General features: G+C 43.1%; 64 protein-coding genes and 1 tRNA gene (1 of these 65 cut by a window edge). 51 read left to right on the forward strand and 14 right to left on the reverse strand.

Annotated features, from left to right (window positions below; genetic code table 11):
• On the forward strand, positions 1-221 hold the 3' end of the coding sequence (locus J0L83_00480) for a sugar phosphate isomerase/epimerase (protein ID MBN8663020.1). Its footprint begins 637 nt before the window's first position; only the last 221 of its 858 coding nucleotides appear in the window; its start codon lies off the left edge, out of view; its stop codon occupies positions 219-221.
• Position 222: 1 nt separating this feature from the next.
• Positions 223-969 (forward strand): DUF1080 domain-containing protein, encoded by a 747-nt coding sequence (locus J0L83_00485; GenBank protein ID MBN8663021.1) that lies wholly within the window; start codon positions 223-225, stop codon positions 967-969.
• Here J0L83_00485 and J0L83_00490 read toward each other — a convergent pair.
• From J0L83_00490 to J0L83_00505, 4 genes are read right to left on the reverse strand one after another with little or no spacing between them, the layout of a single operon-like run.
• Positions 964-1,680: a DUF1080 domain-containing protein gene (locus J0L83_00490; protein MBN8663022.1), complete on the reverse strand. Its 717-nt coding sequence runs from the start codon at positions 1,678-1,680 to the stop codon at positions 964-966. The genes J0L83_00485 and J0L83_00490 overlap by 6 nt on opposite strands.
• Before the next feature lie 6 nt (positions 1,681-1,686).
• Complete coding sequence (locus tag J0L83_00495) at positions 1,687-2,082, reverse strand: c-type cytochrome (protein ID MBN8663023.1); 396 nt, start codon at positions 2,080-2,082, stop codon at positions 1,687-1,689.
• Positions 2,083-2,090: 8 nt separating this feature from the next.
• Positions 2,091-3,146 (reverse strand): sugar phosphate isomerase/epimerase, encoded by a 1,056-nt coding sequence (locus J0L83_00500; GenBank protein MBN8663024.1) that lies wholly within the window; start codon positions 3,144-3,146, stop codon positions 2,091-2,093.
• A 22-nt stretch (positions 3,147-3,168) separates the two neighbouring features.
• On the reverse strand, positions 3,169-4,335 hold the full coding sequence (locus J0L83_00505; GenBank protein ID MBN8663025.1) for a Gfo/Idh/MocA family oxidoreductase: 1,167 nt from the start codon (positions 4,333-4,335) through the stop codon (positions 3,169-3,171).
• Between the two features lie 119 nt (positions 4,336-4,454).
• On the opposite strand from J0L83_00505, the gene J0L83_00510 reads away from it, so the two are divergent.
• The 4 genes from J0L83_00510 to J0L83_00525 all read left to right on the forward strand — a co-directional run bounded on the left by J0L83_00510 (position 4,455) and on the right by J0L83_00525 (position 8,881).
• Complete coding sequence (locus J0L83_00510) at positions 4,455-5,663, forward strand: nucleoside permease (protein ID MBN8663026.1); 1,209 nt, start codon at positions 4,455-4,457, stop codon at positions 5,661-5,663.
• Position 5,664: 1 nt separating this feature from the next.
• Positions 5,665-6,534, forward strand: a complete 870-nt coding sequence (locus J0L83_00515) for a TIM barrel protein (GenBank protein MBN8663027.1) — start codon at positions 5,665-5,667, stop codon at positions 6,532-6,534.
• A 74-nt stretch (positions 6,535-6,608) separates the two neighbouring features.
• Positions 6,609-8,297: a GMC family oxidoreductase gene (locus J0L83_00520; protein ID MBN8663028.1), complete on the forward strand. Its 1,689-nt coding sequence runs from the start codon at positions 6,609-6,611 to the stop codon at positions 8,295-8,297.
• A 20-nt stretch (positions 8,298-8,317) separates the two neighbouring features.
• Entirely contained in the window at positions 8,318-8,881 is a 564-nt protein-coding gene (locus tag J0L83_00525) for a gluconate 2-dehydrogenase subunit 3 family protein (GenBank protein ID MBN8663029.1), read from the forward strand.
• A gap of 77 nt (positions 8,882-8,958) precedes the next feature.
• Here the strand turns inward: J0L83_00525 and J0L83_00530 are convergent, their stop codons facing one another.
• Both J0L83_00530 and J0L83_00535 read right to left on the reverse strand, forming a co-directional pair.
• The gene (locus tag J0L83_00530) at positions 8,959-12,012 is read right to left on the reverse strand and encodes a hypothetical protein (GenBank protein MBN8663030.1); all 3,054 of its coding nucleotides are present in this window, start codon (positions 12,010-12,012) and stop codon (positions 8,959-8,961) included.
• Between the two features lie 60 nt (positions 12,013-12,072).
• Positions 12,073-12,786: a hypothetical protein gene (locus tag J0L83_00535; protein MBN8663031.1), complete on the reverse strand. Its 714-nt coding sequence runs from the start codon at positions 12,784-12,786 to the stop codon at positions 12,073-12,075.
• A gap of 205 nt (positions 12,787-12,991) precedes the next feature.
• On the opposite strand from J0L83_00535, the gene fusA reads away from it, so the two are divergent.
• The 25 genes from fusA (at position 12,992) to J0L83_00660 (ending at position 29,013) form a co-directional block, all read left to right on the forward strand.
• Complete coding sequence (gene fusA, locus J0L83_00540) at positions 12,992-15,142, forward strand: elongation factor G (protein ID MBN8663032.1); 2,151 nt, start codon at positions 12,992-12,994, stop codon at positions 15,140-15,142.
• 180 nt (positions 15,143-15,322) lie between these two features.
• Positions 15,323-15,628: a 30S ribosomal protein S10 gene (gene rpsJ / locus J0L83_00545; protein MBN8663033.1), complete on the forward strand. Its 306-nt coding sequence runs from the start codon at positions 15,323-15,325 to the stop codon at positions 15,626-15,628.
• A gap of 299 nt (positions 15,629-15,927) precedes the next feature.
• The gene (gene rplC, locus J0L83_00550) at positions 15,928-16,545 is read left to right on the forward strand and encodes a 50S ribosomal protein L3 (GenBank protein MBN8663034.1); all 618 of its coding nucleotides are present in this window, start codon (positions 15,928-15,930) and stop codon (positions 16,543-16,545) included.
• Positions 16,546-16,566: 21 nt separating this feature from the next.
• A complete protein-coding gene (gene rplD, locus J0L83_00555) occupies positions 16,567-17,199 on the forward strand; it encodes a 50S ribosomal protein L4 (GenBank protein ID MBN8663035.1) in 633 nt (210 codons plus the stop codon).
• A 26-nt stretch (positions 17,200-17,225) separates the two neighbouring features.
• Positions 17,226-17,525, forward strand: coding sequence for a 50S ribosomal protein L23 (gene rplW / locus J0L83_00560; GenBank protein MBN8663036.1), 300 nt, complete (start codon positions 17,226-17,228; stop codon positions 17,523-17,525).
• A gap of 44 nt (positions 17,526-17,569) precedes the next feature.
• Positions 17,570-18,409, forward strand: coding sequence for a 50S ribosomal protein L2 (gene rplB / locus J0L83_00565; GenBank protein MBN8663037.1), 840 nt, complete (start codon positions 17,570-17,572; stop codon positions 18,407-18,409).
• A 49-nt stretch (positions 18,410-18,458) separates the two neighbouring features.
• Positions 18,459-18,728, forward strand: a complete 270-nt coding sequence (gene rpsS / locus J0L83_00570) for a 30S ribosomal protein S19 (GenBank protein ID MBN8663038.1) — start codon at positions 18,459-18,461, stop codon at positions 18,726-18,728.
• A gap of 49 nt (positions 18,729-18,777) precedes the next feature.
• The gene (gene rplV / locus J0L83_00575) at positions 18,778-19,122 is read left to right on the forward strand and encodes a 50S ribosomal protein L22 (protein MBN8663039.1); all 345 of its coding nucleotides are present in this window, start codon (positions 18,778-18,780) and stop codon (positions 19,120-19,122) included.
• A gap of 16 nt (positions 19,123-19,138) precedes the next feature.
• Positions 19,139-19,921, forward strand: a complete 783-nt coding sequence (rpsC, locus tag J0L83_00580; GenBank protein MBN8663040.1) for a 30S ribosomal protein S3 — start codon at positions 19,139-19,141, stop codon at positions 19,919-19,921.
• A gap of 63 nt (positions 19,922-19,984) precedes the next feature.
• A complete protein-coding gene (rplP, locus tag J0L83_00585) occupies positions 19,985-20,404 on the forward strand; it encodes a 50S ribosomal protein L16 (GenBank protein MBN8663041.1) in 420 nt (139 codons plus the stop codon).
• Positions 20,405-20,423: 19 nt separating this feature from the next.
• The gene (rpmC, locus tag J0L83_00590) at positions 20,424-20,633 is read left to right on the forward strand and encodes a 50S ribosomal protein L29 (protein MBN8663042.1); all 210 of its coding nucleotides are present in this window, start codon (positions 20,424-20,426) and stop codon (positions 20,631-20,633) included.
• A gap of 16 nt (positions 20,634-20,649) precedes the next feature.
• The gene (gene rpsQ, locus J0L83_00595) at positions 20,650-20,907 is read left to right on the forward strand and encodes a 30S ribosomal protein S17 (GenBank protein ID MBN8663043.1); all 258 of its coding nucleotides are present in this window, start codon (positions 20,650-20,652) and stop codon (positions 20,905-20,907) included.
• Between the two features lie 54 nt (positions 20,908-20,961).
• Positions 20,962-21,330, forward strand: a complete 369-nt coding sequence (gene rplN / locus J0L83_00600) for a 50S ribosomal protein L14 (GenBank protein ID MBN8663044.1) — start codon at positions 20,962-20,964, stop codon at positions 21,328-21,330.
• Between the two features lie 46 nt (positions 21,331-21,376).
• A complete protein-coding gene (gene rplX, locus J0L83_00605) occupies positions 21,377-21,715 on the forward strand; it encodes a 50S ribosomal protein L24 (protein MBN8663045.1) in 339 nt (112 codons plus the stop codon).
• Positions 21,715-22,284, forward strand: coding sequence for a 50S ribosomal protein L5 (rplE, locus tag J0L83_00610; GenBank protein MBN8663046.1), 570 nt, complete (start codon positions 21,715-21,717; stop codon positions 22,282-22,284). Before rplX ends, rplE begins: the two co-directional genes overlap by 1 nt.
• 17 nt (positions 22,285-22,301) lie before the next feature.
• Entirely contained in the window at positions 22,302-22,571 is a 270-nt protein-coding gene (gene rpsN / locus J0L83_00615; GenBank protein ID MBN8663047.1) for a 30S ribosomal protein S14, read from the forward strand.
• Between the two features lie 51 nt (positions 22,572-22,622).
• Positions 22,623-23,021, forward strand: coding sequence for a 30S ribosomal protein S8 (rpsH, locus tag J0L83_00620; GenBank protein MBN8663048.1), 399 nt, complete (start codon positions 22,623-22,625; stop codon positions 23,019-23,021).
• An 83-nt stretch (positions 23,022-23,104) separates the two neighbouring features.
• Positions 23,105-23,659, forward strand: coding sequence for a 50S ribosomal protein L6 (gene rplF / locus J0L83_00625; protein ID MBN8663049.1), 555 nt, complete (start codon positions 23,105-23,107; stop codon positions 23,657-23,659).
• Positions 23,660-23,710: 51 nt separating this feature from the next.
• Positions 23,711-24,064 (forward strand): 50S ribosomal protein L18, encoded by a 354-nt coding sequence (gene rplR / locus J0L83_00630; protein ID MBN8663050.1) that lies wholly within the window; start codon positions 23,711-23,713, stop codon positions 24,062-24,064.
• 27 nt (positions 24,065-24,091) lie between these two features.
• Positions 24,092-24,613 carry a 30S ribosomal protein S5 gene (gene rpsE / locus J0L83_00635; GenBank protein ID MBN8663051.1) on the forward strand — a complete coding sequence of 174 codons (522 nt, stop codon included), beginning with the start codon at positions 24,092-24,094 and terminating at the stop codon, positions 24,611-24,613.
• A gap of 62 nt (positions 24,614-24,675) precedes the next feature.
• On the forward strand, positions 24,676-24,858 hold the full coding sequence (gene rpmD / locus J0L83_00640) for a 50S ribosomal protein L30 (GenBank protein MBN8663052.1): 183 nt from the start codon (positions 24,676-24,678) through the stop codon (positions 24,856-24,858).
• Between the two features lie 108 nt (positions 24,859-24,966).
• On the forward strand, positions 24,967-25,416 hold the full coding sequence (rplO, locus tag J0L83_00645; GenBank protein ID MBN8663053.1) for a 50S ribosomal protein L15: 450 nt from the start codon (positions 24,967-24,969) through the stop codon (positions 25,414-25,416).
• Positions 25,417-25,492: 76 nt separating this feature from the next.
• Positions 25,493-26,839, forward strand: coding sequence for a preprotein translocase subunit SecY (gene secY / locus J0L83_00650; protein MBN8663054.1), 1,347 nt, complete (start codon positions 25,493-25,495; stop codon positions 26,837-26,839).
• Between the two features lie 84 nt (positions 26,840-26,923).
• Positions 26,924-27,730, forward strand: coding sequence for a type I methionyl aminopeptidase (gene map / locus J0L83_00655; protein MBN8663055.1), 807 nt, complete (start codon positions 26,924-26,926; stop codon positions 27,728-27,730).
• A 47-nt stretch (positions 27,731-27,777) separates the two neighbouring features.
• Positions 27,778-29,013 carry an NAD(P)/FAD-dependent oxidoreductase gene (locus J0L83_00660; protein MBN8663056.1) on the forward strand — a complete coding sequence of 412 codons (1,236 nt, stop codon included), beginning with the start codon at positions 27,778-27,780 and terminating at the stop codon, positions 29,011-29,013.
• Between the two features lie 3 nt (positions 29,014-29,016).
• Here J0L83_00660 and J0L83_00665 read toward each other — a convergent pair whose 3' ends face one another.
• Complete coding sequence (locus J0L83_00665; GenBank protein ID MBN8663057.1) at positions 29,017-29,286, reverse strand: hypothetical protein; 270 nt, start codon at positions 29,284-29,286, stop codon at positions 29,017-29,019.
• An 87-nt stretch (positions 29,287-29,373) separates the two neighbouring features.
• Here J0L83_00665 and J0L83_00670 point away from each other — a divergent pair, with 87 nt between their 5' ends.
• Positions 29,374-29,802 (forward strand): CBS domain-containing protein, encoded by a 429-nt coding sequence (locus J0L83_00670; protein MBN8663058.1) that lies wholly within the window; start codon positions 29,374-29,376, stop codon positions 29,800-29,802.
• Here the strand turns inward: J0L83_00670 and J0L83_00675 are convergent, their stop codons facing one another.
• On the reverse strand, positions 29,803-30,603 hold the full coding sequence (locus J0L83_00675; GenBank protein MBN8663059.1) for a carboxypeptidase regulatory-like domain-containing protein: 801 nt from the start codon (positions 30,601-30,603) through the stop codon (positions 29,803-29,805).
• A 180-nt stretch (positions 30,604-30,783) separates the two neighbouring features.
• Between J0L83_00675 and rpsA the strand changes: the two genes are divergently transcribed.
• From rpsA to J0L83_00760, 17 genes are all read left to right on the forward strand, one after another.
• Complete coding sequence (gene rpsA, locus J0L83_00680) at positions 30,784-32,679, forward strand: 30S ribosomal protein S1 (protein ID MBN8663060.1); 1,896 nt, start codon at positions 30,784-30,786, stop codon at positions 32,677-32,679.
• Positions 32,680-32,838: 159 nt separating this feature from the next.
• Entirely contained in the window at positions 32,839-33,672 is an 834-nt protein-coding gene (gene bamD / locus J0L83_00685) for an outer membrane protein assembly factor BamD (GenBank protein ID MBN8663061.1), read from the forward strand.
• The gene (locus J0L83_00690; protein ID MBN8663062.1) at positions 33,647-33,988 is read left to right on the forward strand and encodes a DNA-directed RNA polymerase subunit omega; all 342 of its coding nucleotides are present in this window, start codon (positions 33,647-33,649) and stop codon (positions 33,986-33,988) included. The genes bamD and J0L83_00690 overlap by 26 nt, the downstream gene beginning before the upstream one ends.
• A gap of 65 nt (positions 33,989-34,053) precedes the next feature.
• Positions 34,054-35,256 (forward strand): bifunctional phosphopantothenoylcysteine decarboxylase/phosphopantothenate--cysteine ligase CoaBC, encoded by a 1,203-nt coding sequence (gene coaBC / locus J0L83_00695; GenBank protein MBN8663063.1) that lies wholly within the window; start codon positions 34,054-34,056, stop codon positions 35,254-35,256.
• On the forward strand, positions 35,249-36,169 hold the full coding sequence (locus tag J0L83_00700; protein MBN8663064.1) for a DUF4835 family protein: 921 nt from the start codon (positions 35,249-35,251) through the stop codon (positions 36,167-36,169). Before coaBC ends, J0L83_00700 begins: the two co-directional genes overlap by 8 nt.
• Positions 36,166-36,522, forward strand: coding sequence for a DUF4296 domain-containing protein (locus J0L83_00705; GenBank protein MBN8663065.1), 357 nt, complete (start codon positions 36,166-36,168; stop codon positions 36,520-36,522). Before J0L83_00700 ends, J0L83_00705 begins: the two co-directional genes overlap by 4 nt.
• Before the next feature lie 37 nt (positions 36,523-36,559).
• Entirely contained in the window at positions 36,560-37,264 is a 705-nt protein-coding gene (locus tag J0L83_00710; GenBank protein MBN8663066.1) for a CoA transferase subunit A, read from the forward strand.
• Positions 37,265-37,275: 11 nt separating this feature from the next.
• The gene (locus J0L83_00715) at positions 37,276-37,932 is read left to right on the forward strand and encodes a CoA transferase subunit B (protein MBN8663067.1); all 657 of its coding nucleotides are present in this window, start codon (positions 37,276-37,278) and stop codon (positions 37,930-37,932) included.
• A 45-nt stretch (positions 37,933-37,977) separates the two neighbouring features.
• The gene (locus tag J0L83_00720) at positions 37,978-38,799 is read left to right on the forward strand and encodes a purine-nucleoside phosphorylase (protein ID MBN8663068.1); all 822 of its coding nucleotides are present in this window, start codon (positions 37,978-37,980) and stop codon (positions 38,797-38,799) included.
• An 89-nt stretch (positions 38,800-38,888) separates the two neighbouring features.
• Positions 38,889-40,913, forward strand: coding sequence for a hypothetical protein (locus tag J0L83_00725; protein ID MBN8663069.1), 2,025 nt, complete (start codon positions 38,889-38,891; stop codon positions 40,911-40,913).
• A 57-nt stretch (positions 40,914-40,970) separates the two neighbouring features.
• Positions 40,971-41,354 (forward strand): hypothetical protein, encoded by a 384-nt coding sequence (locus J0L83_00730; GenBank protein ID MBN8663070.1) that lies wholly within the window; start codon positions 40,971-40,973, stop codon positions 41,352-41,354.
• A gap of 71 nt (positions 41,355-41,425) precedes the next feature.
• A complete protein-coding gene (locus tag J0L83_00735) occupies positions 41,426-42,052 on the forward strand; it encodes a hypothetical protein (GenBank protein ID MBN8663071.1) in 627 nt (208 codons plus the stop codon).
• Positions 42,053-42,119: 67 nt separating this feature from the next.
• Positions 42,120-42,665: a heavy-metal-associated domain-containing protein gene (locus J0L83_00740; GenBank protein MBN8663072.1), complete on the forward strand. Its 546-nt coding sequence runs from the start codon at positions 42,120-42,122 to the stop codon at positions 42,663-42,665.
• Between the two features lie 4 nt (positions 42,666-42,669).
• On the forward strand, positions 42,670-43,548 hold the full coding sequence (locus J0L83_00745) for a hypothetical protein (protein ID MBN8663073.1): 879 nt from the start codon (positions 42,670-42,672) through the stop codon (positions 43,546-43,548).
• A 47-nt stretch (positions 43,549-43,595) separates the two neighbouring features.
• Complete coding sequence (locus J0L83_00750) at positions 43,596-43,976, forward strand: hypothetical protein (GenBank protein ID MBN8663074.1); 381 nt, start codon at positions 43,596-43,598, stop codon at positions 43,974-43,976.
• Between the two features lie 67 nt (positions 43,977-44,043).
• On the forward strand, positions 44,044-48,405 hold the full coding sequence (locus tag J0L83_00755) for a CusA/CzcA family heavy metal efflux RND transporter (GenBank protein ID MBN8663075.1): 4,362 nt from the start codon (positions 44,044-44,046) through the stop codon (positions 48,403-48,405).
• A 4-nt stretch (positions 48,406-48,409) separates the two neighbouring features.
• Positions 48,410-49,546: an efflux RND transporter periplasmic adaptor subunit gene (locus J0L83_00760; protein ID MBN8663076.1), complete on the forward strand. Its 1,137-nt coding sequence runs from the start codon at positions 48,410-48,412 to the stop codon at positions 49,544-49,546.
• Between the two features lie 13 nt (positions 49,547-49,559).
• Here the strand turns inward: J0L83_00760 and J0L83_00765 are convergent, their stop codons facing one another.
• The 6 genes from J0L83_00765 to J0L83_00790 all read right to left on the reverse strand — a co-directional run bounded on the left by J0L83_00765 (position 49,560) and on the right by J0L83_00790 (position 54,779).
• Entirely contained in the window at positions 49,560-49,820 is a 261-nt protein-coding gene (locus tag J0L83_00765) for a hypothetical protein (GenBank protein ID MBN8663077.1), read from the reverse strand.
• 311 nt (positions 49,821-50,131) lie between these two features.
• A complete protein-coding gene (locus tag J0L83_00770) occupies positions 50,132-51,331 on the reverse strand; it encodes a hypothetical protein (GenBank protein ID MBN8663078.1) in 1,200 nt (399 codons plus the stop codon).
• A 62-nt stretch (positions 51,332-51,393) separates the two neighbouring features.
• Positions 51,394-52,233, reverse strand: coding sequence for a GMP synthase (locus tag J0L83_00775; GenBank protein ID MBN8663079.1), 840 nt, complete (start codon positions 52,231-52,233; stop codon positions 51,394-51,396).
• A gap of 72 nt (positions 52,234-52,305) precedes the next feature.
• Positions 52,306-53,424, reverse strand: a complete 1,119-nt coding sequence (locus J0L83_00780; GenBank protein ID MBN8663080.1) for a M42 family metallopeptidase — start codon at positions 53,422-53,424, stop codon at positions 52,306-52,308.
• Positions 53,425-53,434: 10 nt separating this feature from the next.
• Positions 53,435-54,325 carry a hypothetical protein gene (locus J0L83_00785; protein MBN8663081.1) on the reverse strand — a complete coding sequence of 297 codons (891 nt, stop codon included), beginning with the start codon at positions 54,323-54,325 and terminating at the stop codon, positions 53,435-53,437.
• Between the two features lies 1 nt (position 54,326).
• Positions 54,327-54,779: a hypothetical protein gene (locus J0L83_00790; GenBank protein ID MBN8663082.1), complete on the reverse strand. Its 453-nt coding sequence runs from the start codon at positions 54,777-54,779 to the stop codon at positions 54,327-54,329.
• Between the two features lie 110 nt (positions 54,780-54,889).
• Here J0L83_00790 and J0L83_00795 point away from each other — a divergent pair, with 110 nt between their 5' ends.
• Positions 54,890-55,807: an acyl transferase gene (locus J0L83_00795; protein MBN8663083.1), complete on the forward strand. Its 918-nt coding sequence runs from the start codon at positions 54,890-54,892 to the stop codon at positions 55,805-55,807.
• 77 nt (positions 55,808-55,884) lie between these two features.
• Positions 55,885-55,968 (forward strand) — tRNA-Leu (locus J0L83_00800).
• Positions 55,969-56,435: the final 467 nt, after the last annotated feature.

Below are 56,435 nucleotides of genomic sequence, written 5' to 3' on the forward strand. Positions count from 1 at the left end.
CGCACAAGGGCAGGGTAGTAATGTGGCATGTGAAAGACATGGCCGCGGGCAACAAAACCTTTGCAGAAGTGGGCAGCGGTACCATTGATTTCAAGAAAATCTTTGCTGTAGCCAAACTTTCCGGTATGCAATACTTTTTTGTAGAACAGGATCAATGTCCCGGCTCTCCGTTCGACAGTATCCGTAAGAGCTATCAATACATCCAAACCAACCTGATATAATATGATCAAACATATTTGCGCTATTGGAATGCTTAGCATTTGTGCAGTTCCGGCATTTTCACAACAAACACAGGGCGATCCCAAGAAAACAGAAGTGTGGGAACCTGTTCCTACGATGGTAGCACCCGGTAAAACACCCACAGCAGCCCCTGCGGACGCTATTGTGCTCTTCGATGGTAAAAACTTGAATCAGTGGCAGGCGAAGAAAGGCGGGGTCGCTAAATGGAAGCTAGAGACCGATGGCGCTATGACGGTGGTAAAAGGTACAGGCGATATCATGACCAAGCAGGGCTTTGGCAGCTGCCAGCTCCACATCGAATGGAGAACACCGGTTAAAGTAGAAAGTGAGGGACAAGGCCGTGGTAACAGCGGTATTTTCCTGATGGGCAGATATGAATTGCAGATTTTAGATTCTTACAATAACCGAACTTATTCCAACGGACAAGCAGGTAGTCTATACAAGCAGCACATTCCATTGGTGAACGCCAGTAAGAAACCAGGTGAGTGGCAGGTATATGATGTGGTATTTACTGCGCCTACTTTTTTCTCTGATGGCAATATGGCCACACCAGCCAAATTCACTGTATTTCACAATGGGGTGCTCATTCAAAATAATGTAGAGTTAAGAGGCAATACCGTATACATCGGTCAACCTTTCTATGAAGCACATAGCAATAAAGAGCCCATCATCTTACAAGATCATGGTAACGCGGTAAGCTTCAGAAATATCTGGATCAGGGAATTATAATTTGCGAATCTTGATGTTGCGGAACCACACATTATCACCGTGGTCTTGCAAACCAATATGACCTTTGGGGAATTTGCCAAAGTCGGGCATTGATTTGAACTTACTGCCCGCAATGAGTTTTTTCCAGTCATCATTCCAGAAAGTGGTGCTCACTACTTTCTCGCCATTGAGGTAAAACTCAATCAGGCCATCCTTGGAGATAATTTCAACCTGGTTCCATTCACCTGCAGGCTTAACTGTTTCTTTTGAACAGGAAATCAGGTCGTACAAATCACCTGCACGGTGTTTGATGATTTTGGCATCTGGGTGACCAGCATTATCCAATACCTGCATTTCAGGTCCGGTTTCCCAAGCATACTTGTATTTGGGATCTTCTTTGATGAAGAGAATGATGCCACTGTTACCGTTAGTGGCAATTTTCCACTCTAATTTTAAATGGAAATTGTCATACGCTTCATCAGAAACGATATCACCACCACCTTTTGTCTGCCAGTTTTCTTTTTGAGAAGCATCCAGCATCAATGCATCATCCTTCACCTGCCAGGCACTGCCGATAGTTGTTTTATTGAATGTGTGCCAACCTTTGTTGGTCTTGCCATCAAACAATAATTGCCAACCGACTTTTTTTTCCTTTTTGGTTAAAGTATTGTGTTGTGCTGTTGCCATCAGACTTGTGATCAGTACAAAAGCCAGTAGTGATATCTTTTTCATAAAGGATTATTTCTTCAGTAAGAGAATGTATTTCACCATTTGCTCAGCATCGGCCTGAGATACGGTAGGATGTGCTGTCATCATCACTTCACCCCAATTACCCTTGCCACCTTTGATGATTTTCTCGGCCAGCATTTTTACATTGGCTTCAGTGTTCTCATACTTGGCTGCTACTTCCTGATATGCAGGGCCAATATTTTTTTCCGCCACTTTATGGCAGGTAAGACAATCTGATTTGGCCACGAGCTCTAACCCTTTTTGGTAATCCGGATTATCACTTACAGAAGGTGCAGCAGTCTCAGTAGGTGCAGCTGCTGCTGTCTCTTTTGCTTTTTCACTTGCACCGCCTCCGCATGCAATTGCCGCTGCGATAAACAATGAGGCAACTAAAATCTTTTTCATAGTTATAATTATTGAAGTCCTAAGATAGTACGATTGAAATTGGCATCGGTTGCTGTATTGGCAAAATCATCGAATGCTTTTTCTGTTACACGAATAATGTGCTTTTTGATAAACTCAGCACCTTCCGCAGCACCCACTTCAGGATGTTTGATGCAGCATTCCCACTCCATCACTGCCCAACCTGGATAATTGTACTGCGTGAGTTTACTGAAGATGGTTTTAAAATCTACCTGACCATCACCGGGAGAACGATATCGTCCCGCACGATCAGCCCAACCTTGGTAACCACCGAATGTGCCTTGTCTGCCGGTAGGATTGAATTCAGCATCCTTCACATGAAAAGCACGTATGCGTTCATGATAGAAATCGATGTATTGGATATAATCCAGTTGTTGTAATATAAAATGTGATGGATCATACAATAAGCAAGCACGTGGGTGATTGTTCACTTCTTTCAGAAACATTTCATACGTGATGCCATCAAATAAATCTTCACCCGGGTGAATCTCATAACAAACATCCACACCACACTCATCAAAGTAGTTGAGGATTGGTGTCCATCTTCTGGCCAATTCTTTAAAGCCTTCTTCCACCAAACCCGCAGGTCTTTGCGGCCAGGGGTGGAATGTATGCCAAAGCAAAGCGCCACTGAAAGTAGGGTGAGCTGTCAAGCCCAGATTCTGCGATGCTTTTGCACCATATTGTAATTGTTGCACAGCCCATTCTGTTCTGGCTTTGGGATTATTGCGTACTGCTTCCGGTGCAAAGCCATCGAACATGGCGTCATAGGCAGGATGTACTGCAACTAACTGTCCTTGTAAGTGTGTAGACAGCTCTGTAATCTCCAGTCCATAACTATTGATGATGCCTTTCAATTCGTCTGCATACGTTTTGCTTTCGGCAGCTTTTTGCAGATCAATACATCGCGCATCCCATGTAGGAATTTGCACGCCCTTAAATCCGAGCGATGCAGCCCATGCGCAAATGCTTTCCAGTGTATTGAAAGGAGCTTTATCATCTAAGAACTGCGCTAAAAATATTCCTGGTCCTTGAATGGTTTTCATAATACAAGCGATTTCAGTTTTCTTACACTTCAAATGTTTTCCATTTGGTATCCATACCGGCAGATGCAACAACATTATCAATAAATGCCATGCCTCGGATACCATCTTCTACACCAGGAAAATCCATTGCCTCTGCATTTGGTGCGCTGCCATCAATTCTTGCAGCCAATGTAAGTGCAAAATTTCTATAGATATTACCGAATGCTTCCAGATACCCTTCTGGGTGGCCACCCGGTGTTCTGGCATTGTGTGTGGCAAAGCTGGACAAGTGTACGCCATAATTGCTGCCTGCACGCAGCACCTGCATCGGTTGATCCAACCATTTTACCCAAAGTGTATTGGGCTCTTGTTGCGACCACTCAATACCGCCTTTCTCGCCATATACTTTGATGCGTAAATTATTTTCTTCACCTGCTGCAATCTGTGATGCAATCAGCACACCTGCTGCACCATTGTCAAAACGCAACAGCACATTGCCGTCATCATCCAGCATACGGCCAGGCACCATGATATTCAGATCGGCACAAAGCTGTGTAATCTTTAAGCCAGTAATATATTCGGCAAGATGTGCGGCATGTGTACCAATATCACCCATGCTGCCCGCTTTACCAGAACGCTTGGGATCTGTTCTCCAAGCAGCTTGTGCATTGCCTTCTCTTTCGCTCAGCTTGCTTAACCAGCCCTGCGGATATTCTACGACTACTTTTCTGATTTTACCGAAGGCGTTTTCTTTCACCATTTGCTTGGCCTGCTTCACCATTGGGTAACCAGAATACGTATGTGTTAAGCAAAGCAGTAATCCTGTTTCTGCAACTTTTTGTTGCAGCTGTTTGGCTTCATCCAGAGAGAAAGTGATGGGCTTTTCAATCACCACATGAAAGCCATGTTCCAAAGCCATCATTGCAGGAGCAAAGTGTGCGAAATTGGGTGTAACGATGGTAACAAAATCCATGCGCTGATCTGCAGGTAATGCAGCTTCGGCTTTGATCATCTCTTCATAGGTGAGATAAGTTCTGGATTCAGGAAGAAATAAACTTTTGGCTGAATCTTTTGCTACCTCCGGATTGATGCTGAGTGCGCCGCAAACCAATTCAATCATGCCATCCATATTGGCTGCAATACGGTGAATGGCGCCGATAAAAGCATCTTTACCACCACCAACCATACCCATCCGTAATTTTCTATTCATAATGCAAACGTTTGATGAAAAATCCGCAATCGAAAATATCTGTGCGTGGACTGCTAATGTATTTTAAAATCACTACATTTAGAACGCATTTTTTTGATTGCTTCCAAAACCACACACTGATGAAATCAACTGTTCGTTTCCAGCTTTCGCTGATGATGTTTTTGAATTTTTTTATCTGGGGTATCTGGTTTGTGACAATGGGTACCTATCTCACCAAAGGCAGTATAGCTGCTTCTGATTCGCAAGCAGGTCTGGCATACGGAACCCAGGCATTGGGTGCCATCATTGCCCCTTTTATCATGGGGCTGATTGCAGACAAGTATTTTGCTGCACAAAAATTATTGGGCCTGATTCATTTGGCCGGTGCTGTTTTGATGTATTTCATTTATCAGCAAAGCAGTTTCGATAGTTTCTATTCTTTATTGCTGGGCTATATGATCATCTTCATGCCAACACTGGCATTGGTGAATGCTATTGCATTGAAACAAATGGATAGTCCAGAAAAGCAATTTTCTCTAGTACGTGTTTGGGGAACCATCGGCTGGATTGTTGCCGGCATCTTCGTTGGTAAAATTCTAGGCTTAGAGCAGAAAGCGCAACTGCAGCAAACCTTCCTGATTTCTTCAGGTGTCTCTGTTGTATTGGGTGTGCTCAGTTTCTTCCTGCCTAATACACCACCGCCTAAAGCAGGTACCACAACTACTGTTCGCGAAATTCTTGGTCTGGATGCGTTAGCATTATTGAAGGATAAGAACTATTTAATCTTCTTTTTGAGTTCTGTGTTGATTTGTATTCCGCTTGCTTTCTATTATCAGGAGACCAATAAATTCTTGAACGAATTGCAGGTGCCTGAAGCTGCGTTTAAAATGAGCTGGGGACAAATGAGTGAAACCTTATTCCTCTTCTTGATGCCTTTGTTCTTTACCAGACTGGGCGTAAAGAAAATGTTATTGATTGGCATGTTGGCCTGGGTGATTCGTTATCTCTGTTTTGATTTCGGTAATGCAGACAGCATGGCCTGGTTACTCTATATCGGCATTATTCTCCATGGTATTTGTTATGATTTCTTCTTTGTTACTGGTCAGATTTATACGGATGAAAGAGCTGGTGAGCGTATTCGTTCTTCAGCACAGGGCATGATTACATTAGCGACGTACGGTGTAGGTATGTTGATTGGCTTCTGGTTTGCAGGAATGGTGACAGAGCATTATAAAACAGCAGATGGACACGACTGGCAGAAAGTGTGGATTATTCCTGCAGCTTTTGCAGGCGCAGTAACTGTGTTGTTCCTGATATTCTTCAAGGATCCTAAGAAACAAACAGCCTGATATGCAGCGTAGACAATTACTCAAAAATCTCACCGCTGGTGCACTAGCTGCAACTGGTCTGCCCAAACTGCATGCTGCAGGGCATGAAGTGTTACAACAAGCTGCACTGAAAGGCAGGATCAATCATTCTGTATGCAGGTGGTGTTTTGATTTCCTGACATTGGATCAACTCTGTGTGGAAGTCAAAAAAATTGGCTTTACTGCCATTGATTTGGTAGGTCCCAAAGACTGGCCTGTATTAAAACAGCATGGCATTGATAGCTCCATGTGTAATGGCGCGGAGATTGGGTTAACCAGAGGTTGGAATGATAAGCAGTATCATGCTACACTCATTAAAAATTATACTGAGCACATCGAGCTCGTATCAAAAGCTGGCTATAAAAACTTGATTCTGTTCAGTGGTAACAGAAATGGTATGGATGATGAGACTGGGCTCAAAAATTGTGTGGAAGGTTTAAAGCAGATTATTGGCTTGGCTGAAAAGAAAGGTGTTGTACTGCAGATTGAAATCTTTAATAGTAAGATTGATCATAAGGATTATATGGCGGACAAATCTGCTTGGGCAGTAGAACTGTGTAAGCGTCTTGGTTCTCCCAATTTTAAAATTCTCTATGATATCTACCACATGCAAATCAATGAGGGAGATATCATCCGTACAATTAAAGACAACCATCAATACTTTGGACATTACCACACTGCTGGTGTGCCCGGCAGGCATGAGATTGATACGACGCAGGAATTGTATTATCCCGCAATTATGGAAGCTATTGTAGCCACGGGTTATCAGGGTTATGTGGCACAGGAATTTATTCCCGTTGCGGCCGATAAGATAGGCTCACTCCGCAAAGCGGTACAACTCTGTGATGTCTGATTTGATATTCATCAAAAAGTAAGCATACTGTATCAATAGAACCTTAATTTCAAACCTCAACTAAAACGATTTGCATGGCCGAGACGAACACCTATGACGCAATTGTGGTGGGCTCTGGTATCAGCGGAGGCTGGGCTGCCAAAGAACTCACCGAAAAAGGCTTGAAAGTATTGCTGCTCGAAAGAGGACGCGATATTGAGCATGTAAAAGATTATGTGAATGCCAACAAGGAATCATGGGAATTCCCGCACAGAGGGCAGGCAACACGCCAGATGCGTGAAGACTATCCTGTACTCAAGCGTGATTATCCGTTAAATGAAGAAACCTTTGGTATGTGGGCCAATGAAAAGGAAAGTCCATATACGGAGATCAAACGCTTCGATTGGTATCGCGGCTATCATGTAGGCGGACGCTCACTATTGTGGGGTCGCCAGAGTTATCGTTTCAACAAATGGGATTTTGAAGCAAATGCCAAAGAAGGTATTGGTGTGGATTGGCCCATACGCTATGAAGATGTAGCGCCTTGGTATAGTTATGTGGAACGCTTTGCTGGTATTCAGGGAAGTAAAGAAGGATTGGAAGTATTGCCTGATGGCGATTTTCTTCCTGCCATGGATATGAACTGTGTGGAGAAAGAAGTAGCAGCACGAATCAAGAAACATTACAATGGTCAGCGCCACATGTTCATCGGCAGAAGTGCGAATATCACGCAACCTAAACCTGAACAGAATCGTGTGAATTGTCAATACCGGAATCGTTGTTGGAGGGGTTGTCCGTTCGGTGCTTATTTCAGCACACAATCTGCTACACTGCCTGCTGCCAGAGCAACAGGTAATTTAACCTTGCGTCCACATTCCATCGTAACACGTGTATTATATGATAAAGACAAGAAGCGTGCAACCGGTGTAGAGATTATTGATGCAGAAACAAACAAGACCATTGAATACAAATCCAAAATTGTATTCCTCTGTGCTTCATCATTCAACTCAACATGGGTACTCATGAACTCAGCTACTGATATCTGGCCGGAAGGCTTGGGCAGCAGCAGTGGTGAGTTAGGCCATAATGTAATGGACCACCACTTCAGATTAGGTGCAGGCGGCAGAGTTGATGGTTTTGAAGACAAATACACTTTCGGAAGAAGACCAACGGGTATTTATATCCCACGTTTCAGAAATATCTATGATGATAAGCGAGATTACCTGCGTGGTTTTGGTTACCAAGGAGGCGCCAGCAGAGATCGTGGCGGACATAAAGTAGCTGAAATGACAATTGGTGCTGATTTCAAGGAAGCACTTTGTGAAGCAGGTGATTGGAATATCGGTATCACTGCTTTTGGAGAGATGCTGCCTTATCACGAGAATAAGATTATGCTGGATAAGAACAAGAAAGATAAGTGGGGGCTTCCGGTTCTGGCAATGGATGTAGAGATCAAGGAGAACGAGATTAAGATGCGTAAGGATATGATGAATGATGCAGCTGAGATGCTGGAAGCAGCAGGTGTAAAAGACGTACATACTTATGACTCCGGTTATGCAGTTGGTCAGGGTATCCATGAAATGGGTACTGCCAGAATGGGCCGCGATCCTAAGAGCTCTGTACTCAACGGTAATAACCAGGTTTGGGATGCACCCAATGTGTTTGTTACTGATGGTGCTTGTATGACCAGTGCTTCTTGTGTAAATCCATCCTTAACTTATATGGCGCTGACTGCACGTGCTGCAGACTTTGCCGTAAAAGAATTGAAAAAAGGTAATCTCTGATCACCACAAAACATCGACAAATGAACAGAAGAGAATTGCTCAAGATGGTTGCCCTTGCTACCGGTGGGGTAGTAATTGGCGGAGAGTTTCTGCTGACTGGCTGTAAGAATGCAGCTTCAGATAAAGGCTTTGCTTTAAGTGCAGAACAAATTGATTTGTTGGATGAAGTGGCTGAAACCATTTTACCTACCACCAAAACACCTGGCGCCAAAGCAGCTAAAGTGGGTGAGTTTATGCAGGTGATGGTTAAAGACTGCTATGAGTTGAAAGATCAGCAGATTTTCCTGGAAGGTATCACCAAGTTGGAGGAAGCTTGTAAGAAAGTAAATGGCAAGTCATTTATGGAATGTACTGCTGAGGAGCGTACCAAGTTGTTGCAACAATTGGATACTGAGCGGAAAGAATATCAATCCAAGAAAAAGGGTGAGGAGCCCAATCATTATTTTCAGATGATGAAGCAATTGACGCTTACAGGTTATTTCACCTCAGAGATTGGTGCTACGCAGGCCTTACGTCATGTGGCTGTGCCCGGCAAGTATGATGGTTGTATGCCCTACCAAAAAGGAGATAAAGCATGGGCATGAACAGATGAAGATTGATATGATGCACATAAAAAAATCCCTCTGATTGCAGAGGGATATTTATTGAGATAGGGTTTTGCTTATAACTGTATCTGCTCTTTTGCCAATGCAGCTTTCAGTTTCGCATCTGTTTCAGCGAGTAATGCAGCTTGCTGTTTTGCAGCTTCGTTTACTTTGTTGACTACATTATCTACATTCTGTTGTTGCAAATTACTGATGGCCACTTCCTGACCAATTAACACCAGATAGATTTCACTGATTTCTTCACGCAGTTTCTTTTCATCTGCGAACACAGAAGTTTGTTTGGTAGCCAACAATGTGCTTCTGAATTCTTCGAGTTTATTCCAGTATGTCTCGGCCAGTTTTTTGGTCTTGGCATTCTTTAATTTATCCATGGCAGTTTTCAGTACTTGCTGTTTAGCTGCTATGCCTTCAACTACGCCTGCCAGTTGTTCATGCGCACGGTAAAGACGCATATTCTGGTCGTATAGGTGTTTGCGTTGCGCTTCATTCAAGTCTTTGTTACCTGCATCATGTATTACATTGAATGGGGTGTTATACACTTTGCCATTCAAGGTAATTTCAATATTGTATTTACCGGGTAATACTTGTGGCGCATTCAAAGCTGCATAATCTACTTTGGTACCGCCTGAAGCTACTTTGGATGGTGTCATGCGCAGGTTCCAGAAAATACGGTTCAAACCTTTTCTTTTGCCACCGGGTATTTCTTGCACCAGTTTACCTTCTGCATCTTTGATCAATACTTTAAGATCGCCGTTTGCTCTGTCTTTCAAGTAATATTGAATTGGTGTAATGCCCGGAGCATTGCCGCCAACCCAGCCACCAGTAATTGGTGCAGCACCACCGCCAATCTTACCCATTTCCAGGCTCATATCTGGTTGAGGGAAGATATACAGGTCTTGCTGAGCAATGGCGCTGGTTAATGTGCGCATAGGTCTGATATCATCCAAGATGATGATACCACGTCCATGTGTACCGATAACTAGATCATGCGTTTGAGGATGTATTTGCAAATCTCTTACCAAGGCATACCATGGTATATTGTTTTTCATTCTGAACCAAGTCTTACCTGCATCAACAGATGCAAACAAGCCCATTTCAGTACCAAGGAAAAGCAGGTCTTTGTTTTCAAGATCTTCTTTAATCTTGTGAGCAAAGCCGCTGAATTCACTGCTGCTGAACATGGTCCAGGTAGCACCCATGTCTTTACTTACGGCACAATAAGTTTTGTGATCACCATACATATGGTTTTCAAAAGTGGCATACACGGTTTGCTTATCAAATCTGCTTGGTTCAATACTACTAATCCAGCTTTGAGCAGCTATACCAGATTTTGCAACATTGGCCGAAGTGTTGGTCCATGTTTTACCACCGTCTGTAGTGTATTGCAGATTACCATCGTCTGTACCTACCCAGATAATATTCTCATCAAGCGGAGATTCTGCTATGGTGAATATGGTACAATGGTTTTCCGCAGAAGTTACATCAGCACTTAAGCCACCACTATTATCTTGTTCTTGTTTTTTCTTATCGTTGGTAGTAAGGTCTGGAGAAATCTTTGTCCAGTTTCTTCCCTGATCAGTACTCTTATACAGATACTGTGAACCTGTATAGAGATTTTTAGGATTCTTCGCGCCAAGTACAATTGGTGTATTCCAGTTCCAACGCAGTTTGCCATCACCCGGTGCTTCTTTGGGTTGAATAGGCGTTGTTTTCAAAGTGCTGATGTTGATGCGTGCCATATTACCGCCTTGGTATTCTGCATAAGCAGTATTGGGATCTGTAAGGTCAGGTTGCGTCCAGAAACCATCGCCCCAATAAATACCCTTCCACTCGCTAACTGAAACACCGCCAGGATGTGAGCTTGGCGCGTACCAACTACCGTTGTCTTGTAAACCGCCATATACGCGGTAATAGGGTTGGTGATTGTCGATTGCTACATGATAGAACTGACCTACAGGCAGGCCTGCTAAGAATAACCAGTTGGCACCTTTGTCGTTACTGATGTACACACCACCATCTGTACCCACATACATTTGATTGGTGTTATTGGGGTTAATCCAAAGTGCATGCATATCACTGTGTAGGAAACCACCTTCACTGGGCGCATCGGCAAATGCATAACCACCATCATCTGAATAAGAGAAAGTATATGCAGGACGATAAACGCGCTTGGCGTTCTTTGGATCAAACTGGATTACACTGAAATAGAATGGTCTTGCTTCAATATTTAGCGTTGCACTCTGGCGTTTCCATTCTTCTCCACCATTGTTACTGATGTATAAACCTGTTTTCTTGCTCTCTACAATTGCAATGAGTTTATTAGGCTCAGAAGGGGATACTGCAAATGCAATTCTACCAAAAGGTTTTTCAGGAAGACCGTTGGTAATTTCTTTCCAGGTTTTACCGCCATCGGTACTCTTATAAAAACCACTACCGGCGCCACCGCTGTTGAAGGAATAAGGCATTCTGCGGAATTCCCAGGTAGACGCATAGACGATATTGCTGTTGGTAGGATCTACAGCAACTTCAGCACAACCCGCTTTTTCATTGATGTATAAAATCTTCTGGAAAGTTTTGCCACCGTCGGTGCTCTTGTATAAGCCTCTGTGTTTGCTATCGCTCCACAAAGGTCCGGGTGCAGCTACATAGATGGTATTTGAATTGGCGGGGTCGATCACAATACGAGAGATATGCTCTGTACTGTCCAGGCCACCGATTCTCGTCCAGTTATCACCAGCATCAGTGCTTTTGTAGAAGCCATCGCCGATGGATACCGAGTTACGCATATTGCTTTCGCCCGTACCTACATAAATGATTCTTGGATTTTTCTGATCAACAGCCAAAGCACCAATGCTCTGGCAGTATTTATCAAACAAAGGTTTGAAAGTAGCACCGGCGTTGGTAGTCTTCCAGACACCACCACCAGCAGTACCTACATAAACAATTCTAGGATCGTTGTTGACACCTTCAATAGCAGAAATTCTTCCGCTCATGGTGCCTGGCCCGAGTTGCCTGGCTTCCATCATACCAAATGTATTGGCATTGATTAGCTGAGCTTGGGCCGTGTACGCAGCAACAGCCAGTGTTGCTGTCATCAGGAGTTTGAGCATGGTTCAGGGTTTAAAACAAACACCCCGTCTGTTGACGGGGTGCGGGTGAGGAATTCAAAATTATTTGGTGCCTACTTCAAATGTCTTTGTATCAATGGTTGGATTTACTTCGATTGTGTCGAAGCTAATTTCACCTTGTACGCTGATATTCATTGTGTGCGGAAATAAAACGTTACCTACTTTCTTGTAGTTGGAGAACATGGTGCTTATCTCGATATCAGCACCGTTGACAGTTGTTTTCTCAGTTTCCTTCAATACGAGATAGTTATCTGTTGCGATATACAAAGTCTTCTCTTTACCAGACTTCAGGGTTACTTTAATCTTGAAGCACTCAGTGCCTTCAACATCGTCTTTACCCAGCGACTCAACTGTGTTTCCTTTTGCGGTATAGTCTACAAAATCATTGAAAATTTCCAAATCATCCTGGCTCTTTTTCACATCGTCTTCAGTCATTGGCTCAGGCTTGGTTTGGCCCTGGAATGGACTAAAATTCCAACCCTTAGTATTGTTTACGATTTGATAACCAGTCATGCCCATGGCAGTGAATTCAACTTTGAAACCTTTTCCGTTCAGGATCTGGATCGTTACCGGGATTTTCATGCCATTCGCATTGATACCGCCAGACATTTTTACGGATTTTACTGCATTGATATTGGCAGCACCGCCCAAAGCAGCCAAGTGTTTGGTGTGGATTTCCTCAATGGATTGAGCAGAAATAACTGTGAATGAGGAGATTGCGAGCATCAGGCCCAGCAGGGAACGCTTGAAATTCATAAATGATTTTTTGGTTATGGAATTGGTTGCACAATTTGCCGAATTATTACGGTACGCGTATAATTTTTGTGTTGAAATGTTTTCATTGGGTTTGTCTGGCCCACGGTATCCGCAAAATATCCCCATTTATAGAAAAGCGGGGCTGGCAGATTGTTCAATCAGCAGAATCACTACCTTTGCGCCCTGAAAAATTTAAAGCTTTCATATGGCCGACTTGAAATTTCAACGAAACTTTGGTATTGCCGCGCACATTGATGCCGGTAAAACCACTACTACCGAGCGTATCCTGCGCTATACCGGTATGATCCACAAGATTGGTGAGGTACACGATGGTGCCGCAACCACAGACTGGATGGAACAGGAGAAAGAGCGTGGTATCACCATTACTTCAGCGGCTGTAAGCTGCCAGTGGAACTTCCCAACTGTATTGGGTAAGACTACGCCTGATACCAAGAAGTACTATTTCAACATTATTGATACTCCAGGTCACGTGGACTTTACCGTAGAGGTAGAGCGTTCTATGCGTGTACTGGATGGTTTGATTGCCCTGTTTTCGGCGGTAGACGGCGTTGAGCCTCAGTCTGAAACTGTATGGCGTCAGGCTAACCGTTACAAGGTACCTCGTATCGGTTTCGTTAACAAAATGGACCGCTCTGGTGCCGACTTCCTGAATGTGGTTAAGCAGGTGAAGGAAATGCTGGGTGCTAAGGCTGTGCCTTTGCAGTTGCCAATCGGTGCTGAAGATAATTTTAAGGGTGTAGTTGACCTGATCAAAATGAAAGGGATTATCTGGCACATGGAAACAGAAGGAATGACTTTCGATGAGATCGATGTTCCTGCTGATATGGTTGATGAAGCCAACGAATGGAGACAAAGCCTCGTTGAAGCTGTAGCTGAATATGATGACAAATTGATGGAGAAGTTCTTCGAAGATCCAAATAGCATTACTGAAGCTGAGATGCATGAAGCAATCCGTAAGGCTACCATCGATCTGAGCATCGTTCCGATGATGTGTGGTTCTTCATTCAAGAACAAGGGTGTACAAACAGCATTGGATGCAGTTTGTCGCTACCTGCCTTCTCCAGTAGATATTGAAGATACTGTAGGTACTAACCCTGATACAGGTGAAACTGAAGTGCGTAAAGCTGATGCAAAAGCACCATTCTCTGCTCTTGCGTTTAAGATCATGACCGATCCTTTCGTAGGTCGTCTGGCTTTCTTCCGTTGTTATAGCGGCCACCTCGATGCCGGTTCTTATGTACTGAACGTACGTAGCGGTAAGAAAGAGCGTATCAGCCGTATCATGAAAATGTTTGCCAATAAGCAGAACCCTGTAGATTTCATCGAAGCAGGTGATATCGCAGCTGCGGTTGGTTTCAAAGAAATCAAAACTGGTGATACACTTTGTGATGAGAACCATCCAATCACCCTCGAGAACATGTTCATTCCTGAGCCTGTAATCGCGATCGCTGTTGAGCCTAAGACGCAGGCCGACGTTGATAAGATGGGTATGGCTATTGCCAAGCTGGTGGAAGAAGATCCTACACTGCGTGTAAATACAGATGAAGATACCGGTCAGACCATCCTGCGTGGTATGGGTGAATTACACCTGGAAATCATCATCGACCGTATGCGTCGTGAATTCAAGGTAGAAGTTAACCAGGGTGCACCTCAGGTTGCTTATAAAGAAGCATTTGCTGCTACTGTTGAACACCGTGAAGTGCTGAAGAAGCAGTCTGGTGGTCGTGGTAAGTTCGCTGATATCCAGTTCTCAATCGGTCCTGCTGATGAAGAGTGGCTGAAAGAAAACGAGGGTAAGAGCTTCCAGTTCGTGAACGATATCTTTGGTGGTTCTATTCCTAAAGAATTCATTCCTGCTATCCAGAAAGGTTTTGAAACGGCGATGAGTACTGGTGTATTGGCAGGTTACCCTGTTAATAACATGAAAGTGCGCGTTTTCGATGGTAGCTACCATGATGTGGATTCTGATTCTATGTCATTTGAATTGTGTGCGAAGTCTGGTTTCCGCGAAGCTGGTCGTAAGGCTAAGCCACAGTTGCTGGAGCCGATCATGAAAGTAGAGGTATTGACGCCAGATCAGTACATGGGTGATGTGACAGGTGACTTGAACCGTCGTCGCGGTATGCTGGAAGGTATGGATAGCCGTGCCAACCTGCAGGTGATCAAGGCTAAAGTGCCATTGAGCGAAATGTTTGGTTATGTAACCCAGCTGCGTTCATTGTCTTCTGGCCGTGCTACTTCAACCATGGAGTTCAGCCATTACAACCCAGCTCCGAACAATATCGCTGAAGAAGTGATTGCAAAGAGCAAGGGTAAAGTGAAGGTGGAAGATTAATCGTCAATATTTAATTGATTGATATACAAAGCCCTGTGAGTTTTTCACAGGGCTTTTGTTTGGGAAGCAGGGGTTTGCTGAAAATTTGTACGATTTTTTAAAAAATATTCAAGTTTTTCTTGTCTGAACGCAGGCAAGCCGTTACCTTTGCAACCCCAATCGGAAAATTGGGTTTAGACTATGTCGCAGAGAATCAGAATCAAATTACAATCATACGACCACAACTTGGTAGACAAATCTGCTGAGAAGATCGTAAAGACTGTGCGTAGCACAGGTGCAGTAGTAACTGGTCCAATTCCCTTGCCTACGCGCAAGCGCATTTTCACGGTACTGCGTTCACCACACGTGAACAAGAAGAGCCGTGAGCAGTTCCAGCTCTGCACGCATAAGCGTTTGTTGGATATTTATACTTCTTCTTCCAGAACAGTAGATGCACTGAGTAAGTTGGATCTGCCTTCAGGTGTGGAAGTTGAGATCAAAGCGTAGAAAACCGCGGCGTTGCTCTCAGGAGTAACAATGCATTAGTTCTTATAATTCATTGTCATCTTTCAATCCCGAAGTTTCGGGAGAAAAAAGCTCTGATGTAAGTACTTCCTCTTCTAACGAAGAGGGTAAATATAAACAAGCCCTTCGAGGTTTGTTTACCACTGGTACTTCCGAATCCGTAAAGGACCAACAGTTAAGTTTGTTGGACAAAGGAAAAGGTCGGTGGCGAACAAGGATTGAATCCCGTATTCATCAACGGGATGTCCTCCATACCTCTGCGGGGCATAAACCGCAAACAGATGAAAGGTATTATTGGTAAAAAAATCGGGATGACCAGCGTCTTCAGCCCGGATGGCAAGCAAACAGCTTGTACCATCATCGAAGCTGGTCCTTGTGTGGTAACACAGGTTAAGACCGTTGATACAGACGGTTATACTGCATTGCAGCTTGCATTTGGCGACAAGAACGAAAAGCACTCTATCAAGGCTGAACTCAATCACTTCGCAAAAGCCAACACTGCCGCCAAGCGTTTCGTTAAAGAATTCCGCGATTATTCAATAGAAAAAGCACTGGGTGAAACCATCACCGTAGACATTTTCGCTGAAGGCGAGAAAGTTGATGTGGTAGGTACTACCAAGGGTAAGGGTTTCCAGGGTGTTGTAAAGCGCCACGGTTTCTCTGGTGTGGGTGAGCAATCACACGGCCAGCACGATCGTCAGCGTGCACCCGGTTCTATCGGTAACTCTTCTGATGCCAGCCGCGTATTCAAAGGTATGCGTATGGCGGGCCGCATGGGTAACGACCGTGTGAAGATGAAGGGCCTGAAAGTGTTGAAGGTATTCCCTGATAAGAACTATATCCTCGTGAGCGGTTCTGTACCGGGTCACAACGGTTCTATCGTGTACATCCAGAAGTAATCACCAATTAATTGAATGACCATGCAAGTAGATGTTTTAAATATACAAGGACAAAAGACCGGCAGAACGGTTGAATTGCCTGAAGAGATCTTTGGTGTAGAACCAAACGATCACGTGATCTACCTGGCTGTTAAGCAGTATTTAGCTGCTGGCCATCAGGGTACACACAAAGTAAAAACTCGTGCCGAGGTAAAAGGTGCTAGCCGTAAGTTGCACCGTCAAAAAGGTACAGGTGGTTCCCGTAAGGGTAATATCCGTAACCCTTTATACAAGGGTGGTGGTACCATCTTCGGACCTAAGCCACATGGCTACGATTTCAAATTGAACCGTAAGGTGAAGGATCTCGCAAAGATCTCTGCACTGAGCTATAAGGCTAAGGAAAGCGCTATCGTAGTTGTTGAAGACATTACAATGGATGCGCCTAAGACTAAGCAATTGGTAGATGTGATGAAGAGCCTGAATGTTGCTGACAAGAAAACATTGGTGGTTCTGGCTGAGTACAATGATAATCTGTACTTGAGCACTCGTAACATTCCAAATGTAGCCAGCACTTTACTTGCTGATATCAATACATATGATATCATGAATGCAGATGTTCTGGTAATTACTGAAAACGCAGCAAAAGATCTTCAGGTAGAAGAAGCTGCAGCTTAATTGACTAACGTTTCAACTTAATACAAATGAAACAGAGCGAAATTTTAATCAAGCCGATCTTAACCGAGAAAGCAAATGGTCAGCAGGAATCGCTGAGAAAGTATGCTTTCAAGGTAGCTCGTAAGGCCAATAAACTGGAGATCAAGAAAGCTGTAGAAGATTTCTATGGTGTGAGTGTTGTAGATGTGAACACATCTGTTGTTCCTGGTAAGAACAAGACTCGTTACACAAAAGCTGGATTCCTGAAAGGACAGAAGCCTGCTTACAAGAAAGCATTGGTTACTGTAGCTGAAGGTGAAACAATTGATCTGTACGCAAACATTTAATTTATAGTACGCGGAGCTGAAAATTCCGCACAAACAAATACACAATGGCATTAAAAAAGTATAAACCCATTACCGCCGGTACCCGCTGGAGAATCGGTAACGCTTATGCTGAGATCACTACTAACGAGCCTGAAAAGAGCTTGGTAGAGCCTAAGAAGAGCACTGGTGGTCGTAACGTACAAGGTCGTCGCTCTATGCGTTACATGGGTGGCGGTCACAAGAAGAAGTATCGTATTGTAGACTTCAAGCGTAATAAGCACAATGTTGAAGGTACTGTAGCTACTATCGAATATGATCCAAACCGTACTGCATTCATCGCATTGATTCAGTATGCTGATGGTGAGAAGCGTTATATCATCGCTCCTCAGGGTCTGCAGGTAGGTGCAAAAGTGCAAGCTGGTCCGGATGTAGCGCCTGAATTGGGTAATGCCCTGTTGCTGAAGAACATGCCACTCGGTACCAATGTGCACAACATTGAACTGCAGCCTGGTCATGGTGGAAAGATGGCAAGAAGTGCCGGTTCTTCGGCTCAGCTGACAAACAAAGAAGAAAAGTATGCTGTACTGAAAATGCCTTCTGGTGAGATCCGCAAAGTGCTGATCAACTGTATGGCAACTGTAGGTGTGGTATCTAATAGCGATCACAACCTGGAAACTGCAGGTAAAGCTGGTCGTAACAGATGGAAGGGTATTCGTCCTCGCAACCGTGGTGTTGCCATGAACCCAGTAGATCACCCAATGGGTGGTGGTGAAGGTAAAGCTTCAGGTGGTCATCCAAGATCACGTACTGGTAAGTATGCGAAGGGTGAAAAAACCAGAAAGCATGGAAAGGGTAGCGATAAGCTTATCATCCAGCGCAGCAACGGTAAAAAGCTTACTAAATAATTCAATGTTAAAATGGTTTCGCGCATAGCGAAACAAATCAACAAACACTATGGCTCGTTCAATTAAAAAAGGTCCTTACGTAGACAGTAAACTGGAGAAGAAAGTGATCGCCATCAATGATGGTGGTGCTAAGAAGGGTGTGTTGAAGACTTGGAGCCGTCGCTCTACTATCACACCAGATTTCGTAGGCCACACTTTCGCAGTACACAATGGTAACAAGTTTATCCCTGTGTATGTAACAGAATTCATGGTTGGTCATAAGCTCGGTGAGTTTGCCCCTACCAGAAACTTCAAAGGTCACGCAGGAACCAAGAAATAAGCATGTTAATTGTGAGCGGGTTCGCCCAATCACTTGAAACCATAAAAAAATGGAAGCAGTAGCTAAATTGAGAAATTACCCCACCGGCCCACGCAAAATGCGTTTGCTGGCTGATTTGATCCGTGGCATGGAAGTGGAAAAAGCCCTGGCTGTGCTGGAGCACCATCCACAACATAATGCGGTTCCCCTCTTCAAATTGCTGAAGAGTGCCATCAACAACTGGGAACAGAAGAATGAAGGCAAGAGCGCAGCTGATAACAGCCTGGTGGTAAAAACCATTTTCGTGGATGGCGGCAGAACATTGAAGCGTATGCGTCCTGCACCTCAGGGCCGTGGCTATAGAGTTCGTAAGCGCAGCAACCACGTAACAATCATCGTAGATTCTAAAAACTAATTGATAAAACCTTTATATGGGTCAAAAAGCAAATCCAATTGGTAACAGGTTAGGTATCATCCGCGGATGGGAGAGTAACTGGTATGGTAGCAAGAAAGACTTTGCTAACAAACTGATCGAGGATAACAAGATCCGTACCTACCTGAATGCACGTATCAACAAGGGTGGTATTGCCAAGATCGTGATCGAGCGTACACTTGGTAAACTCATCGTAACAATCCACACATCTAAGCCAGGTATCATTATCGGTAAAGGTGGTGGTGAAGTTGACCGCATCAAGGAAGAGCTGAAGAAGCTTACCGGTAAAGAAGATGTACAGATCAACATTCTGGAGATCCGTCGTCCTGAACTGGATGCAACAATTGTTGGTGATACCATCGCTCGTCAGATCGAAAACCGTATCAACTACAAGCGTGCTACTAAGATGGCGATTGCTTCTACACTCCGTATGGGTGCAGAAGGTATCAAGGTAAAACTCAGCGGTCGTCTGGGTGGTGCTGAGATTGCCCGTAGCGAAGAATTCAAGCAAGGCCGTACGCCATTGCATACTTTCCGTATGGACATCGATTACGCAAACGTTTTTGCACAAACTGTTTACGGTAAAATCGGTATCAAAGTATGGATCTGTAAAGGTGAAGTACTGGGCAAGCGTGAATTGAATCCAAACTTCATCGGTGGTAAGAGCGATGTGAGCGATAGAAGAGATCATCGCGGTGGAGATCGTGAACGTGGTGGCGACCGCGGTGGACGTGGTGGCGACAGAGGCGGCCGCGGTGGTTCAAGAGAACGCAAAAACTAATCAAGGTAGACAGTAATCAAATATTATCTCTGTCGGTAACGGCAGAAACAAAATAGCGAAGCAATGTTACAGCCTAAAAGAAGTAAACACAGAAAGCAGCAAAAAGGACGCATCAGGGAAGTTGCCAAGCGTGGCACCCAGATTTCCTTCGGTTCTTTTGCATTGAAAGCTATGGAACCCATCTGGTTAACTAACCGCCAGATTGAAGCTGCCCGTCAGTCCATGACACGTGCCATGAAGCGTGAAGGTAACGTGTGGATCAGGGTGTTTCCAGATAAAATCATCACCCGTAAGCCTCTTGAAGTGAGGATGGGTAAAGGTAAGGGTAACCCTGAGTTCTGGGCCGCTGTGGTAGAACCAGGTCGTATCATCTTCGAATGCGATGGTGTACCTGAAGCAGTAGCAAAAGAAGCCATGGAACTGGCTGCACAGAAACTGCCGATCAAAACCAAATTCGTCGTAAGAAGAGACCTGCAAGCTTAATTTATAAAACTGAATTGCAATGGCTAAAAAGCAAGAATTCACCAAGAGCCTGAAAGATCTGAATACATCAGATCTGAAAGCAAGAATCCAGGAAGATCAGCTTCGTTTGAAGAAGCTGGAGTTCGCTCACGCGATCTCTCCACTGGAGAACCCGATGACCATCCGTGGTCTGCGCAGGGATATCGCCCGCCTGAAAACGGAATTGAAGAAAAAAGAAATGGGTATCTAACCATAAATAAACAACAATGGCTGAAAGAAATTTGCGTAAAACAAGGATTGGTGTTGTTACCAGCGATAAAATGGCTAAGACCATCACAGTTGCTGTAGAAAGAAAAGTAAAACACCCTATCTACGGAAAATTCGTAAAGAAGACTACCAAGTTCCATGCTCATGATGAAAAAGATGAGTGCGGCGTTGGTGACGTAGTGAAAATCATGGAAACCCGCCCCATGTCTAAGACGAAGCGTTGGAGACTGGTGGAAGTGGTAGAAAAAGCTAAGTAATCCCGCTGTTTTACTATTGATAAACAAGTTCACAGAACTGAAAAACTAATTAAGATGATTCAGCAAGAAAGCAGATTAAACGTAGCTGATAACAGCGGTGCTAAGGAAGTACTGTGTATCAGGGTGCTGGGTAACAGCGGCCAAGACTACGCCAAGATCGGCGACAAGATTGTGGTAACAGTAAAAGACGCGCTGCCTGCAGGTGGTGTGAAGAAAGGTACTGTATCCAAAGCTGTTATTGTTCGTACCAAGAACAAACTGCGTCGTAAAGATGGTTCTTATATCCGTTTCGATGATAATGCCGTTGTGTTACTGAACAACTCAGACGAACCTCGCGGTACCCGTATCTTCGGACCAGTAGCAAGAGAGTTGCGTGATAAAGGATACATGAAGATTATTTCACTTGCTCCTGAGGTACTGTAATCCATAAACAGCGTTTGCATCAGCATACAGCATAAAGCTTAGAACAATGAGTAACAGATTTAAACCCAAATTCAACATCAAGAAAGGCGACCAGGTAGTGGTGATCGCCGGTGAAGACAAGGATCTCAAGAAGCCCCGTAAGGTGCTGGAAGTGATTCTGGATAAGTCTCGCGTAGTTGTTGAAGGTGTCAATATTGTAACCAAGCATACCAAGCCTACGGCTCAAAACACCAAAGGTGGTATCGTTAAGGTTGAAGCGCCTATTCACATCAGTAATGTGATGTTGTGGGACGCTAAAGCAGGTGCAGCTACTAAAGTGAAGCGTACCCGCGAAAATGGCAAATTAGTTCGCGTATCTAAAAAATCAGGGGAGGTAATTAAGTAATGAGTACTGTAAAATACACTCCGAGATTGGCAGATAAGTACAAAAACGAAGTTGTACCTGCCTTGATGAAGAAGTTTGGTTATGGCAGCATCATGCAAGCCCCCAAGCTCGAGAAAATCTGTATCAACCGTGGCGTTAATGGCGCTGTAGCTGATAAAAAGCTGGTAGATATTGCAGTTGAAGAGCTGTCAATGATCACTGGTCAGAAGCCAGTAGCTACTTTTTCTAAGAAAGATATCTCCAACTTCAAATTGCGTAAGGGTATGCCTATCGGTGCACGTGTTACGCTGAGAGGTGAGAAGATGTTCGAATTCTTGGACAGACTGATCTCTGTAGCATTGCCACGTGTACGTGACTTCAAAGGTATCAGTGACAAGGCTTTCGATGGCCGTGGTAACTATACACTGGGTGTTACTGAACAGATCATCTTCCCTGAGATCGATATCGATAAGGTGAATAAGATCACCGGTATGGACATCACTTTCGTTACTTCAGCCAACAGCAATGAAGAAGCTTTCGAATTGCTGAAGGAACTGGGTATGCCATTCAAATCAAATAAAAAAGACTAAACCAATAATCGTATCACATGGCAAAGAAATCAGTAGTAGCCAGACAAGCCAAGCGTGAAGCATTGGTTGCTAAGTTTGCTGACAAGCGTGCTGAACTGAAAGCTGCAGGCGACTACGCAGCACTGGACAAGCTTCCTAAGAATGCTTCTCCTGTTCGTTTGAAGAACCGCTGCCAGCTTACCGGTCGTCCTAAGGGATACATGCGTTTCTTCGGTATATCAAGGGTGATGTTCCGCGATATGGCGTTGAACGGAAAAATTCCAGGCGTAAAGAAAGCTTCCTGGTAATTCAGGCTGCTTGATGTAAAACAAATTCTGAACTGATTTAATTCAAATTATATGGTAACTGATCCTATTGCAGATTTTTTAACCAGGGTTCGTAATGCGCAACTGGCCGGACACAGAATCGTTGAAATTCCTGCCTCTAACCTGAAGAAGCGTATTACAGAGATCCTGTACGATCAGGGTTATATTCTGAAGTACAAGTTTGAAGACGACAACAAACAAGGTCTGATCAAGATCGCGTTGAAGTACGATGCTCAAACTAAGCAGCCTGCTATTCGTAGCCTGGAGCGCATCAGCCGCCCTGGTCTGCGTCAGTACGCGAAGCCTGCTGACTTCAAGCGTGTGATCAACGGTCTGGGTATTGCCATCCTGTCTACATCTAAGGGTGTATTGACTGATAAGCAAGCTAAAGCACAGAACGTTGGTGGTGAAGTATTGTGCTACGTATCGTAATTAATCAAAGGTTCTGATAATTAAGCCTCATAGTCGTGGCTGAACACGGAATCTGTTTCTAACAAATAAAATTAAAACCGACTATGTCTCGTATTGGTAAAAAACCGGTGGTAGTTCCTGCAGGCGTAACAGTAACTGTAGGTAAAGACAACGTGGTAACTGTGAAAGGCCCTAAGGGTGAACTGAAGCAGCAAATTGACCGCGATATTAATATTGAAGTGAAGGATGGCGAAGTCTTGGTAACTCGTCCAACAGATCAAATCCGTCACCGCGCTATGCACGGTCTGTACCGCGCATTGATCGGCAACTTGGTAAAAGGTGTAACTGAAGGTTACAAGCGTGAACTGGAACTGGTGGGTGTGGGTTACAAGGCTGCGAACACTGGTAACGTATTAGACCTGGCTTTGGGTTATTCACACAATATCATCTTTGAAGTACCTAGCGAACTGAAAGTTGCTACAGTTACTGAAAAAGGTCAGAATCCTAAGATCATGCTGGAAGGTATCGACAAGCAATTGCTTGGTCAGGTAGCTGCCAAACTGAGAAGTCTGCGTAAGCCTGAACCATACAAGGGTAAGGGTGTGAAGTACAGCGATGAAGTACTGAGAAGAAAAGCAGGTAAGGCCGCAGGTAAATAATCAACATTCATAAACTACTCCCGGCAGCATCGGGAGCATAAATAAAGAACAATGGACGCAAAAATGCTCAGAAGACAAAAGATCCGCTTCAGAATCCGCAAGGATGTAGTGGGTACTGCTCAAAAGCCTCGTTTGTCTGTTTTCCGCAGCAACCTGGACATCTATGTTCAGCTGATCGATGATACTACCGGTAATACACTGGCTGCAGCTTCTTCTAAAGAGAAGGAGATTGTAGCACAGAAAGTAAACAAGGTAGAGAAAAGCAAACTGGTTGGTGCATCTATTGCCCGTAAAGCATTGGCACTGGGTCTCAGCAAAGTGGTTTTCGATCGTGGTGGTTACCTCTATCATGGTCGCGTGAAAGCTGTAGCTGATGGTGCACGCGAAGCAGGTCTTCAATTCTAATTGCTCACTCTTACAATCGAAAGATAAATGTCTAAAGTAATTGCAAATAAGGTGAAAGCCGGTGGCGACATGGAACTGAAAGAGAAAGTGGTAGCCATTAACCGTGTAGTGAAAACTACTAAAGGCGGCCGTACATTCAGTTTTTCTGCCCTCGTAGTAGTAGGTAATGAAAACGGTGTTGTTGGTCAAGGTCTCGGCAAAGCCAAAGAAGTTCAGGAAGCCATCACCAAGGGTATTGAAGATGCCAAGAAAAATCTGGTGAAAGTGCCTGTAATGCATGGTACTATTCCACACGATCAATTTGCTAAGCAGGGTGCTGCAAAAGTATTGATCAAGCCAGCTGCACATGGTGCCGGTGTAATCGCCGGTGGTAGCATGCGTGCTGTATTGGAAAGTGCTGGTGTAACAGACGTACTCGCTAAGAGTCTGGGTTCTGCCAATCCACACAACGTGGTTAAAGCAACCATCAAAGCCCTCACGCTGTTGAGAGAGCCTGTAACTGTTGCTAAAACACGTAGCCTGAAACTGAGCAAAGTATTTAACGGATAACACTGTCGCCGGTTCTGCGCATCAACCGATGCAGCCGAATGGATGACCAAATGCATAGTATCATGAAAAAGATCAAGATCACATTGGTAAAGAGCCCGATCGACAGACCAGAGCGTCAAAAGCTCACGCTGAAAGCACTGGGCCTCAATAAAACCAACTCTTCTAAAGAAGTAGAAGCTACACCTCAGATCCTGGGTATGGTGAACAAGGTGAGCCATCTGGTGAAAGTAGAAGAACTGGCTTAATCAAGACATTTTGATGTGCAAATACGGTAGCAATACTGTGTTTGCACATTTCTTCATTTATTCATTAACGCGAGGGGTGATTCCCCGAAAGTTCAAAATCAAAGTAGTATGAAACTGCACACACTCAAACCTGCAGAAGGTTCCGTAAAGAAAGAAAAACGTTTAGGTCGTGGTGAAGCATCCGGTAAGGGTGGTACTTCAACCAAGGGTAACAAAGGTCATCAGAGCCGTTCTGGTTTCAAGAACAAGATGGCACACGAAGGTGGTCAGATGCCAATTCAACGTCGTTTGCCTAAGCGTGGTTTCAAGAACAACAACCGTGTTGAGTACAAAGTGTTCAACCTGGGTCAGATCGACCAACTGGTAGAAAAATATGGTTTCACAGAATTCTCTCTGGAAAACCTCTATATCAACGGACTGATCAGCCGCACTGATAAAGTGAAAGTTCTGGCTACAGGCGAACTGAAAGCCAAGCTGACTTTCAAAGTAAATGCGGTAAGTGACAAAGCCAAAGCTGCCGTTGAAGCAGCAGGCGGTTCTGTTGAAATTGTAAAATAATTTTAACTACCTTGCCCGACGCATCAACGATGCGTCTTTTTGGTTTTACAGCGATCACATTTTCAACTGACTATCTGTGAAAAAATTATTTGAGACATTAAAGAATATCTGGAGTATTGATGAGCTGCGCGACAAGATTGTTGTTACGCTGTTGTTGGTGCTCACTTACCGTTTCGGTACCCACATCGTTCTGCCAGGCATCGATCCTAACCTGATTGAAGCTGCTCAGAATAATGCAAACACCAAAGGATTAGTTGGCTTGTTCGACATGTTTGCAGGCGGTGCATTTTCTCAGGCTTCTATTCTGGCCTTGGGTATTATGCCTTATATCTCTGCTTCTATCTTTATGCAGTTGATGACCATTTTGGTTCCACAATTGCAGAAGATCCAGAAAGAGGGTGAGAGCGGTCGTAAAAAGATTAATCAGTGGACACGTTACCTCACAGTGATTGTTACTGCTTTCCAGGCAGGTGCTTATGTAGCTTACCTTAACAGCCCTGGTTATGCTGAAGCGATCTTGCCAGCATTCAAACCTTATTTTATGTTCAGTACCATCATCACACTGACAGCAGGAACACTGTTTGTCATGTGGTTGGGTGAGCGTATTCAAGATAAAGGTTTGGGTAATGGTACATCTATCATCATCATGGTAGGTATCCTTGCTCGTTTGCCGCAGTCTTTGATTCAGGAATTTGGTGCTAAGAGTGAGCGTGCAGGTGGTGGTTTATTAATCTTCTTGATTGAAATCGCTATTCTAGTTGCGATCATCATGGGACTGATTATCCTGGTTCAGGGTGTTCGTAAGATCCCTGTGAATTATGCTAAGCAAATCATTGGCAATCGTCAGTTTGGTGGTGCACGTCAATTCCTGCCAGTGAAGGTGAACAGTGCTGGTGTAATGCCAATCATCTTTGCACAGGCAATCATGTTCCTGCCTACATTGGTATCATTCACCAATATTGATTCTGCTCAGGGTATTGTGCGCATTTTCAATGACCACAGTAATTTCTGGTATATGGTTGTGTATTCTGTGATGGTAATTGGTTTTACCTTCCTGTACACAGCATTGATTTTTAACCCTAAGCAAATCAGTGAAGACCTGAAGCGTAATAACGGTTTTATTCCTGGCGTGAAGCCCGGTCAGCCTACAGCTGATTATATCGGTGCTGTGATGGATAAGATCACTTTGCCTGGTGCGATTTTCCTGGCAATAGTTGGTATTATGCCTGGTTTCGCTCAGCGTCTGGGTGTTACACAAGGCTTCAGTACTTTCTTTGGTGGTACTTCACTGCTGATTATGGTTGGTGTGGTATTGGATACACTGCAGCAAATTGAGACTTATCTGCTGATGCGTCAGTATGATGGTTTGATGAAAGGCGGTCGTGTACAAGGCAGACAATCAGTTAGCTCAAGCGCTATTTAACTGAGTACTTGATTTAAAAGTATATTGCAACCTGTCAGGTACTCCTGACAGGTTTCTTTTTTAAAGATGACTTTTTCAAAAAATATGATCTTTTATAAAACAGATGCGGAAGTAGCGATGATGAAAGCATCGGCAATGTTGGTTAGCCAGACATTGGCCGAAGTAGCTGCTATGCTGAAACCTGGTGTTACTACAAAGCAAATTGATACACTTTGTGAAACCTATGTGCGTGATCATAAAGCAGTTCCCTCATTTAAAAATTATCAGAATACGTATCCGTGGAGTATTTGTGCCAGTGTAAATGATGTGGTGGTCCATGGATTTCCAAATGATGCGCCATTGAAAGATGGAGATGTGGTATCGATTGATTTAGGTGTGATCTTGAATGGTTGGCATGGTGATCATGCGTATACTTTTATCCTTGGTGAAACAAGTGCTGAAAATATTCAGTTAGTAAAAGTAACCAAGGAGTCTTTGTACAAAGGGATTTCGAAAGCGATTGCAGGAAATCGTATCGGTGATATTTCTTATGCTATTCAAGAACATACAGAAAAGAAATATGGTTATGGTGTGGTGCGCGAATTAGTGGGTCATGGATTGGGTAGAAGTTTGCATGAAGATCCGCAAGTGCCCAATTATGGCAAGCGTGGTAATGGTCCGATGATGAAAGAAAATCTAGTCTTGGCCATTGAGCCGATGATTAATCTCGGCACGAGAGAAGTGTTTACAGATGCTGATGGTTGGACGGTGCGTACTGCAGACGGTAAAGTGTCTGTGCACTTTGAACACGATGTGTGTGTGAAAAGAAATCAGGCATTGATTCTTTCAGACTACAGTATCATTGAGGCTGTAGAGAAAAAGAATCCCAACCTCAATACAAGTTATTTCTGACAGATACCGCCCCGACGAAGTCGGGGCGGTATGCTTACTCAAGGTATATGTCAGCAGACAAAAAGACTTTGATCGTAATCGGTGGTGGCGCTGCAGGTTTTTTTTGCGCAGTAAATGCGGCAAGATTGCAACCGGCGCTGCAAGTGATTATTGTAGAGAAGACCGGTAAAGTACTACAAAAAGTAAAAGTGAGTGGCGGTGGCAGATGTAATGTTACCCATGCTTTGTTTGAGATTCCTGAATTATCCAGAAGGTACCCGCGCGGACAATCATTTCTGAAAAAATCGCTTCACTGGTTTTCGCCGAAGGATACATTGAGTTGGTTTGCAGAGCGCGGTGTTAGGATACAACAAGAAACAGACGGCAGGATGTTCCCCAATACCAATAGTTCGCAGACCATTATTGATTGTTTGCTGCGCGAAGCCAATCAGTATGGAGTAGAATTGTTATTGAATTGTGATGTGCAGGAGATAAGCAGACATGAAGCAAAATTTGTACTGATTACAGCAGGCAACAGAATACTTAAAGCAGATTATCTCTGCATCGCAACAGGAGGCTATCCGAAAGCAGCACAATTTGATTGGTTAACAGCAACAGGGCATACCATTACACCTCCTGTTCCATCTTTGTTTACATTCAATATGCCTAAGCATCCAATTACTGCTTTGATGGGTGTAAGTGTCGCGAATGCCTCAGTAAAAATACTCGGTACCAAATTGCAGGAGACTGGTCCGGTATTGATTACACACTGGGGTATGAGCGGTCCGGCTGTTTTACGTTTATCTGCTTGGGGTGCAAGAGAACTGGCTGATAAACAGTATCAGTTTACAGCTATGGTTAATTGGTTGCCTGAATATCATGAGCAGTCGCTAAAAGAAGCATTTACAGACTTGCGTCAGACTCAAGCTGCACAAAAAATACATGGTAAAAATCCATTTGGCTTACCCAACAGACTTTGGACATTCTTTTTAGAACAAGCAGGGGTTACCGAGCAAATGCGATGGGCAGATCTGCCTGCAAAACAGCAGCAGCAACTCATCCGTTTATTAGTGGCCAATGAATTTATTGTAAACGGAAAAACAACCTTCAAAGAAGAGTTCGTGACTTGTGGCGGTATTCAACTGAATGAAGTTGATGTGAATAGTATGCAAAGCAAGCTGCTACCAGGGCTTTATTTTGCCGGTGAAGTAATGGATGTAGATGGCATTACTGGCGGTTTTAATTTTCAGCATGCCTGGACATCTGGCTGGATAGCTGCACAGCATATTGCACAGCAGGTTTAAATATCAGCCTTTCCCTTTCTTAACTTTTTCCTGATTCACTTTGTAACGCATATCCAGGGTGCCGTCCTTTTTTCTGGGGCCTGCAGCACGAACTGCTTCTTTATTGGCTTTATAACGCATATCAAGACTACCATCCGCTTTTTTGGGGCCAACAGGTTTTACGGCAATAACAGGCTTTGTATTGGTTTTTGTAGTAGCAGGGGCTGGTTTGGTCTGTGCAAACAAAGTGGTAGTGATGCAAAGCGCAAGCAGTATTGGAAGCATCTTTTTCATGTCCAAAAGTTTGAACTAAAATAAGCTGATTTTGATGGATGTGAATTTCCGGGTAAAAATTAGTAATTTAAAGAAAACGATTGCCTCATGAGAAAAGTTAGTGATATCCTTCGCCGCAAGGGAAACCATATTGCCAGCGTTCCACCTGAAACCACAGTAATTGATGCATTGCGTATGATGGCCGATCAAAACATCGGATCCGTTGTGGTGATGAAACAAGGTGTTTTTGCAGGTATTATGACGGAACGCGATTACTCACGCAAAGTGATTCTCAAAGGGCGTCATTCCGATGAAACCACAGTGGGAGACATCATGACCAGTGATTTTCCACCGGTGGATATGAATACCACCATTGATACTTGCATGCAACTCATGTCTTCATTTAAAATAAGATACCTGCCTGTTGTCAATGATGGTCAACTGGCAGGTATCGTTTCGATGAATGATGTGGTGGCTGAGACAATTCTCAATCAGCAAGAAACCATCCATCAGTTACAGAACTATATTCAGTCCTGATTATTTCGGTACAACAAAGCTACTTACGGGGCTTGCTTTAGGCGAGATGCTGGGATATACGCGCACACCTGAAGCTGGGTCATCATATCCATCATCCACAGAGCCATCGCCATGTGCAATAACGTAAACTGTTTGACCAGTTTTGAAACCATTTGAGTTCATCCATTTGGTATCAAAAATCATGGTCTCGGTAATTTCATTAGTGCCATTCATTTTGAGTTTGAATGTGGCAGTATAATTCTTGCTGCTCACATCATTTTTATCGCTAAAAAAGAAACGAACAGGCTTGAGCTTGCCGGAGGTATTGGTGAAAATGGGTTCTATAAAAACACCATTATGTGCCAAGCCAAGGCTGATCATGTTTTGTACAGTTGGATTCTTATCGAAACCGGCAATTTGTAATGCTGTTACTTCAATACCTGATATGGTACTCATTACTTCCGGTTTAGCCAAACTAGTGGTTTGGTGGTTGGTGGCTGCGTGGTGTAAACCCATGATTTTGCCTGTACCATAACCGGCTTTGGTATAGGAGATGTCATAAGTGCCCTGCGGAATAGAATCCAGTTTCCAGTTACCTGTTGCATCAGTAGTCGTACGTACGGTGCTGTTGTCTATGGCAACGGTAATGCCGCTGTTATCAGCCGCAAGATTGCCGTCTTCATCGTAAAGTAAAATGCGGCCTACGATATTGGCACGTGTTTGTGAAGCCTGAACCAGGTCTGGAACAGGAATGGTGTTTTGGGTGCTGTTTTTGCCACAGGCTGCAGCAATCAGCAGGAGTAGAAATAGATTACGTTTCATTATCAATGAATTAGGGAGAAAAAATAGGGCAAAAACGATAATTCTGAGATTAAGAAAGGCTAAACTTATTTGGTTGATGATTTTTTGTCAAAATATGCCTGAAAATCAGGCTGGGATTGCTTTTTTACGCATTTGATTCCCTACCTTTGCGCTCCCGATTTAAAACCCTCGGGATTTTTTATGAAACTGATTGTTAAACAATTAAACGCAGATGCACAGGAGTCAACTGGTGCTGCCGAAGCGGCCGCTGAGACTACTGCGTCAACAAACACACCTGTGGAAGCTGTTGTTACAGCGCACGATGATTTTGACTGGAGCGTAGACAAGCGCAATGTAAGCCATTACAAAGCAGACGAAAAAGCGAAGTACGATAAAGTGTACGATGCCACTTTCGTTCAGATCAATGATGGTGAAATCATCAAAGGCGGTGTGGTAGGTGTTACCAAAACCGACGTGGTGATCAACATTGGTTTTAAGAGCGATGGTCTGGTATCATTGAACGAATTCCGCGACACACCAGGTTTGAAAGTTGGTGATGAAGTGGAAGTGATGGTTGTAGAAAAAGAAGACAGACAAGGTCACCTGCACCTGAGCCGCAAGCAAGCGCGCATCTTCCGTGCATGGGAGCGTATCGTTGAAGTACACAAGACTGGTGAAGTGGTTACCGGTGTGGTTACCAGCAAAACCAAGGGTGGCTTGATCGTAGACGTATTTGGTATGGAAACCTTCCTGCCAGGTTCTCAGATTGATGTGAAGCCTGTAACTGATTACGATCAGTTTGTAGGTAAGACTATGGAGTTTAAGGTTGTGAAGATCAACGAAGCAATCAAGAACGCAGTAGTATCACACAAAGCCCTCATCGAAAGCGATATCGAAGCACAACGTGCAGAGATCATGAGCAAGCTGGAGAAAGGTCAGGTACTGGAAGGAACTGTGAAGAACATCACCGACTTCGGTGCCTTCATGGATCTGGGTGGTCTGGACGGTCTGCTCTATATCACAGATATTTCATGGGGTCGTATCTCTCACCCAAGCGAGGTTGTAAAACTCGACCAGAAGCTGCAGGTGGTAGTATTGGATTTCGACGACGACAAGAAGCGTATCAGCCTTGGTCTGAAGCAGCTGACGCCACATCCTTGGGATGTGCTGCCTGAAAACCTCAGCGAAGGTGCTGTTGTGAAGGGTAAAGTAGTGAACATCGAAGATTACGGTGCATTCTTGGAAATTCAGCCTGGTGTTGAAGGTCTGGTACACGTATCTGAGATCACTTGGGCCAATACCCCAATCAATGCAAAAGAATTCTTCAAGCTGGGTGATGAGCATGAAGCGAAAGTGGTTACCCTGGATAAGGACAGCCGCAAGATGAGTCTCTCTATCAAGCAAATGAGCGAAGATCCTTGGACTACCATCGAAGATAAATTCCCAGAAGGTAGCAAGCATAAGGGTCTCGTTAAGAATATTACACCTTATGGTGTATTTGTTGAACTGGAAGCTGGTATCGGTGGTATGATCCACATCAGCGACCTGAGCTGGTTAAAGCGTTTCAACCATCCTTCTGAGTATGTGAAAGTTGCAGAGCACATCGATACAGTTATCCTGAGCATCGATAAGGAAAACCGTAAGCTCCAACTGGGTCACAAACAACTGGAAGAAGATCCCTGGAATGCACTGGAAGATACATTTGCTATCGGAACAGTGCATGAGGGTACCGTAATCCGTAAGGATGATAAAGGTGCTTTGGTACAGTTGTCTTATGGTCTGGAAGGCTTTGCGCCTAACCGCCACCTGGGTAAAGAAGATGGCACTACCGTTAAGGCTGATGAAGTGAACCAGTTTATGGTGATCGAATTCGACCGCAACGAGAAGCGTATCGTACTTAGCCATGCCCGTATCTGGGAACAGGTGAAGACCGAAGAGAAGGAAGCCGCTAAGAAAGAAGCCCGCAGCGAAGCTGAAAAGACGAAGAAAGCTGTGAAAACCATCCAGAACAAGGTAGAAAAAGCTACCCTTGGTGATCTGGGTGCGCTGGCCGAAATCAAAGCCAAATTGCAGGAAGGCGAGGGAGATGCTAAATAAGCACCTGTCCTTGTAGGAATAGTTACAGTAGAGGCCATCCGTTAGCGGATGGCCTTTTTTATTGATTATGAGGTTTTTAGATAAATCTTAACGGGTCTTTTGCCCGATTCAGCATTTGGGTGGATATATTGCCGTTAATTCATTAATTTTGCCAGCTTTATGATGAGGACCTTACGTATTCTGTTATTTACTTTAATCGTGTTTTTGGGGGCCTGCTCCAACAAATTCAATAAGGTAATGAAGAGCAAGGACCTTGAGTATAAGTACCAGATGGCTGAACAGTATTATGCCAACAAAAAGTATAACTACTCTCAGCAGCTCTTTGAAGAATTGTCGCCCTACCTAAAAGGATCTCCTCGTTATGAAGATATGTTCTATAAATGGGCATATTCCTACTATAATACCAGAGATTATATTAATGGAGAAAACCTCTTCAAAACCTTTGTTGAATATTTCCCAACAAGTGCCAAGGCAGAAGAGTGTGAGTATATGCGTGCTTACTGTTTCTATAAGCAATCGCCCAAAGTAGAATTAGATCAAACGCCTACAAACAAGACCATGTCTTTGATGCAGGCTTTTATAAATACCCACCCAACATCTAAGCGTGTAAAGGAAGCAAACGAGATCATTGATGTTTGCAGAGAGAAACTCGAAGCAAAGGAATTAAAGAGTGCACAGCTCTATTACGACTTAGGTTATTACAAAGCTGCTGCCATCGCATTTGCAAATGTATCAGATAACTATCCTGATTCAAAGCGAGCAGATGAGTACAAGTTGCTGGTGATTCGTTCATACTATAAGTATGCTGAAAACAGCTACGAGGAAAAACAGAAAGAGCGTTTTGAAAAAGTACTTGCAGAGATTGCAGATTTTAAAGAACGTTTCGGAGACAGTAAGTTGCTGGAGGAGGTGACAAAATTCAAAACACAGACCGATAATTTTTTAAAAAATATCAATACTAACAACAATGAGCAAACTAAGAAGACAGCTTAGCGCCAATACTTCCAATGTTGTGGAGACCAAGCACCTGGTGGATATCAAAGCACATACAGGTAACCTGTATGAGTCTATTGCAATCATTGCCAAGCGTGCCAACCAGATCAATATCTCTCTGAGAGAAGAACTGCACAACAAGCTGGAGGAGTTTGCCAGCCATACAGACAGTCTGGAAGAAATTCATGAGAACAAAGAACAGATTGAAATTTCCAGAGCTTATGAGCGTATGCCTAACCCTGCAATCCTGGCTACTCAGGAATTCATGGAGCACAAGGTTTACCACCGCAACGCTGACAACGATTTGTTCCGTTAATCATACGGTAAGTTAATTCCAGAACGGCAGTCATTTGACTGCCGTTTTTTGTTTTACTTTACGGTATGCGAGCATTGCTGGGAAAAAAGATTATTCTGGGTATCACTGGTAGTATTGCTGCCTATAAATCCATTCATTTACTAAGGCTGCTCACAAAAGCCGGCGCAGAAGTACAAGTGATCATGACACCGGCTGCAAAGGATTTTGTGGCGCCGCTCACTTTGGCCACTTTATCTGGTAAAAAGGTACTGACTGATATGTTTGCTGAAGACAGCTGGGCCAATCATGTAATGCTTGGTCGCTGGGCTGATCTGATGCTGATTGTACCAGCCAGTTGCAATACAATGGCAAAAATGGCCAATGGTATTTGTGATAATCTCTTGATGGCTGTGTATCTCTCTGCAACTTGTCCGGTTGCAATTGCCCCTGCTATGGATGAAGATATGTGGCACCATAAGGCAACCAAGCGAAACATCGCCTTGCTACAGGAAGCCGGCAATCGCGTACTACCTGTTGGTAAGGGTGCTTTAGCCAGTGGCTTGGAGGGTGATGGGCGTGTTGCCGAACCTGAGTATATCCTTACATGGATTGTAGAAACATATTTCAGAAATACAGCGCTTGCTGGAAAGAAGGCCTTAGTAACTGCAGGCCCCACACATGAGCCGATAGACCCGGTACGTTTTGTAGGTAATCGTTCATCGGGCAAAATGGGTATTGCACTTGCAGAAGCTTTGTATATGCAAGGTGCTGAAGTATTGCTGATTGCTGGGCCGATGGATCGTTGCCCTGCTTATGCAGGCATCCGTGTGGTTTCTGTACAAACTGCTGCGCAGATGTATGAAGCCTGCATGGCTGGAATGGAAGCAGCTGATATCATAGTGATGAATGCTGCAGTTGCTGATTTCACACCACAGATGGTAGCAGATAGCAAGATCAAAAAGTCAGGTGATGCTGGTATGCAATTGGAACTGGTGAAGACAAAGGATATTTTGCTTGCTATGGGTGAGCGTAAGCAAGCGAACCAGTTTCTACTAGGATTTGCATTGGAAACCAATGATGGCGAAGCCAATGCACATAAGAAGCTTATTCATAAGAAACTAGATGCAGTTGTCTTGAATACTTTGGAGAATCCCGGTGCGGGATTTGGTTATGATACCAATCAGGCTGTATTTATCACCTCTGCAGATAAGCAATCATTGCCTTTGCAGTCTAAGCAGGATATGGCTGAAGCGATTGTTCAACTCATTATTGCAAAACGAAATGGGTAAGCATATACTGTTTTTGATTGTATGGTCTTGTACTGCAGCCATTGCTCATGCGCAGGAGTTGCAGGCTAAGGTTAGCATCAATTCATCAAGAGTGAATTCTACTGTTGATAGAAAAGTGTTTGTTACACTACAGAATCAATTGGCCAACTTGCTGAATAATCGAAAGTGGACGAATGATGTTTTCAAGCAACAGGAAAAAATTCAGTGTAGTTTTATTTTGAATATTGAAAGCGTAGAAAGTCAGAATCTTTTTAAAGCAACGCTGATCATTCAGGCTGCAAGGCCGGTATATCAATCCTCTTATCAGGCAGCTTTGCTCAATTTTCAAGATCCTGATCTTTATTTTAAGTATCAGGAATTTCAACCTGTGGAATTTAATGAGAATAGGGTACAGGGATCAGATCCGCTTGCCGCAAACCTAACTGCTGTTTTTGCTTTTTATGTGTACACCATTCTCGGATTGGATTACGATTCTTTTTCGCCAAAAGGCGGAGACGCTTTTTTTCAGAAAGCACAAAACATTGTGAATAATGCACCAGAAGGTAGAAATATCAGCGGCTGGCGCGTATTTGACGGATTACGCAATCGTTATTGGTTAAGCGAGAATATGCTGAACAGTCGGTATAATATCATCCATGATATTGTGTACTCATATTATAGATCAGGACTTGATAAACTTTACGCTAGTGAAAAGGATGCAAGGGCAAATATCCTGCAGTCTTTGATTCAGTTGCAGGCATTTAACCGTGAAAACCCCAATACCATGTTTTTGCAGGTCTTCATGCAAGGCAAGACAACAGAATTGGTGGGCATTTTTAAGAAAGCTCCTGCACAGGAAAAATCGAGAGCATTGGATGTGTTAGGTACTATTGATATTGTCAATGCAGGTGTATATAAACAGGAATTGAAATGAGGAAGTATTTGATTGGAGTTTTCATTGCAATGATGGTACTTGCTTGCAGCAGTACCGGGAATGCGCCCATACCTGTTGATTCGATGAAAGTAATTGTGTGGGAAATGTCAGTTGCTGATGAGTGGTTCAACGAGGTGATGTTTAAAGATAGTGTGGCGCGCCAACAGAAACTGAATACTCAGTTGTATCAGAAGATTCTATCCTCACATAGCATATCCAGAAAAGGGTTTGAAGATGCGATGCGCTGGTATGAGCAAAGGCCTAAACAATACCTGGAGTTGATGGATTCAGCCGTGGCTTATGCCGTTCGTGCCAAAGAAATACCCCCTTCACAAGTAAAACCACGTAAGTAGCGCTTAGCTGCCTATTTTTGCCTCCAAATTTTGCCATATGAATAAACTCGTTGCATCTGCTGATGCGGCTGTTGCCGATATTCGTGACGGTGCCACCCTCATGCTGGGCGGTTTTGGCCTCAATGGTATTCCAGAAAATTGTATAGCAGCATTGGTGAGAAGTGGTGTAAAGGACCTTACCTGTATTTCCAATAACGCAGGGGTGGATGATTTTGGTTTGGGCTTGTTGTTGAAGACAAGACAAATCAGAAAGATGATGAGCAGTTATGTGGGTGAGAATGCAGAATTTGAAAGGCAATTGTTACAGGGTGAGTTAGAGGTTGATTTGATTCCACAGGGTACGCTGGCAACCAGAATTCAAATGGCTGGTATGGGCATTCCTGCTTTCTTTACACCTGCCGGATATGGAACAGAAATTGCCGAAGGCAAAGAAATACGTGAGTTTAACGGGAAAAAATACCTGATGGAGCATGCTTTGCATGCTGATTTTGCTATTGTAAAAGCCTGGAAGGGCGATACCATGGGTAATCTCGTATTCAGAAAAAGTACCAGAAACTTTTCTACTTCAATGGCTAAAGCTGGCTCCATTACTATTGCAGAAGTTGAAGAGTTGGTACAGCCTGGTGAGATTGATCCTGATCATGTAGATGTAGCAGGTGTATATGTTCACCGCATTTTTCAAGGCAATAATTATGAAAAGCGTATTGAGCGCAGAACAGTACGTATTCAATCAAACAATTAAAAGCAAGTAAGATGGCTTTGGATAAATATGGTATTGCGAAACGTATTGCAAAGGAGTTGCGCCAGGGTATGTATGTAAACCTGGGTATTGGTATTCCAACATTGGTAGCCAATTTTATTCCAGAAGGCATGACCGTTGTATTGCAAAGTGAGAATGGAATTCTGGGAATGGGCCCTTATCCTGAAGAGGCAGCAATTGATGCAGACTTGATCAATGCAGGTAAGGAAACGGTTACCGTCATTCCCGGTGGTGCTTTTTTTGATAGCGCTGAAAGCTTTGGTATGATTCGTGCCGGAAAAATTGACCTTACGGTGCTTGGCGCGATGGAAGTGAGTGATCAGGGTGATATTGCCAACTGGAAAATACCTGGTAAAATGGTGAAGGGTATGGGTGGTGCTATGGATCTGGTGGCCAGTGCGAGAAACATCATCGTCGCCATGATGCATACCAATCCAAAGGGAGAAAGTAAATTATTACCAGCATGTACTTTGCCACTCACCGGTGTAGGTTGTGTTAAAAAAGTTGTGACTGAATTAGCTGCATTGGATATTACGCCGGAAGGTTTTCTGCTGAGAGAACGTGCGCCCGGTGTAAGTGTGGAAGAGATTGTTGCGAAAACAGCTGGTAAGCTCGTTGTACCTGATCATGTTCCCGAAATGGTGCTGTAAGTAAAAGCCGCTCAATGCTGTATATTTGCGGATTAATTTTTTACTATGTCGCAATTGATGCAGCAATTACAAGAGACAGCAAATTTTATTCGATCCAGGTTTAATGCTTCCGCAAGTATTGGAATTATTCTTGGTAGTGGACTTAGCAATCTGGCCGAAAAGATTGAAGTAGCTGCATCTATTCCATACGCAGAAATTCCCCATTTTCCTGTAAGTACAGTAGAAGGCCATAGTGGTAAACTTATTCTCGGTAAACTAGGTGGTAAGGATGTATTGGTTATGGCCGGTCGCTTTCACTTCTATGAAGGCTACACAGCACAGCAGGTGGCTTATCCTGTTCGCGTAATGCGTATGCTGGGAATTGAAACCCTGTTACTGAGCAATGCAGCTGGTGGTGTTAACCCCATGTTCAATGTTGGTGATTTGATGGTCATCAATGACCATATCAGTTTCTTTACGCCCAATCCATTATTGGGTAAGAATGAAGATGAACTGGGCGTGCGCTTTCCCGATATGAGTGAGCCTTACAGTAAAGAGTTGATCCAACAATTAACGACGATTGCAGATGCTAACAATATCTCGCTACATTATGGTGTCTACACAGGCGTAACTGGTCCTACTTTTGAAACACGTGCAGAATACAAACTGATTAAAGCCGTAGGAGGTGATGCAGTTGGTATGAGTACGGTACAGGAAGTAATTACAGCTGTGCATTGTGGTATGCGCATTGCTGCTGTGAGTGTGATTACCGATCTTGGTATCCGTGAAGAAGAGAATGTGATTACACATGAGGAAGTACTGGAAGCTGCCCGTAATGCTGAACCTAAACTGACGCTGCTCTTCACTGAGTTGATCCGTTCACTCTGATCAGTCTTAGCCTTTTGTTTACAGCATAAGGAGTACATTACAGCCGAATGTTCCCGAATCGTTCCATATCATACTTGCTGCTCCTGCTCATGCTTGTAGCTAGCAGTACTGTATATGCCCAAGTGCGTCCAAGAGCAATCACAGACAGACCAGCCAGCGCATCCGGTAATAACAACATCGCTTACGATCGGAATGGCAGGCCCATGCGTGCGCAGAAAGGAAATGATTCATTAGCAAAAAGAGATCGTTATGCAGATTCTATTACGATCTTTTACAAGTATTATGATTCTTCTGCCAATAGAACCCTAGACTCCTCTATCAATGATTATTATAAGCGCTTTCCTTTTCATTGGACGTACAATCACTTAGGGAATATGGGTACTGCTGCGCAATCACTGGTATTTCGTCCGCTGATGCAGGCAGGCTGGGATCCTGGTTTTCATCAATATGATGTCTATAATTTCTCTTTACAAAACACCAGATTCTTTCAAACCACCAGGCCTTACACTGAATTTGGTTATGCGCTTGGTAAACGTTCTGAGCAATTGATAGACTTGATTCACACACAGAACAGAAAAGACAATTTCAATTTTTCCATTGAATATCGTTTCAGTAATTCCCAGGGAGATTATCAGGTGCAGAATGCCACTGTCAATAACCTGCGCCTTACTGCTCAATACAAATCACGCAACAGAAAGTATGGGTTGCAATTCGTGTATTTGTCCAACAAAAATGCTTCATCGGAAAATGGTGGACTCATCAATCCAGCCCGATTAGATTCACTGAACAATATTGATGATCCCTTTACGCAACCTACACGCATTGGCAATCCGGCTGTACGGAGAGGAAATCCGTTCAATACTACCGTGTTTACAGGCAATACGTATAAGTACAGCACATTTCTCGTTAGGCATTATTTGGACTTTGGGAAGAAGGATTCTATCGTAGTTGATTCTGTTGTTACCAGAATTTTTTATCCAAGATTTCGTGTGGAGCATGTAGCACAATTGTCACAACAAGACTATCTCTTCTCAGATATCGCTGCCGATTCCACACGCTATAAACAGTACTTTAATTATTCCGTACGAAATATTGCGAATGGAGATACTATTCGTTTCCGAGACAATTGGTTGAATATTCGTAATGAATTCAGTTTACTTACATTCCCAGATAAACAGAATCAGAATCAGTTTATTAAAACCGGCATAGGTGTACAGAATTTATTTGGCAAGTTTGGTTATACCGGTGCAGTAAAAGAGCAGTTCTATAATCTATATGGAATAGGTGAGTATCGCAATAGAAGTCGTAATCAGGTATGGGATATTGAAGCAACAGGTAAGTTGTATCTGGTGGGTTTGAATGCAGGCGATTATGCAGTAAATCTTCGCTTACAGAAATTGATCCGTCAAAAACGTGATGCATTGGAGTTGGCTTTTCAAAATGTGAACAGGACACCGAGTTTTGTTTTCGATAATCAATCCAGCATTCCTAATACAATTAGTGGGGGGCTTAATAAAGAGAATGTTACCAAAATTGCTGCGGGCTACTTCAATAGTAAATTGCAGTTAAAGCTCTATGGAAACCTATATCTGGTAAGTAATTATACCTATGCAGATAGTTTCTTTAAGGCACAGCAAGAAGCAACGCTTTTTCAGGTCTTACATGTTGGAGCCGAGAAGCAATTCAAACTGGCCAGACATGTAAACTGGTATTTGGAAGCACATATACAACAGACCACAGGTAAACCACCTGTGAATCTGCCTTTACTTTTGACTAGAAGCCGTATTGCGTTTGAGGGAAATTTCTTTACCAATCTGTTTCTTTCCACGGGGTTGGAACTACGTTATTTCACGCCGTATAGAGGCAATGGATATAGTCCTTTTGTTGGTTTGTTCTATTTCCAAGATCAGTTCAGTTTGGAGAACAGACCTGATGCCAATTTCTTTTTTCACTTCAGAATCAAGAGTTTCAAGGGTTTTGTAAGAATTGAGCAGCTGAATACCCTGATACCTTCAGGTAAACGCCCAGCCAGCAGATACAACTTTGTTGCAGAAAATTACCCCAATACTGGTTTATGGCCGAGACTGGGTGTGTGGTGGAATTTCGTCAATTAGTATTTTAACAGATTATAAAAGCTTGGCGGTATACCCCATTGCCCTATTTTTGCTTCCATGAAGCGTTTTCTCGTTGCCATCATTGCATTACTCTACTTTACCGTTAGTAGCGGTTTTGTAGTGAATTTGCATTACTGCATGGGAAAACTGCGCGCACAAAAAATTGCAGTGTCTGCCAAGAAAATGTGTGCGTGTAAAAAAGCCGAGGATAAAAAAGGCTGTTGCAAGACCAGTGCAAAAGTGGTTAAGCTGGAAGATAAGCACCAGATTAGCTCAGTTGCCTACAATATATTAGTTCCTGTGATTTACCTGCCTGCTAGGCAATTTGACCTTTCTGCACTTCTCTTTCAGGAATCAGAAAAGTTACAAGCATATGCTGCAAATGCGCCTCCGCAGTCTGAAGCTCCATTGAACATACTTTATTGTGTTTTCAGAATTTGATACTGTTCTATTTCCCATCGTTAAGCCAATCGGCTGAATAGACAAATATTATCAAATTCAAATTATTGATCATGAAAACACAAATTCTCGCACTTTTAAGTGCATTCGTATTATTCTCCTTTTCTTCTTTCGCTCAGGTTAAAAAAACAAACAGCGCAACCCTGAAAGTATGGGGTAATTGCGGTATGTGTAAAGCACGTATCGAAAAAGCTGCTAAAGCTGCAGGTGCAACAAGTGCAGTATGGAATGAAGAGAGCAAAATGCTTACTTATAAGTACGCAAGTGCTGCTACCGCCAAGAAGGTAGAAGCTGCTGTTGCAAATGTTGGACACGATACAGAAAACCTGACAGCTCCTGATGCTGTTTATGCTCAATTACATGAGTGCTGCAAATACGACAGAAAGAATGCAACTGCAAAAGAAGGTGATGCTTGTTGTGCAGATAAGGAAAAATGTACCAAAGATTGCTGTAAAGCAACTGTAGCAGGCGCTGATGCAAAAATGGATTGCTGCAAGGATAAAGAAGCCTGTGCTAAGCAAGACTGTTGCAAAAAGGCAGATGCAACTGCAATGGCTTGTTGTAAGGATAAAGCCAGTTGTGGTAAAGAAGGCTGTTGCAAGCCTGATATGAGCTGTTGCAAGACAACAGATGGCAAGCACGACTGTTGCAAAGACGGTAAATCCTGCTGCGCTAAATAATCGTAATTATTCATTATTAAGATAGCATACCGGCATTGCCGGTATGCTTCTGCTTATATCATTTACTATGAAAAAATTTTCTCTTCTGTTAGGTATTGTGTTGGCCAGTATTACGGTTCAAGCACAATTCAGTTCTGCTAAGCTGCAGGCCAGTGGCTTAACCTGCTCACTTTGTTCTAAAGCTATTTTCAAAGCATTAACTGCCATACCTTTTGTAGATAAAGTAGAAGCAGATGTGGCTACATCAGGCTTTGATATTACATTCAAAGAGGGTGCAAATATGGATGCAGATCTACTGAAAAAAGCAGTTACTGATGCCGGGTTTTCTGTGGCGGCACTTAAGGTTAAAGCTAAATTGGATGGGGTAGCTGTTCAGAATGACGCACATCTAACCATTCAGGGTAAGACTTATCACTTCATGAATGTAAAGCCACAAACGCTGAAGGGTAATGTTGAGTTAACCATTCTGGATAAGAATTTTGTTCCAGCTAAAGACTATAAGAAGAATGCCCAATACACCAAAATGAAGTGCTACAATACAGGTGTAATGGAAGCTTGCTGCAACAAAACCAGTAATACTTCAGGTACACGCGTTTTTCACGTAACCATCTGATTCTATGCGCAAATTAATATGGATTATTAGCCTGGCCTTTTTGATACAAAATGTTCAGGCTCAGGAATTATACATTTTTACAGAACCAGCCAGCAATGTACCTGCCAAATCAACGGTAATGCGTCTGAATGGTATGCATATGCCGATGCAGTTCGATAACAGCACGAGTTCCAGGGTAATGGTAGAAGCTATGTTTGGATTGAACAGTAAATGGATGCTGAAGCTAAATACAACAGCATCTGATATGTTTCAATCCAGATATAAGGTAGAAGGTGCAAGTGCGTATGTAAAATATCGTTTCTTAAGCAATGATGGTCTGCATAGTCATTTTCGCATGGCTGCCTATGGAAAGGTTTCCTTAGTTGGTAATCCAGCCAGTATGTCAAGAACAGAAGTGCACAATTTACCCGGTGGCGGCCAGCATACGGTTAAATATCAGCACTACACAAATGACCTAAACCTGGATGGTACACAAAGTGGTTGGAGTATGGGTTTGATTGGTACCCAGCTCTTACATAAACTGGCGGTGTCTGGTAGTCTTGCTTATACTAGAAGAATGGATAATCTTGGTGGAAATAAGTTTACGGCCTTGGATGCACGTTCAGCTATGATGTATAGTTTATCTGCTGGATACTTGGTGTTTCCCAAGTCTTATAAAAACTATAAGCAAGTTAACTTCAACCTTTATACAGAGTTTCTTGGCGGCAGTTTGTTAGACAAGTCGGGCAGTTTTTTAGATATGGCCCCGGCAGTTCAGCTGATTTTCAACAGTACGGTCAAGCTGAATGCTGCCTATCGTTTTCAATTAAGCGGTAATGTTGACCGTTACAATACCAAGCAATTCCTGATTGGTATTGACTGGTCCTTCCTGAACACCTTTTGATTTTTATCATATGATGAAGTCCACCGCATTGCTTACATTTGTAAGCAATGCGGAAATGGGCTGTCATATGTTTAGTCTTTGTCTATACATTCGGTACAACCGATGCGTATCAGCTTTTGAAACTGCCCATCATGCTCCAGCATTTTGTAGAGCATCGAAAAGAAGATCCAAAGATTAGCTTTACTGCGTTTCTGCGCATGCACTATGCAGACAAAATGGTAGTTGATGATGATTTTTCCCGTGACATGCAGCTGCCATTTAAAACAGCTGAAGCTTGTTGTGTTGCTACCCCAGTAAGTATGCCTGCCCAATGGGTCAGCATTGAGGTACCGCATCCCATAGTGCTTCAGCAAGAATTTTTTCTCTTTGATGAACCCGTTGATTATTCACTGATTCACGGCGATATTTTTCAGCCTCCACGTGCTTAGTATTCTTTACTGAGAATACATTTAATCATCAGTACCCCTTGGGTACTGCAACTAATTCATTGTACATATGCTGAATTCGATTATTCAGTTCTCTATCCGCAACAAACTGCTGATAGGACTGATGACCTTAGGATTAATTATCTGGGGTAGTATCGCTGTAACCAAGCTGCCCATTGATGCTGTACCGGATATTACCAATAATCAGGTAATGATTATTACATCGGCACCAAGTCTTGGTGCACCCGATGTGGAGCGATTCATTACAGTGCCTTTGGAACAGGCTACCCGTAATGTGCCCGGTATTATTGAGCAAAGAAGTTTTTCTCGTTTTGGACTAAGTCTGGTAACCATTGTATTTGACGATAAAACAGATGTGTATTGGGCAAGGCAACAAGTGAGCGAAAGAATGGTACAAGCCCAACAGCAAATACCTGCAGGAATAGGTGCACCTGAATTAGGCCCCGTTACTACAGGATTGGGTGAAGTATTTCAATATGTTGTTAAAACCAAGCCTGGTTATGAAAGCAAATACTCACTGACAGAGTTGAGAACAATTCAAGACTGGATTGTTAGAAGACAGCTATTGGGTACACCTGGTGTGGCTGACGTAAGCAGTTTTGGCGGTTTATTGAAACAGTTTGAAGTAGCTGTGAATACAGATAAGCTCCGGAGTTTCAATATTACTATCAGTGATGTGTTTGATGCCGTACAGCGCAATAATCAGAATACTGGTGGTGCGTATATTGAAAAAGGCCCGAACGTACTCTTCATCAGAAGTGAAGGTTTGGTCAAAAGTTTGGATGATATCGGCGCCATTGTTGTGAAGAAACTCGATTCGGGTATACCTGTATTGGTAAGGGATGTAGCAACGGTTCAAATTGGAAGTGCAATTAGGTATGGTGCAACAGTATACAATGATCAGGGTGAAGTGGCTGGTGCTGTTGTGATGATGCTGAAAGGTGCCAATAGTAATGTGGTGATTCAGGACATCAAATCCAAGATTGCAAAAATTAGTGAATCGCTTCCTGAAGGTGTTGTAATTGAGCCATTCCTGGACAGAACCAAGATGGTTAATAATGCCATTGGTACAGTTGAGCAGAACCTGATTGAAGGTGCATTAATCGTAGTTTTTGTGCTTGTCTTGTTCTTAGGTAATCTGAGAGCGGGTCTATTGGTAGCTTCAGTGATTCCACTATCTATGCTTTTTGCCATCATTATGATGAACCTATTTGGTGTAAGTGGTAATCTAATGAGTCTGGGTGCACTGGATTTTGGTTTGCTAGTAGATGGTGCTGTTATTATTGTAGAAGCTGTGATGCATAAACTCAGCCATCACTCGGGTTTTAAAGAGTCCACCAAACTCAATCAGCATCAAATGGATACTGAAGTTGAGACTGCTTCCAAGAAAATGATGAATGCGGCTGTTTTTGGGCAGATCATTATCCTGATTGTTTACTTGCCTATTCTAACCTTGCAAGGCATTGAAGGGAAAATGTTCCGTCCGATGGCCCAAACCGTTTCTTTTGCCATTTTGGGTGCTTTCTTATTATCACTCACCTATATACCTATGGTTAGCACATTGATGCTGAGTAAGAAAATCAGTCATCATCCCACGATATCTGATAAGATGATGAAAGTGCTGCAAGCCTGGTATAAGCCAAGTCTGCAGTGGGTACTTCGTTTTCCGAAATGGGTTGTAGGTGCCAGTGCCGTAGCTTTTATACTTTCCGTATTAGTGCTAACAACTTTGGGCGGGGAATTTATACCTAAGTTGGAAGAAGGTGATTTTGCAGTTGATACAAGATTGCTCACAGGTTCTTCTTTGACTAGTACAGTTTCCACTACACAAAAAACTGCCAAAGTACTGTTGCAGCGTTTTCCTGAAGTAGAGAAAGTAGTTACAAAAATTGGCGCAGGAGAGATTCCAACAGATCCTATGCCTTTGGAAGCAGCTGATATGATGGTGATTTTGAAAGACAAAAAGCAGTGGACAAGCGCTAAAACTTTTGATGAACTTGCTGAGAAGATGAGTGAAGCTCTACAGGATGTGCCCGGTGTTGCTACTGGTTTCCAGTTCCCGGTACAGATGCGTTTCAATGAATTAATGACTGGTGCAAGACAAGATGTGGTGTGTAAAATATTTGGTGAAGACCTGGATAGTTTAGCCAGACATGCTGCTGAGTTAGGCGAGATAATCAAGAAAATTGAAGGCGCGAAGGATTTATACATAGAAACAGTAACTGGTGTACCTCAGATGGTGATTACGTATAACCGTGAAGCTATTGCGCGCTATGGGGCAGATGTAGAGGAAATCAATCGGGTAATTCGTGCTGCCTATGCTGGCGCAGAAGCGGGTTTGGTATTTGAAGGTGATCGTCGCTTTGCTTTGTCTGTGAAATTAGATAAAGGCATAAGGCAGGATCTTGATAATATCAGCAATCTGATGATTGGTGTTAGAGGGGGCGAGCAAGTACCGCTGCATGTACTTGCCAATGTTTCTTTGCAGGATGGTCCTTACCAAATTCAGCGCGAAGATGCACAGCGAAGAATTACTGTTGGGTTTAATGTTCGTGGTAGAGATGTACAAAGTATTGTGAATGAATTGCAGCAAAAGGTAAGTGCTAAGATTGAACTTCCTGCCGGCTATTACATTACTTATGGCGGCGCTTATGAAAATCTGTTACATGCTACCAAGAGATTAAGTATAGCTGTGCCGATTGCCTTATTGCTTATTTTGATGATGCTTTATTTTGCTTTCAATCAATTGAAGTATAGTTTGTTGATCTTCTCAGCTATTCCACTATCTGCAATTGGTGGTGTATTAGCTTTATGGATCAGGGATATGCCTTTTAGTATTTCTGCAGGTGTTGGTTTTATTGCCTTGTTTGGGGTAGCAGTCTTAAATGGTATAGTATTGATAACTGAAATGAACAGACTTAAAGCAGATGGGGTGGCTGATATTAAATCTATCATTATGCAGGCAACGCAGATTCGTCTAAGGCCTGTATTGATGACAGCCGCAGTGGCTTCATTAGGTTTTTTACCCATGGCGATCAGTAGCGGTGCTGGCGCAGAAGTGCAAAGACCATTGGCAACAGTTGTGATTGGCGGCCTAATTAGTGCTACATTCTTAACCTTACTGGTACTGCCATGTTTGTACTTTCTCTTTGAGCATATTAAACCAAGGAAAAAGAAACACCATGTTGTTGCGGTTGTATTCCTTTTGTTTGCTTCAGTAACAGCGCAGGCGCAGACAGCATATCCGGTTAAAGAGCAGGATTTATTGCTATTGGCTCGTGAAAAGGCAATGGTAATTCAGCAGCAATTGCTGCAGGAGCAATTTGCAAAAGCTATGTTGGGTACGGCTAGGGATATACCCAAGACGCAGGTGCTTACAGAATTGGGTAACTATAACAGCATCAGCTTTGATGGTAAGCTTTCGCTTATTCAAAACTTTGCTTCACCGGGCTACTACAGAGATCGAAGGGTTTTATTAGAAACTTATGTACAAAGGGCTAAGCAATACACGATATTACAGCAAACTGATCTGGATAAGCTGATGCGGGAATTGTATTTAGATATGCAATACCTGCAGTTGAGAAAATTGGTATTGATGCAAATGGATAGTGTATACAGCGGTTATGTGCAAAAAGCTGCATTGCGATACGAAAAAGGGGAAACCAATTTGCTGGAGAAAGTGAGCTTGGAGAATTATGCCAGACAGACAAAACTAATGCTGGGCAATCTTGACCAGGATGTTAAGGCTGTGCAACAACAATTGTCTATTCTATTACAGACAGAGCATGCTTGGTTACCTGCTGATCCATTGAGTCCGGGTAAGCGTTTATTCGATACTGCATTGATTAGACAACACCCCCTTCTTGGCGTGTATCAGTCGCAGATTGTTTCGGCTAAGGCTGAGACTGATGTAGAAAAAAGCAGGATGGCGCCTGAGTGGCAGGTGGGTTACAATAATCAGTCGCTAATTGGCTGGCAAACAAAAAAGGATAAAACAGAGAGCTATGCTGATTTTGGCAGAAGGTTTAGTTCCTTAACTGCAGGACTAACTGTTCCTTTGTTTAATCAGGCTGGCAAAAGCAGGGTAGCAGCGGCTAAGATTAATGAAGCGATTACTTCAACACATGCAGGTATTGTATTGCAGGATTTGCAAAGCAAACTTGCAATAGAGTGGCAGTCGTATCAAAAACATCGTGCAACCATTCAATACTATGAGCAAACTGCATTGAAGCAGGCTGAATTAATTATTCAGACAGCAAATCTTCAGTATCAGAATGGTGCCATCAGCTATCTTGAATGGGGCATTCTTGTTCAACAAGCTTTTGATATTCGAGTTCAATATATTGAAGCTTTACGCAGCTGTCGGATGGCAGAAATCATGTTATTGTATTTATTACCTGAAAAAAAATAATCAGATGAAATATATAGGAATAATCTTTGGCTTAACCCTGCTCTTTTCTTGTAAAGAAAAAGCAGTGGAATCAACAGATAAAGATTCGGTTGCGATTATGGAAGAAATGGTAGCGCTAACACCCGCGCAGGCAAAAAACGCAGCTATTGAAACGGGTAAGCCTGTTATGCAGCCGGTTATTACCACAATTAAAGTAAATGGAATGGTGGATGTGCCACCACAAAGCTTGATTTCTGTCAGCTTTCCGCTGGGTGGTTATCTTAAGCAATCTCATTTATTGCCAGGAACAAGTGTGCGTAAAGGCGAAGTGATTGCTGTGATGGAAGATCAGAGTTATGTGCAATTGCAGCAAGATTATCTAATGGCTAAAGCCAGAATGGAATACCTGCAGGCAGATGTGGAGCGTCAGCAATCATTGAGTGCACAGGATGCAACCAGTAAGAAGTCTTATCAGCAGGTACAAGCTGAGTATAAAACCCAGCAAGTATTGATTAAAGCATTGGAAGAAAAATTACGCATAATTGGTATACAGCCTGAGCAATTACAGGTAAACAATATTTCCAGAACTGTACCTGTTCGATCTCCAATTAATGGATATGTAACCAAGATAAATGTTAACGTAGGCAAATATGTGAACCCGGCAGATGTATTGTTTGAATTGGTAGATCCAAACGATATCCATGCGGCACTTACGGTTTTTGAGAAAGATTTTGCTTTGGTACGGAAAGGTATGCAGGCTAAAGTTGCTTTAGCTGATCAGCCTGAGAAACAGTATCCAGTTGAAGTAATTCTAACTACCCGTAATATTGATGCAAACAGAAGTGGTTTGGTGCATTGCCATTTTGAACAAAAATCTCACGATTTATTGCCTGGCATGTTTTTGACAGGCGAGTTTCAACTTAAGCAACCTGAAGCTGCTGTTATTGGTGAAGATGCAGTTGTTCGTTTTGAGGGTAAGGAGTATGTGTTTCTGGTGAAGGGTCAGCAGCAGTATTTGTTGCAGGCTGTAGAAACTGCACCAGCTGGAAAAGGTATGCTGGTCTTAAAGCCACAAGCCGGGATTGATTGGAAGTCGACCAGTATAGCGGTAAAAAACACACATGTATTATTGGGTAAACTGAAAAATAAGATGGAAGATTAATCAATCTTCCATCTTACTCAGACTTGCTTTGTTTTTTCACTTTCGCTTCTTTTCTGAGAATACCAAAATAAGCAACGCCAAAGGAGATGATGATTCGTGCAATCCATGATCTGGGCTTGATATTCTGAGCAATCCATTCATTGATGGCCTGCTCGAGTGATAAACCTTTGATTAGATCGTAAACTAGTTCAATGATTAGTCCAAAAACTGTTATACCTATAAACAACTTGATGGTTTCAATAAGTAGTTCTTGGTTAGACTGTTTCAAAGGCATACTTATTTGATTTTCTTATTCAGTCTTTTTTCGGATGCAAGTATCATCTTGCTGAATAAAATAGCTATCAAGAACATGAAAAATAAGCTTTCAGTACTCAAATCGTTATTTAACCAGGTCTGATAGTGTTTGTGAAAATCTCCTCTTCTTAAGCCTTCATAGAGTGGACCTAATGCAAAGCTTGTAAATAATAGAAACAAAAGATACCACAGTAAAGTAAATAAGAATCGATTATGGTACAGGTTCTTTTTCACCTCACTAATTTAGAAAGAGGTCACGAAGAAAATTAGGTGTTCTTATAACCGATGGTTTTACTCTTCGAAGTAGGCCTGACTGCCACCCACCCAGGTTTTATCCTGATTATAGCGTACGCCAATCATTTTACCCTTGCTTAAGCGTGCGAGATTGTTTACGGGTATAGGTCTTTCAGTTCCCGGTTTCCAAAAATAGAAAATACGGATTTCGGCTTTTGCTGGAACATCTGGAGTTGGAATAATATCAGCATATTGGACTTTGCGCTGTAAAATCCAGTTTTCAGGGTCTTTGACTGCGTCAATATCTGACTGTTGTACATCTATCACAACGCCCTGTCCAGCAAATGAGAATAGTGGCTTTAATACATAGTTTTCCAGATCTTCCGGTATCTCCTTGATTTCATTTAAAAACTTTGTCTTGGGTACATAAGGGTGATCAATATAAGGCAAAGTGTATTTGCTGATACGATAAAACCAGTTTGGGTGTGGCACCCAGGTAAGGTCAAGGTCTTCCAGCAATACTTTTCCTTTTTCTTGAATCTCGGCAGACTGCTGCTGTAGGTCATCAAAAATGATCCGATTGTATACTCGTTTGATCTGTACACGCTTACCCGCTTTATTCAGGTAGAACAATTTTCTTCCTTCCTGAATTAAATCGGTTAGACAAACAATGGGTATGTTCAAATAATCTTGTGTGCAATAAAAGTCAATCTTGGTTTTTTGTTCGTGTGGTAGAATCTCTAACAATACCACCTCTTCTTTGGCACAATCACCGACAATAATGTCTTTCAGTAATTCCAGATAGCTTTCTTTAGTAAGCCCGCTTAAATACGGGCTATAACCTTGCGGGATATCAAAAAATTGACGAGTAATTTCATCATGAAAAACCTGATATGCAAAAAGCGTAGGGAAGCCTTGCATTTCAATCAGCTGTGGTTCAAACTCGCCTTCAGTATTCTGACAGATGCCAAAATCAAATGCAATGAAATGGGTATGTTCGTCCTCATTGGGCACACGAACATTTTCAGGTATGGCATGTGAAGTAAGTGTCTTGAAGTTGTACTGTGTTATTACATCTACAATAGACTCACAGGCATTGATAATCTTATCTTTAAAAGATTTGTCTATGAAAACAGGTGTTTCAGCCACGCGGAATTGAATTGCATCTGTATGTTGTGCATGTAAGGCTTTCAGGTAAGCCTGGTATTGTGTTTCTGAAAATTGCTGATTGTATGCGGATCTGATAGCAGGAACCATAAGGTTGCTTTTATCCAAAATACACCATACTCGGGAAACTGTGATTGTTTTGAGCAGAATCTTTAGGCAGAAACGGTTTCCCCGATTGCGTAGTTCAGGAAATTGGGTATGATGTGGCTGTAGGTCCACATGATTTTTTCAGGATCCTGCAATTGTTCCACCATGCTGCTCCATTTTGCTTCGCCATGGTTTTCAATGACCTGTTGTTTTTTATCTTCCCGCTGCAGGTACATACTCATACCAATGGCATCTGCTTCTGGATGGAACTGTGTGCCGATAAAGTAGTCATTGAAACGAACTGCCATTACTGCCCGTTCATAGGGTACGTGCGGGCGCATTTTTTCAATAGCGAGTATTTTACCACCCATCTCGCGAATGCGATCATGATTGGGTTGTATAACCTGATAATCCCTGCTGTCCACAGCATAGAAAGGATCACGTAGTCCTTCAAATAAGACTTCTTCCTGACCGTCTTCCAGCATATGAATAGGGAAAACACCAAATGAGGTTGATTTACGTTTGCAAACCAAACCCACCTCATAATGTCTGCATGCTAACTGAAAACTATGGCAGATAAATAAGATGTGTTTCTTGTCGGCAGTTTCTGCCTGCTTGTTCCAGGCTTCCACGCTGTTGAGCCATTGGAAATAGGCTTTCTCCCAATCACTGCCTTCTGTGTCTAAAGGTGAGCCGGGTCCACCGCTGGAGATATACATATCGAAACTGGTATCGGGTGTTTCCAGTTTTTGGCGTACGTCAAATTCTTCATAACGCACATCCAGTTGCTGCATTTCGCCCCAAGTATTGATGAGTTCGCGAATACAACGCATGCCCTGATTGGGCTGACCCTCGTATAAATCCAATATTGCTACCCTTATTTTTCGTGTATCCTGCCAACTCATACGGCGCAAAAGTACAAATTAAAGCCCGCCATCAAAGGGCGGGCTATCCACATATCGTTAGTGTGCTGATTATCAGAGATAGCTGAGGTTGGTTTTCGGTGTCAGCGTCAGCAAAGTTTCATACATCAGTTTAATGGTTCCTTCAATATCAGACTTGTGCAGCATCTCTACAGTCGTGTGCATGTAGCGAAGCGGAATAGAGATGAGCACTGAAGGGCAACCATCGTTCGCATAAGCAAAACTATCGGTATCGGTACCAGTGCTTCTGCTCACAGTGCGGTTCTGTACAGCAATGCCTGATTTTTCTGCAACATCCTGTACCAGACTCAGCAATTTGTTGTGAACAGCTGGGCCATAAGCCAGCGATGGGCCTTTTCCGCATACCACATCACCCTCAACTACTTTGTTGATCATCGGTGTATGGGTATCGTGCGTAACATCAGTAATGATGGCGATATTGGGTTTGATGCGTCGAGCAATCATTTCAGCACCACGCAAACCAATTTCCTCCTGCACAGCATTCACCACATATAAACCGAAGGGTAGTTTCTTTTTGTTTTCCTTCAGCAGCCTTGCTACTTCTGCAATCATAAAGCCGCCAATGCGGTTATCAAAAGCACGGCCGATCAGGTAATCAAAAGCCAGTTCATCGTAACCTTCTTCATAGGTAACAACTGCACCAATATGAATGCCGAGCGATTCTACTTCTTTTCTGCTGCGCGCACCGCAATCCAGCCATAAATTATCTACACGAGGTTGTGGTTCTTTGGTGTCAGGACTGCCCAAACGTGTATGTATAGCAGGCCAGCCGAAAACAGCTTTTACTGCGCCTTTTTTACCATGAATCAACACGCGTTTTGCAGGTGCTATTTGGTGATCTACACCTCCATTGCGTTTTAGGTAAATCAAGCCTTTGTCGTCAATGTAATTCACAAACCAGCTAATCTCATCCGCATGTGCTTCTATTACTACTTTGAAAGGTGCGTCGGGATTAATAACACCTACAGCTGTACCGTATGGATCTACAAAATGGGTATCTACATATGGCTTTACATATTCCAGCCACACTTTTTGTCCGCTACTCTCAAAACCAACAGGTGATGGTGTATTGATGTAATTGCGCAGGAATGCCATTGATTGATCTGTGAGTAAGGAGGCTTTACCTGATTTCTTTTTCGTCGTCTTTGCCATAGCCAGATATTTAGATGATTGTAAATGCGATGATACCGCAGATGGCTTTCACCAGGAGCAGCCCATCAATCACTGCAAGATAATAGAGGATGGGCTTACGTTGTAGCAGACTGAGTGCGGCAATTATCAACAATGTAAAGGGTATGGCGTTGATAAGCACACGTGGCACTGAAATACCCAATTGGGTGGCGGTTATTGCAATGAATACCCAGCCGATGGTGGTGATGGGGATGACAATACGGTAAATCGTTTTAATCAAGCCAAATCTGACTACAAAGGTTTTCAGTTCCAAGTTATTATCGGCGGCGTAGTCCTTGATGTCAAACAAGATGGCCAGTACAGATACAAACAGCCAATTCTTTAGAAACAGAAAACCATGTAGTGGCGTGAAATAATGATTACTGTATGGATTGTCTAAAATGATAGGATAAGTTGTTACGAGGCCTGCCCATACATAGCCGATAAGAAATGGTTTCAGCCAACCCGTATGTCTGATATGAATCGGAATGAGTTTTGGGAAGAATACACTGTAATACAATAAGGCTACCATTGGAAAAGATGCAGCAATAAGGAGTGTACTTAATGATGGTATTTGAAAATGAAACCATAGGTAAGTTGCGCCTGAAATGCAGCAGCAGGTGAGTAGTAGCCATTGTACAACTTGTATTGACTGCTTATGTTCTTGAAACCATTCAGCCCTTACATTTTCCCGTGTATGATTACTACTTTTTAAATACGCGAATCGATAAAACACAACAGTGCTGAAATAGATAAACAGGTACCAGCTTATGGGTTGCATTGCAATGCCATATTGAATATGCGTTTCAATTGAAAGCATTACTACGCAAAGACCATAGAAAAAATTGCCAAAGAAAAAGGTATTGAAGATTTTTTTCAGCACATCATCGTCTTACGATAATCACGGTGGAGGAACTGATGGTATCACTCACATTGCCTGCTAAGTCTCTGGCCCAGAAACGGAATACACAGGTATCATTCTGACCAATGCATTGTGGTTCTCTGATAGAAGGGCAGCCGAGGTTGATTCCATAGCCGAAGCATATTTCAAATTCGCCTTCCAGGTTTTTAGTGGCTGTAAAAGTGGGAATCTTATATCTGCCTGAGAAATTGCTGTTTGCGCAGTTTTTGGTTACTTTTTGCACCCAGATACTATCCTGAATATCGCCTTCAGCGTCTGTAAAACGGATATTGAATTGAATAGTAGAACCCGCAGTTAACCTTTCCGTACTCGCAGATTTGAATGTGAGTTTGGGTTTGGTCTGGAATTTATCTTTGCTGCAGGAAAAGATGAGCAATCCGGTTAGCAGAAATAAAAGTATTCTAGGGTATTTCATGAATCGCATTGTTTTCAAATGTACTCAAATCAGCCTGACAATCCATATAGCTAGTGATTGATGTTAACAATATTTTCTCAGTAGACTCAGCCGGTTTTAATCAACTGGCACTGGATGTTTTCCGTTATCAGGTAAAGCACTGTCCGGTGTATCGCGACTGGTGCAGCTATATGCAGATAGATGCAGCTAAGGTGAATACTGTTGCCTCCATTCCTTTTCTTCCGATCAGTTTTTTTAAAACACATGAAGTAATTGCAGAAGGTAAATCTGCAGAAATCATTTTCGAAAGTAGTGGAACGGGTAAAAGCCTAACCAGTAAGCATTATGTGGCAGATATCAATCTTTATATCGCAAGTTTTACGCTGCAGTTCGAAAAGCAGTTTGGTCATCCGAAGGATTGGTGCATTTTATCATTATTACCTGCTTATTTGGAGAGAAAGGGCTCTTCACTGGTGTTAATGGCAGAGAAGCTGATGGAAATGAGTGGTCATGCAGATAATGGGTTTTATCTCTACGATTTTCCTGCCCTTGCAGCAAAATTGCGCCGACTAGATGCTGCAGGTCAGAAGGTATTGTTGTTGGGTGTAAGTTTTGCTTTGATGGACTTTGCAGAAGCTTTTCCCATGCACTTGGAGCATACCATTGTTATGGAAACAGGCGGTATGAAGGGAAGGAAGCAGGAGATCACGCGACAGGAATTACATGATTATTTGATGCTTCAATTAGGCGTAAAAGCGATCGCTACAGAGTATGGTATGACAGAATTACTAAGTCAGGCTTATGCAAAGGGCGAGGGCTTGTTGCAGCCAGCGCCATGGATGAAGGCTTTGGTCAGAGATGAATCAGATCCTATAGCGGTATCTACAGTGGGCAGAGGTATTCTCAATATGATTGATTTGGCTAATATCAATAGCTGTTCTTTTATTGCTACAGAGGACGCCGGTGTGGTATATGGTGATGGTTGCTTTGAGGTGTTAGGCCGCGTAGATAACAGTGATATCCGTGGTTGTAGCTTGATGGCGGTTTAAAAACATTTTTGATTTATCGGGGCAGGTTATATATTTGCAGCCCTGAATCACAAACCAGTAGCAATACGGGTTTATCTGCCCAGATGGCGAAATTGGTAGACGCACTGTGTTCAGGTCGCAGCGCCCGCAAGGGTGTGCTGGTTCGAATCCAGTTCTGGGCACAAACGCCCTTCCAACTTCGTTGGAAGGGCGTTTTGCATTGTGAGCGAAGAAAGCTTGCTTTCGATAGCGAACGATGCAAAACGCCCCCTGCGCCAAAGGCGCGGGAAAGGCTTTGGGTAAGCCCCTCGTAGAACGAAGGGATCACCGTAGGTAATCCATTTTATACTAAGGATGAAAGTTTATATCGTTAAGCGAACGATGCAAAACGCCCCCTGCGCCAAAGGCGCGGGTAGGGCTTTGGGTAAGCCCCTCGTAGAACGAAGGGATCACCGTAGGTAATCCATTTTATACTAAGGATGAAAGTTTATATCGTTAAGCGAACGATGCAAAACGCCCCCTGCGCCAAAGGCGCGGGAAGGGCTTTGGGTAAGCCCCTCGTAGAACATGAGGATGACCGTAGGTAATCCATTTCATTGTGAGCGAAGAAAGCTTGCTTTCGATAGCGAACGATGCAAAACGCCCCCTG

This window comes from Chitinophagales bacterium, assembly GCA_017303835.1.
Lineage (GTDB): Bacteria > Bacteroidota > Bacteroidia > Chitinophagales > Chitinophagaceae > JAFLBI01.

Excerpts from the sequence above, each read along its gene's own strand:
- J0L83_00485 (MBN8663021.1), top strand. The coding sequence starts at position 223 with ATGATCAAACATATTTGCGCTATTGGAATGCTTAGCATTTGTGCAGTT.
- J0L83_00490 (MBN8663022.1), bottom strand. The coding sequence starts at position 1,680 with ATGAAAAAGATATCACTACTGGCTTTTGTACTGATCACAAGTCTGATG.
- J0L83_00495 (MBN8663023.1), bottom strand. The coding sequence starts at position 2,082 with ATGAAAAAGATTTTAGTTGCCTCATTGTTTATCGCAGCGGCAATTGCA.
- J0L83_00500 (MBN8663024.1), bottom strand. The coding sequence starts at position 3,146 with ATGAAAACCATTCAAGGACCAGGAATATTTTTAGCGCAGTTCTTAGAT.
- J0L83_00505 (MBN8663025.1), bottom strand. The coding sequence starts at position 4,335 with ATGAATAGAAAATTACGGATGGGTATGGTTGGTGGTGGTAAAGATGCT.
- J0L83_00510 (MBN8663026.1), top strand. The coding sequence starts at position 4,455 with ATGAAATCAACTGTTCGTTTCCAGCTTTCGCTGATGATGTTTTTGAAT.
- J0L83_00515 (MBN8663027.1), top strand. The coding sequence starts at position 5,665 with ATGCAGCGTAGACAATTACTCAAAAATCTCACCGCTGGTGCACTAGCT.
- J0L83_00520 (MBN8663028.1), top strand. The coding sequence starts at position 6,609 with ATGGCCGAGACGAACACCTATGACGCAATTGTGGTGGGCTCTGGTATC.
- J0L83_00525 (MBN8663029.1), top strand. The coding sequence starts at position 8,318 with ATGAACAGAAGAGAATTGCTCAAGATGGTTGCCCTTGCTACCGGTGGG.
- J0L83_00530 (MBN8663030.1), bottom strand. The coding sequence starts at position 12,012 with ATGCTCAAACTCCTGATGACAGCAACACTGGCTGTTGCTGCGTACACG.
- J0L83_00535 (MBN8663031.1), bottom strand. The coding sequence starts at position 12,786 with ATGAATTTCAAGCGTTCCCTGCTGGGCCTGATGCTCGCAATCTCCTCA.
- fusA (MBN8663032.1), top strand. The coding sequence starts at position 12,992 with ATGGCCGACTTGAAATTTCAACGAAACTTTGGTATTGCCGCGCACATT.
- rpsJ (MBN8663033.1), top strand. The coding sequence starts at position 15,323 with ATGTCGCAGAGAATCAGAATCAAATTACAATCATACGACCACAACTTG.
- rplC (MBN8663034.1), top strand. The coding sequence starts at position 15,928 with ATGAAAGGTATTATTGGTAAAAAAATCGGGATGACCAGCGTCTTCAGC.
- rplD (MBN8663035.1), top strand. The coding sequence starts at position 16,567 with ATGCAAGTAGATGTTTTAAATATACAAGGACAAAAGACCGGCAGAACG.
- rplW (MBN8663036.1), top strand. The coding sequence starts at position 17,226 with ATGAAACAGAGCGAAATTTTAATCAAGCCGATCTTAACCGAGAAAGCA.
- rplB (MBN8663037.1), top strand. The coding sequence starts at position 17,570 with ATGGCATTAAAAAAGTATAAACCCATTACCGCCGGTACCCGCTGGAGA.
- rpsS (MBN8663038.1), top strand. The coding sequence starts at position 18,459 with ATGGCTCGTTCAATTAAAAAAGGTCCTTACGTAGACAGTAAACTGGAG.
- rplV (MBN8663039.1), top strand. The coding sequence starts at position 18,778 with ATGGAAGCAGTAGCTAAATTGAGAAATTACCCCACCGGCCCACGCAAA.
- rpsC (MBN8663040.1), top strand. The coding sequence starts at position 19,139 with ATGGGTCAAAAAGCAAATCCAATTGGTAACAGGTTAGGTATCATCCGC.
- rplP (MBN8663041.1), top strand. The coding sequence starts at position 19,985 with ATGTTACAGCCTAAAAGAAGTAAACACAGAAAGCAGCAAAAAGGACGC.
- rpmC (MBN8663042.1), top strand. The coding sequence starts at position 20,424 with ATGGCTAAAAAGCAAGAATTCACCAAGAGCCTGAAAGATCTGAATACA.
- rpsQ (MBN8663043.1), top strand. The coding sequence starts at position 20,650 with ATGGCTGAAAGAAATTTGCGTAAAACAAGGATTGGTGTTGTTACCAGC.
- rplN (MBN8663044.1), top strand. The coding sequence starts at position 20,962 with ATGATTCAGCAAGAAAGCAGATTAAACGTAGCTGATAACAGCGGTGCT.
- rplX (MBN8663045.1), top strand. The coding sequence starts at position 21,377 with ATGAGTAACAGATTTAAACCCAAATTCAACATCAAGAAAGGCGACCAG.
- rplE (MBN8663046.1), top strand. The coding sequence starts at position 21,715 with ATGAGTACTGTAAAATACACTCCGAGATTGGCAGATAAGTACAAAAAC.
- rpsN (MBN8663047.1), top strand. The coding sequence starts at position 22,302 with ATGGCAAAGAAATCAGTAGTAGCCAGACAAGCCAAGCGTGAAGCATTG.
- rpsH (MBN8663048.1), top strand. The coding sequence starts at position 22,623 with ATGGTAACTGATCCTATTGCAGATTTTTTAACCAGGGTTCGTAATGCG.
- rplF (MBN8663049.1), top strand. The coding sequence starts at position 23,105 with ATGTCTCGTATTGGTAAAAAACCGGTGGTAGTTCCTGCAGGCGTAACA.
- rplR (MBN8663050.1), top strand. The coding sequence starts at position 23,711 with ATGGACGCAAAAATGCTCAGAAGACAAAAGATCCGCTTCAGAATCCGC.
- rpsE (MBN8663051.1), top strand. The coding sequence starts at position 24,092 with ATGTCTAAAGTAATTGCAAATAAGGTGAAAGCCGGTGGCGACATGGAA.
- rpmD (MBN8663052.1), top strand. The coding sequence starts at position 24,676 with ATGAAAAAGATCAAGATCACATTGGTAAAGAGCCCGATCGACAGACCA.
- rplO (MBN8663053.1), top strand. The coding sequence starts at position 24,967 with ATGAAACTGCACACACTCAAACCTGCAGAAGGTTCCGTAAAGAAAGAA.
- map (MBN8663055.1), top strand. The coding sequence starts at position 26,924 with ATGATCTTTTATAAAACAGATGCGGAAGTAGCGATGATGAAAGCATCG.
- J0L83_00660 (MBN8663056.1), top strand. The coding sequence starts at position 27,778 with ATGTCAGCAGACAAAAAGACTTTGATCGTAATCGGTGGTGGCGCTGCA.
- J0L83_00665 (MBN8663057.1), bottom strand. The coding sequence starts at position 29,286 with ATGAAAAAGATGCTTCCAATACTGCTTGCGCTTTGCATCACTACCACT.
- J0L83_00670 (MBN8663058.1), top strand. The coding sequence starts at position 29,374 with ATGAGAAAAGTTAGTGATATCCTTCGCCGCAAGGGAAACCATATTGCC.
- J0L83_00675 (MBN8663059.1), bottom strand. The coding sequence starts at position 30,603 with ATGAAACGTAATCTATTTCTACTCCTGCTGATTGCTGCAGCCTGTGGC.
- rpsA (MBN8663060.1), top strand. The coding sequence starts at position 30,784 with ATGAAACTGATTGTTAAACAATTAAACGCAGATGCACAGGAGTCAACT.
- bamD (MBN8663061.1), top strand. The coding sequence starts at position 32,839 with ATGATGAGGACCTTACGTATTCTGTTATTTACTTTAATCGTGTTTTTG.
- J0L83_00690 (MBN8663062.1), top strand. The coding sequence starts at position 33,647 with ATGAGCAAACTAAGAAGACAGCTTAGCGCCAATACTTCCAATGTTGTG.
- coaBC (MBN8663063.1), top strand. The coding sequence starts at position 34,054 with ATGCGAGCATTGCTGGGAAAAAAGATTATTCTGGGTATCACTGGTAGT.
- J0L83_00700 (MBN8663064.1), top strand. The coding sequence starts at position 35,249 with ATGGGTAAGCATATACTGTTTTTGATTGTATGGTCTTGTACTGCAGCC.
- J0L83_00705 (MBN8663065.1), top strand. The coding sequence starts at position 36,166 with ATGAGGAAGTATTTGATTGGAGTTTTCATTGCAATGATGGTACTTGCT.
- J0L83_00710 (MBN8663066.1), top strand. The coding sequence starts at position 36,560 with ATGAATAAACTCGTTGCATCTGCTGATGCGGCTGTTGCCGATATTCGT.
- J0L83_00715 (MBN8663067.1), top strand. The coding sequence starts at position 37,276 with ATGGCTTTGGATAAATATGGTATTGCGAAACGTATTGCAAAGGAGTTG.
- J0L83_00720 (MBN8663068.1), top strand. The coding sequence starts at position 37,978 with ATGTCGCAATTGATGCAGCAATTACAAGAGACAGCAAATTTTATTCGA.
- J0L83_00725 (MBN8663069.1), top strand. The coding sequence starts at position 38,889 with ATGCTTGTAGCTAGCAGTACTGTATATGCCCAAGTGCGTCCAAGAGCA.
- J0L83_00730 (MBN8663070.1), top strand. The coding sequence starts at position 40,971 with ATGAAGCGTTTTCTCGTTGCCATCATTGCATTACTCTACTTTACCGTT.
- J0L83_00735 (MBN8663071.1), top strand. The coding sequence starts at position 41,426 with ATGAAAACACAAATTCTCGCACTTTTAAGTGCATTCGTATTATTCTCC.
- J0L83_00740 (MBN8663072.1), top strand. The coding sequence starts at position 42,120 with ATGAAAAAATTTTCTCTTCTGTTAGGTATTGTGTTGGCCAGTATTACG.
- J0L83_00745 (MBN8663073.1), top strand. The coding sequence starts at position 42,670 with ATGCGCAAATTAATATGGATTATTAGCCTGGCCTTTTTGATACAAAAT.
- J0L83_00750 (MBN8663074.1), top strand. The coding sequence starts at position 43,596 with ATGCGGAAATGGGCTGTCATATGTTTAGTCTTTGTCTATACATTCGGT.
- J0L83_00755 (MBN8663075.1), top strand. The coding sequence starts at position 44,044 with ATGCTGAATTCGATTATTCAGTTCTCTATCCGCAACAAACTGCTGATA.
- J0L83_00760 (MBN8663076.1), top strand. The coding sequence starts at position 48,410 with ATGAAATATATAGGAATAATCTTTGGCTTAACCCTGCTCTTTTCTTGT.
- J0L83_00765 (MBN8663077.1), bottom strand. The coding sequence starts at position 49,820 with ATGCCTTTGAAACAGTCTAACCAAGAACTACTTATTGAAACCATCAAG.
- J0L83_00770 (MBN8663078.1), bottom strand. The coding sequence starts at position 51,331 with ATGGTTCCTGCTATCAGATCCGCATACAATCAGCAATTTTCAGAAACA.
- J0L83_00775 (MBN8663079.1), bottom strand. The coding sequence starts at position 52,233 with ATGAGTTGGCAGGATACACGAAAAATAAGGGTAGCAATATTGGATTTA.
- J0L83_00780 (MBN8663080.1), bottom strand. The coding sequence starts at position 53,424 with ATGGCAAAGACGACGAAAAAGAAATCAGGTAAAGCCTCCTTACTCACA.
- J0L83_00790 (MBN8663082.1), bottom strand. The coding sequence starts at position 54,779 with ATGAAATACCCTAGAATACTTTTATTTCTGCTAACCGGATTGCTCATC.